Annotated in this window: 55 protein-coding genes, 2 pseudogenes, 1 riboswitch and 1 other annotated feature (1 of these 59 running past the window's edge); of the genes and pseudogenes, 43 read left to right on the top strand and 14 right to left on the bottom strand. The window is 26.3% G+C overall.

Annotated features, from left to right (window positions below; all coding sequences use genetic code 11):
• The 3 genes from Q1J60_RS06265 to Q1J60_RS06255 form a co-directional block, all read right to left on the bottom strand.
• A protein-coding gene (locus tag Q1J60_RS06265; RefSeq protein WP_300259663.1) for a KUP/HAK/KT family potassium transporter crosses the window boundary here: on the bottom strand, positions 1-1,421 show its 5' portion. It extends 577 nt beyond the left edge of the window; only the first 1,421 of its 1,998 coding nucleotides appear in the window; it begins with the start codon at positions 1,419-1,421; the stop codon falls past the left edge of the window.
• Positions 1,422-1,733: 312 nt separating this feature from the next.
• A complete protein-coding gene (locus tag Q1J60_RS06260; protein WP_300259661.1) occupies positions 1,734-2,246 on the bottom strand; it encodes a ferritin in 513 nt (170 codons plus the stop codon).
• Positions 2,247-2,382: 136 nt separating this feature from the next.
• Complete coding sequence (locus Q1J60_RS06255) at positions 2,383-3,201, bottom strand: AraC family transcriptional regulator (protein WP_300259659.1); 819 nt, start codon at positions 3,199-3,201, stop codon at positions 2,383-2,385.
• A 160-nt stretch (positions 3,202-3,361) separates the two neighbouring features.
• On the opposite strand from Q1J60_RS06255, the gene Q1J60_RS06250 reads away from it, so the two are divergent.
• Both Q1J60_RS06250 and Q1J60_RS06245 read left to right on the top strand, forming a co-directional pair.
• Positions 3,362-5,194, top strand: coding sequence for a beta-N-acetylhexosaminidase (locus tag Q1J60_RS06250; protein WP_300259657.1), 1,833 nt, complete (start codon positions 3,362-3,364; stop codon positions 5,192-5,194).
• A 117-nt stretch (positions 5,195-5,311) separates the two neighbouring features.
• A complete protein-coding gene (locus Q1J60_RS06245) occupies positions 5,312-5,779 on the top strand; it encodes a DUF8426 domain-containing protein (protein ID WP_300259655.1) in 468 nt (155 codons plus the stop codon).
• Positions 5,780-5,924: 145 nt separating this feature from the next.
• Here Q1J60_RS06245 and Q1J60_RS06240 read toward each other — a convergent pair whose 3' ends face one another.
• On the bottom strand, positions 5,925-6,185 hold the full coding sequence (locus tag Q1J60_RS06240; protein WP_423249115.1) for a spore germination protein: 261 nt from the start codon (positions 6,183-6,185) through the stop codon (positions 5,925-5,927).
• Positions 6,186-6,645: 460 nt separating this feature from the next.
• Complete coding sequence (locus Q1J60_RS06235; protein ID WP_300259652.1) at positions 6,646-8,154, bottom strand: YfcC family protein; 1,509 nt, start codon at positions 8,152-8,154, stop codon at positions 6,646-6,648.
• A gap of 390 nt (positions 8,155-8,544) precedes the next feature.
• On the opposite strand from Q1J60_RS06235, the gene Q1J60_RS06230 reads away from it, so the two are divergent.
• The gene (locus tag Q1J60_RS06230) at positions 8,545-10,422 is read left to right on the top strand and encodes a sensor histidine kinase (protein ID WP_300259650.1); all 1,878 of its coding nucleotides are present in this window, start codon (positions 8,545-8,547) and stop codon (positions 10,420-10,422) included.
• A 31-nt stretch (positions 10,423-10,453) separates the two neighbouring features.
• Here Q1J60_RS06230 and Q1J60_RS06225 read toward each other — a convergent pair whose 3' ends face one another.
• Entirely contained in the window at positions 10,454-11,179 is a 726-nt protein-coding gene (locus tag Q1J60_RS06225) for a tRNA 2-thiocytidine biosynthesis TtcA family protein (RefSeq protein WP_423249114.1), read from the bottom strand.
• Positions 11,180-11,392: 213 nt separating this feature from the next.
• Here Q1J60_RS06225 and truA point away from each other — a divergent pair, with 213 nt between their 5' ends.
• Positions 11,393-12,139, top strand: a complete 747-nt coding sequence (gene truA / locus Q1J60_RS06220; RefSeq protein ID WP_300259647.1) for a tRNA pseudouridine(38-40) synthase TruA — start codon at positions 11,393-11,395, stop codon at positions 12,137-12,139.
• A 586-nt stretch (positions 12,140-12,725) separates the two neighbouring features.
• Entirely contained in the window at positions 12,726-13,436 is a 711-nt protein-coding gene (locus tag Q1J60_RS06215; RefSeq protein ID WP_300259645.1) for a Crp/Fnr family transcriptional regulator, read from the top strand.
• A 52-nt stretch (positions 13,437-13,488) separates the two neighbouring features.
• Here Q1J60_RS06215 and Q1J60_RS06210 read toward each other — a convergent pair whose 3' ends face one another.
• Positions 13,489-14,400, bottom strand: coding sequence for a radical SAM protein (locus Q1J60_RS06210; RefSeq protein WP_300259643.1), 912 nt, complete (start codon positions 14,398-14,400; stop codon positions 13,489-13,491).
• A 366-nt stretch (positions 14,401-14,766) separates the two neighbouring features.
• Between Q1J60_RS06210 and Q1J60_RS06205 the strand changes: the two genes are divergently transcribed.
• From Q1J60_RS06205 to Q1J60_RS06190, 4 genes are all read left to right on the top strand, one after another.
• Positions 14,767-16,446 carry a hypothetical protein gene (locus Q1J60_RS06205; RefSeq protein WP_300259641.1) on the top strand — a complete coding sequence of 560 codons (1,680 nt, stop codon included), beginning with the start codon at positions 14,767-14,769 and terminating at the stop codon, positions 16,444-16,446.
• Between the two features lie 348 nt (positions 16,447-16,794).
• Positions 16,795-17,021 (top strand) — a binding site (T-box leader).
• A gap of 55 nt (positions 17,022-17,076) precedes the next feature.
• Complete coding sequence (gene gltX / locus Q1J60_RS06200) at positions 17,077-18,735, top strand: glutamate--tRNA ligase (protein ID WP_300259639.1); 1,659 nt, start codon at positions 17,077-17,079, stop codon at positions 18,733-18,735.
• 174 nt (positions 18,736-18,909) lie between these two features.
• Entirely contained in the window at positions 18,910-19,065 is a 156-nt protein-coding gene (locus Q1J60_RS06195) for a zinc-ribbon domain-containing protein (RefSeq protein WP_300259637.1), read from the top strand.
• Positions 19,066-19,166: 101 nt separating this feature from the next.
• Positions 19,167-19,781 (top strand): DUF488 domain-containing protein, encoded by a 615-nt coding sequence (locus Q1J60_RS06190; protein WP_300259635.1) that lies wholly within the window; start codon positions 19,167-19,169, stop codon positions 19,779-19,781.
• Positions 19,782-19,904: 123 nt separating this feature from the next.
• On the opposite strand, the gene Q1J60_RS06185 is transcribed toward Q1J60_RS06190, so the two are convergent.
• On the bottom strand, positions 19,905-20,927 hold the full coding sequence (locus Q1J60_RS06185; RefSeq protein ID WP_300259633.1) for a hypothetical protein: 1,023 nt from the start codon (positions 20,925-20,927) through the stop codon (positions 19,905-19,907).
• Positions 20,928-21,221: 294 nt separating this feature from the next.
• Here Q1J60_RS06185 and Q1J60_RS06180 point away from each other — a divergent pair, with 294 nt between their 5' ends.
• The 8 genes and pseudogenes from Q1J60_RS06180 (at position 21,222) to Q1J60_RS06145 (ending at position 28,023) form a co-directional block, all read left to right on the top strand.
• Entirely contained in the window at positions 21,222-21,401 is a 180-nt protein-coding gene (locus tag Q1J60_RS06180; RefSeq protein WP_300259632.1) for a DUF896 domain-containing protein, read from the top strand.
• Positions 21,402-21,412: 11 nt separating this feature from the next.
• Entirely contained in the window at positions 21,413-22,336 is a 924-nt protein-coding gene (gene hprK / locus Q1J60_RS06175) for an HPr(Ser) kinase/phosphatase (protein WP_300259630.1), read from the top strand.
• 44 nt (positions 22,337-22,380) lie between these two features.
• On the top strand, positions 22,381-23,310 hold the full coding sequence (locus tag Q1J60_RS06170) for a magnesium transporter CorA family protein (RefSeq protein ID WP_300259628.1): 930 nt from the start codon (positions 22,381-22,383) through the stop codon (positions 23,308-23,310).
• Between the two features lie 66 nt (positions 23,311-23,376).
• On the top strand, positions 23,377-24,783 hold the full coding sequence (locus Q1J60_RS06165) for an aminopeptidase (RefSeq protein WP_300259627.1): 1,407 nt from the start codon (positions 23,377-23,379) through the stop codon (positions 24,781-24,783).
• Between the two features lie 132 nt (positions 24,784-24,915).
• Positions 24,916-26,454 (top strand): EAL domain-containing protein, encoded by a 1,539-nt coding sequence (locus Q1J60_RS06160; protein ID WP_300259625.1) that lies wholly within the window; start codon positions 24,916-24,918, stop codon positions 26,452-26,454.
• A 189-nt stretch (positions 26,455-26,643) separates the two neighbouring features.
• A complete protein-coding gene (locus Q1J60_RS06155; RefSeq protein ID WP_300259623.1) occupies positions 26,644-27,003 on the top strand; it encodes a methylglyoxal synthase in 360 nt (119 codons plus the stop codon).
• 351 nt (positions 27,004-27,354) lie between these two features.
• Entirely contained in the window at positions 27,355-27,735 is a 381-nt protein-coding gene (locus Q1J60_RS06150; protein ID WP_300259621.1) for a RidA family protein, read from the top strand.
• Positions 27,736-27,778: 43 nt separating this feature from the next.
• Positions 27,779-28,023: pseudogene (locus tag Q1J60_RS06145) on the top strand (TIGR03905 family TSCPD domain-containing protein).
• A 106-nt stretch (positions 28,024-28,129) separates the two neighbouring features.
• Here the strand turns inward: Q1J60_RS06145 and Q1J60_RS06140 are convergent.
• Together Q1J60_RS06140 and Q1J60_RS06135 are read right to left on the bottom strand one after the other, a co-directional pair.
• Positions 28,130-30,766, bottom strand: a complete 2,637-nt coding sequence (locus Q1J60_RS06140; RefSeq protein WP_300259619.1) for an FAD-dependent oxidoreductase — start codon at positions 30,764-30,766, stop codon at positions 28,130-28,132.
• Between the two features lie 203 nt (positions 30,767-30,969).
• Positions 30,970-31,821: a PHP domain-containing protein gene (locus Q1J60_RS06135; protein WP_300259688.1), complete on the bottom strand. Its 852-nt coding sequence runs from the start codon at positions 31,819-31,821 to the stop codon at positions 30,970-30,972.
• A 268-nt stretch (positions 31,822-32,089) separates the two neighbouring features.
• On the opposite strand from Q1J60_RS06135, the gene Q1J60_RS06130 reads away from it, so the two are divergent.
• Genes Q1J60_RS06130 through folK form a run of 7 tightly spaced genes read left to right on the top strand, consistent with a single transcriptional unit; the run spans position 32,090 to position 37,550 of the window.
• A complete protein-coding gene (locus Q1J60_RS06130; RefSeq protein WP_300259617.1) occupies positions 32,090-32,680 on the top strand; it encodes an anthranilate synthase component II in 591 nt (196 codons plus the stop codon).
• Positions 32,681-32,685: 5 nt separating this feature from the next.
• Complete coding sequence (gene pabB, locus Q1J60_RS06125) at positions 32,686-34,032, top strand: aminodeoxychorismate synthase component I (protein WP_300259615.1); 1,347 nt, start codon at positions 32,686-32,688, stop codon at positions 34,030-34,032.
• A gap of 19 nt (positions 34,033-34,051) precedes the next feature.
• Positions 34,052-34,822, top strand: a complete 771-nt coding sequence (locus Q1J60_RS06120; RefSeq protein WP_300259614.1) for an aminotransferase class IV — start codon at positions 34,052-34,054, stop codon at positions 34,820-34,822.
• A 15-nt stretch (positions 34,823-34,837) separates the two neighbouring features.
• Complete coding sequence (gene folE, locus Q1J60_RS06115) at positions 34,838-35,395, top strand: GTP cyclohydrolase I FolE (RefSeq protein ID WP_300259612.1); 558 nt, start codon at positions 34,838-34,840, stop codon at positions 35,393-35,395.
• Positions 35,396-35,420: 25 nt separating this feature from the next.
• Positions 35,421-35,894, top strand: coding sequence for an HD domain-containing protein (locus Q1J60_RS06110; protein WP_300259610.1), 474 nt, complete (start codon positions 35,421-35,423; stop codon positions 35,892-35,894).
• Positions 35,895-35,906: 12 nt separating this feature from the next.
• Complete coding sequence (folP, locus tag Q1J60_RS06105; RefSeq protein ID WP_300259609.1) at positions 35,907-36,716, top strand: dihydropteroate synthase; 810 nt, start codon at positions 35,907-35,909, stop codon at positions 36,714-36,716.
• 12 nt (positions 36,717-36,728) lie between these two features.
• Positions 36,729-37,550: a 2-amino-4-hydroxy-6-hydroxymethyldihydropteridine diphosphokinase gene (gene folK / locus Q1J60_RS06100; RefSeq protein WP_300259607.1), complete on the top strand. Its 822-nt coding sequence runs from the start codon at positions 36,729-36,731 to the stop codon at positions 37,548-37,550.
• A 93-nt stretch (positions 37,551-37,643) separates the two neighbouring features.
• On the opposite strand, the gene Q1J60_RS06095 is transcribed toward folK, so the two are convergent.
• Positions 37,644-38,114 (bottom strand): DUF4883 family protein, encoded by a 471-nt coding sequence (locus tag Q1J60_RS06095; RefSeq protein ID WP_423249112.1) that lies wholly within the window; start codon positions 38,112-38,114, stop codon positions 37,644-37,646.
• 113 nt (positions 38,115-38,227) lie between these two features.
• Here Q1J60_RS06095 and Q1J60_RS06090 point away from each other — a divergent pair, with 113 nt between their 5' ends.
• Together Q1J60_RS06090 and Q1J60_RS06085 are read left to right on the top strand one after the other, a co-directional pair.
• A complete protein-coding gene (locus tag Q1J60_RS06090) occupies positions 38,228-38,668 on the top strand; it encodes a hypothetical protein (RefSeq protein WP_300259606.1) in 441 nt (146 codons plus the stop codon).
• Between the two features lie 371 nt (positions 38,669-39,039).
• Positions 39,040-40,122 (top strand): pyruvate kinase, encoded by a 1,083-nt coding sequence (locus tag Q1J60_RS06085; protein WP_300259604.1) that lies wholly within the window; start codon positions 39,040-39,042, stop codon positions 40,120-40,122.
• Here Q1J60_RS06085 and Q1J60_RS06080 read toward each other — a convergent pair.
• Positions 40,119-40,670 (bottom strand): phosphatase PAP2 family protein, encoded by a 552-nt coding sequence (locus Q1J60_RS06080; protein ID WP_300259602.1) that lies wholly within the window; start codon positions 40,668-40,670, stop codon positions 40,119-40,121. The two genes, Q1J60_RS06085 and Q1J60_RS06080, sit on opposite strands and share 4 nt — an antisense overlap.
• Before the next feature lie 126 nt (positions 40,671-40,796).
• Between Q1J60_RS06080 and Q1J60_RS06075 the strand changes: the two genes are divergently transcribed.
• The 5 genes from Q1J60_RS06075 to Q1J60_RS13030 all read left to right on the top strand — a co-directional run bounded on the left by Q1J60_RS06075 (position 40,797) and on the right by Q1J60_RS13030 (position 45,175).
• The gene (locus tag Q1J60_RS06075) at positions 40,797-40,934 is read left to right on the top strand and encodes a hypothetical protein (RefSeq protein WP_300259600.1); all 138 of its coding nucleotides are present in this window, start codon (positions 40,797-40,799) and stop codon (positions 40,932-40,934) included.
• 24 nt (positions 40,935-40,958) lie between these two features.
• On the top strand, positions 40,959-41,603 hold the full coding sequence (locus tag Q1J60_RS06070) for a hypothetical protein (protein ID WP_300259598.1): 645 nt from the start codon (positions 40,959-40,961) through the stop codon (positions 41,601-41,603).
• The gene (locus Q1J60_RS06065; protein WP_300259597.1) at positions 41,569-42,261 is read left to right on the top strand and encodes a DUF3502 domain-containing protein; all 693 of its coding nucleotides are present in this window, start codon (positions 41,569-41,571) and stop codon (positions 42,259-42,261) included. The genes Q1J60_RS06070 and Q1J60_RS06065 overlap by 35 nt, the downstream gene beginning before the upstream one ends.
• Positions 42,262-42,780: 519 nt before the next feature.
• Positions 42,781-44,229: an ABC transporter substrate-binding protein gene (locus tag Q1J60_RS06060; protein WP_300259595.1), complete on the top strand. Its 1,449-nt coding sequence runs from the start codon at positions 42,781-42,783 to the stop codon at positions 44,227-44,229.
• Between the two features lie 211 nt (positions 44,230-44,440).
• Positions 44,441-45,175 carry a metalloregulator ArsR/SmtB family transcription factor gene (locus tag Q1J60_RS13030; protein ID WP_423249111.1) on the top strand — a complete coding sequence of 245 codons (735 nt, stop codon included), beginning with the start codon at positions 44,441-44,443 and terminating at the stop codon, positions 45,173-45,175.
• Positions 45,176-45,552: 377 nt separating this feature from the next.
• Here Q1J60_RS13030 and Q1J60_RS06045 read toward each other — a convergent pair whose 3' ends face one another.
• Entirely contained in the window at positions 45,553-46,353 is an 801-nt protein-coding gene (locus Q1J60_RS06045; RefSeq protein WP_300259593.1) for a phosphotransferase, read from the bottom strand.
• A gap of 64 nt (positions 46,354-46,417) precedes the next feature.
• Between Q1J60_RS06045 and cobT the strand changes: the two genes are divergently transcribed.
• The 12 genes from cobT to Q1J60_RS05985 all read left to right on the top strand — a co-directional run bounded on the left by cobT (position 46,418) and on the right by Q1J60_RS05985 (position 57,296).
• A complete protein-coding gene (gene cobT, locus Q1J60_RS06040; RefSeq protein ID WP_300259591.1) occupies positions 46,418-47,503 on the top strand; it encodes a nicotinate-nucleotide--dimethylbenzimidazole phosphoribosyltransferase in 1,086 nt (361 codons plus the stop codon).
• Between the two features lie 48 nt (positions 47,504-47,551).
• Entirely contained in the window at positions 47,552-48,112 is a 561-nt protein-coding gene (locus Q1J60_RS06035; protein ID WP_300259589.1) for a bifunctional adenosylcobinamide kinase/adenosylcobinamide-phosphate guanylyltransferase, read from the top strand.
• Positions 48,096-48,851: an adenosylcobinamide-GDP ribazoletransferase gene (locus Q1J60_RS06030; protein ID WP_300259587.1), complete on the top strand. Its 756-nt coding sequence runs from the start codon at positions 48,096-48,098 to the stop codon at positions 48,849-48,851. Before Q1J60_RS06035 ends, Q1J60_RS06030 begins: the two co-directional genes overlap by 17 nt.
• 13 nt (positions 48,852-48,864) lie before the next feature.
• Positions 48,865-49,245, top strand: a complete 381-nt coding sequence (locus tag Q1J60_RS06025; protein WP_300259585.1) for a bifunctional adenosylcobinamide kinase/adenosylcobinamide-phosphate guanylyltransferase — start codon at positions 48,865-48,867, stop codon at positions 49,243-49,245.
• Positions 49,246-49,249: 4 nt separating this feature from the next.
• Positions 49,250-49,894, top strand: coding sequence for a histidine phosphatase family protein (locus tag Q1J60_RS06020; protein ID WP_300259583.1), 645 nt, complete (start codon positions 49,250-49,252; stop codon positions 49,892-49,894).
• A 2-nt stretch (positions 49,895-49,896) separates the two neighbouring features.
• Complete coding sequence (cbiB, locus tag Q1J60_RS06015; protein WP_300259582.1) at positions 49,897-50,844, top strand: adenosylcobinamide-phosphate synthase CbiB; 948 nt, start codon at positions 49,897-49,899, stop codon at positions 50,842-50,844.
• Positions 50,841-51,905: a threonine-phosphate decarboxylase CobD gene (gene cobD, locus Q1J60_RS06010; RefSeq protein ID WP_300259580.1), complete on the top strand. Its 1,065-nt coding sequence runs from the start codon at positions 50,841-50,843 to the stop codon at positions 51,903-51,905. The genes cbiB and cobD overlap by 4 nt, the downstream gene beginning before the upstream one ends.
• 84 nt (positions 51,906-51,989) lie before the next feature.
• Positions 51,990-52,166, top strand: a riboswitch (cobalamin riboswitch).
• Positions 52,167-52,464: 298 nt separating this feature from the next.
• A complete protein-coding gene (locus tag Q1J60_RS06005; protein ID WP_300259578.1) occupies positions 52,465-53,382 on the top strand; it encodes an ABC transporter substrate-binding protein in 918 nt (305 codons plus the stop codon).
• The gene (locus Q1J60_RS06000; RefSeq protein ID WP_300259576.1) at positions 53,369-54,400 is read left to right on the top strand and encodes a FecCD family ABC transporter permease; all 1,032 of its coding nucleotides are present in this window, start codon (positions 53,369-53,371) and stop codon (positions 54,398-54,400) included. The genes Q1J60_RS06005 and Q1J60_RS06000 overlap by 14 nt, the downstream gene beginning before the upstream one ends.
• Before the next feature lie 4 nt (positions 54,401-54,404).
• Positions 54,405-55,160 carry an ABC transporter ATP-binding protein gene (locus Q1J60_RS05995; protein ID WP_300259684.1) on the top strand — a complete coding sequence of 252 codons (756 nt, stop codon included), beginning with the start codon at positions 54,405-54,407 and terminating at the stop codon, positions 55,158-55,160.
• Between the two features lie 9 nt (positions 55,161-55,169).
• A complete protein-coding gene (locus Q1J60_RS05990) occupies positions 55,170-55,823 on the top strand; it encodes a Dph6-related ATP pyrophosphatase (protein ID WP_300259574.1) in 654 nt (217 codons plus the stop codon).
• A gap of 9 nt (positions 55,824-55,832) precedes the next feature.
• Positions 55,833-57,296: a cobyric acid synthase gene (locus Q1J60_RS05985; RefSeq protein ID WP_300259572.1), complete on the top strand. Its 1,464-nt coding sequence runs from the start codon at positions 55,833-55,835 to the stop codon at positions 57,294-57,296.
• 65 nt (positions 57,297-57,361) lie between these two features.
• Here the strand turns inward: Q1J60_RS05985 and Q1J60_RS05980 are convergent.
• Positions 57,362-57,545: pseudogene (locus Q1J60_RS05980) on the bottom strand (IS3 family transposase); the annotation flags it as partial.
• Between the last annotated feature and the right edge of the window lie 126 nt (positions 57,546-57,671).

Here is a 57,671-nt window from a genome sequence, read left to right as displayed (position 1 = left end):
TTTAATTGATTTTTATAATTTTCAATAGGAATATAGTCTAATAGACTCATTTTTATATAATGACCTTTTATCCAGATATACATTACACTTAAAATACATAAAGCTATTAATACTGAAACAAAACCACCTTTTTCGAATTTAACTACACTTGAAATTAAGAATGAAAATTCTAAAGAGCCAAAGAAGACTAGTATAATTAGTGCAATTAGTAATGGAGTTTTTCTTTTTAATAAGTAATTGAATAAAAGTATGGATGTCATAAGCATTGTTACAGTTATTGATAATCCATAAGCTGCTTCCATATTATCTGAACTTCTAAAATATAAAACTATAGCTATACAAGCTATCCAAAGTATTCTATTTATAGCTGGCATGTAAATTTGTCCCTTAGAATTAGAAGGATAAAGACACTTTAATCTAGGGAATAAATTTAATTTAATAGCTTCTGAAACTAAGGTATATGAACCAGAAATTAGAGCTTGAGATGCTATAATAGCAGCTAATGTAGAAATTAAAACTCCAAATAGTAAAAGCCAACTAGGCATCATTTCAAAAAATGGATTTAAGCTTTCAATTCTATATAATTTAGCATTATTTTTTTGAGATAATATCCAAGCTGCTTGACCAAAATAATTTAATAGTAAGCATATTTTAACTAAAGGCCAAGTAAAGTAGATATTTTTTCTACCAACATGACCAAGATCAGAGTACAAAGCTTCGGCTCCAGTTGTTGATAAGAATACTCCTCCTAGAATAAAAAAACCTAAATGATTATTTGGACTAAATAAAATTTTTACTGCATAATGAGGAGAAAGCGCTTTTAAAAGATATAAATTTCCTGATAAATTTACAATTCCTAATATAGCTAAAAATGAAAACCAAATAAACATAACTGGTCCAAATATTTTACCTATTATTTCTGTACCAAAATGTTGAATAAAGAATAAAAAACTTAGTATTACTAGGACAATGATTATAATAATATTTTGATTATTTCCAAATATATTATTAAAGCTAGGTAAAATTTTTAAACCTTCAATTGATGAAGTAACAGTTACAGCAGGGGTTAGCATTCCATCAGCTAGCAGAGCAGAACCTCCTACCATGGCAGGTATAATAAGCCACTTAGCACGACGACGAACTAAGGTATAAAGAGAAAATATACCTCCTTCTCCTTTATTATCGGCTTTTAAGGTTATAAGAACATACTTTATTGTTGTTAATAAAGTCATAGTCCAAAAAATAAGAGACAGTACTCCAAGGATAAAATCAGAATTAACGCTTTCTAAACCTCCATTACCATTTATTATTGATTTCATAACATAAAGAGGAGAAGTCCCAATATCGCCATAAACAACTCCTAAGGCTATTAAAAAGCTTCCTAAAGTAATTTTTTCAATAGAACTTTTATTAGTACTCATATCTATTCTTCCTTTATTATCATAAGTTAATTATTAAGTTGAAAATATTAAAAAATTATTAATGTGTACACAAAAAATTAAAATCTAATAAAAATTATACTAGCACCATTATGAAGTGATGTAAAGTTATAAATTAAAAAGAAATTAGTTGTATCTTTTTAAAACTTTTACATTAAAAAGTTTATTAAAAAATATATAAATTTTTTGAAAAAATTACAATGAATTCATGAGTGGTATTAAAGTAATATAGTAAAATAAAAAAAGAGAGAAGAAATAAAAAACTTTATTTCTTCTCTCTTTTTATTAATAAATCTATTTTGTAGTTGTTGGTGGAGTGAATACTCTTGAAGCTAATTCATCATCCATCATATATAAGGCAGCAGGATTACCTTCAGATCTTCTAACTTTCTTTAATAATGAGTGGAAGTTATTTTCTTCTTCAACCTGTTCATCTATAAACCATTTAAGTAAACTCATAGTTGCATGTTCTTTTTCTTCAAAAGCAACATCTGCAAGACCATATATTTTACGAGTTACTAATTGTTCGTGTTCATAACCTTTTTCAAAGGCTTCAATTATATTTGAAAAATTAAATTTAGGTTTATCTATTTGTTCTAATTCAACAACGCCATTTTTTTGGAATATATAATCGTAAAATTTCATGGCATGGAATAATTCTTCTTGAGCTTGAACTCTAAAAAAATTAGCGAAGCCGCTTAAGTCAACTGATTCAGCATAAGCAGCCATAGCTAAATAAGTGTATGATGAATAGAATTCAAAATTAACTTGTTCATTAAGTTTTTGTAATAAATTTTCACTTAACATATATGTACACCTCTTTTTATTATTTATATAAAATTATTGTAGTCTTAAAAAGAAAATTAAGCAAACTAATTTATAAAAATTATTATTTTATTATAAATGGATAGAAGTATCTTGGTATTACTTTATAATTATTAAATTATGTGATTTTTTCTTCGGATGGAAGTAACCCCATATACTTTTTATAGGTTTTTGAAAAATAAGATAAGTTATTAAAACCACTTTTATAAGCACTTTCAGATATAGTATATCCATTGTAGAGGATTAAATTTCTAGCATTTATACATCTAATATGATTAATATATTCTAGAATGGTTTGACCAGTTACTTCCTTAAATGTACGACAGATATAATATTTACTAAAAGCAACATGGTTACATATATGATCAATTGAAATTTGTTCTTTATAGTTTTCTTTTAAATAATTTATTATTTCTTTTACCATTAATATTTTATTATTATCTTTTATTTTTATTAATGATGAGTTTTGTTCAATATGGTTTCTCTTAATATGAATTAAAATTTGAAGTATATCTGACTTTATAAAATCTTTAAAATAATCATTTTTATTAGTTAATTCTCTATTTATTTCTTCAATTTTTATCTTTAAAAAGGAATCCTTAATTAAGTTCTTAAATTTAAAGTTATAAAAATTATTTAAACTACTATTAAGTAAATGTTTATCTATAATAAGACAGTAGTATTTACAGTGTTTGGATATTTTTTCTATTGAATGAAGTTCATTTGAATTAATTATTATTATATCATCAGCTTTAGCTTTAAGTATTTTATTATCACAAACCACCTTAGTATGTCCTTCTAAGAAGTAGAGAAGCTCTAGGTTTTCGTGATAATGCATTAAAAAACTAGGTCTATTTTTATTTAAAATATCACAATGAAATATTATTGGAAAATTAGGATCTCTATGAAAGTGATTTTCATATATGTAATTATTCATAATTCCTCCTGTATAAAAAGCAATATTATGTTAAATAACAGCAAAATACTTACTTAAATAAATAAAATCATTTTATATAATAATAGTAAACATTTAAATTATTTATTATTATTATGAATAAATCTATATGAAAAGTAAAGTTTTATTGGGGGGAAGGGAAATGCATTTAATACCAAGACCAAAAAATGTAGTTAATTATGAAGGTGAATTTTTTATAAAAAGAGATACTGAAATTATATTAAGTAGTGAATTATCTTTTGAAGATTTAAATTTAGCAATTATGATTAAAGAGGAAATAGAAAAAGTATTAGATTTTAAACTTAACATAAATAAACTTTTTATGGATAAGAAATATAGCAACTCAATAATTTTAAAAGAATGCAAATTTGAAAACGAAGAGGAATATAAAATAGAAATAAAGGATTATGAAGTAATAATAGAAGGTAAAGGCGCTGGATTATTCTATGGATGTCAGAGCTTTAGACAGCTTGTCAGAGAGTTTGGAGCATGTATTCCAAATCTTAAAATAGAAGATTCTCCATATTTTAGATATCGTGGATTTTATCATGATGTAACAAGGGGAATGGTACCGACCTTAGATACATTAAAAAGCTTAGTTGATAAGGCAGCCTTTTATAAAATAAATCAAATACAATTATATATAGAGCATACTTTTGCTTTTAAAGGAATGAGTGAAGTTTGGATGGACAAGGATCCTTTAACAGCAGAGGAAATATTAATTTTAGATAAGTATTGTAAAGAAAGACATGTGGAACTTGTACCATCATTATCGACATTTGGTCATTTATATGAAGCTTTAAGAAGTAAATCATTTAGAGATCTTTGTGAATTAGAAATAGGAGATGAAGCATATTCTTTTGTTGATAGAATGGCACATCATACTCTAGATGTTACTAATGATAAAAGCTTAGAGTTTGTTGAATCAATGCTTTTAGAATTTATTCCTTTATTTAGTTCAGATAAGTTTAATATTTGTTGTGATGAAACCTTTGATTTAGGAAAAGGAAAGAGTAGAGAGAGCGCTGAGAAATTAGGAGTAGGTAAAATATATACAGAGTTTCTAAATAAGGTATATAACATTGTAAAAAGGTTCAATAAAAATGTTATGTTTTGGGGTGACATAATAGTTGGATATCCAGAATTATTAAGTGATATACCAGAGGATTTAATTTGTTTAACTTGGAATTATCATCCTCAGGCTAATGATGTAGCCACAAAAATTATAGCAGAGCACAATAAAGTACAATATGTTTGTCCAGGTGTAGGTGGATGGAATATGATGATGAATCTTATAGAAGGTTCTTTTAGTAATATAAGAAGAATGGTTAATCACGGAATGAAATATGGAGCTATAGGTGTTTTAAATACAAATTGGGGAGACTATGGAAATGTAAATTTATTAGCTAATTCAATACCATCTATGATTTATGGAGCAGCGATTTCATGGAATCCAAGGGAAGAGGAATTTAATGAAGTCTTTAAGGCTATATCATTTATGGAATTTGGTGATAAATCTATGAAAGTAGTTTCTTTAATGGATAAGCTTTCTAAAAATCAAGTTGCAGGTTGGGGAGAACTTGTTAGATGGAAAGAAAAGTTTGATGAAAGGGAAGAAACTAAAGAAGAAATTAAAAATATAGATAATTTAAAAGTTTTGGAAGGTTATAAGGTTGCTTCAGAGGTAAGAATAGAGTTTATTAAATTGCTTAAAAATATAGAGAATAAAGAATCTATTCAAAGCTTTATTGTATCTTCAAAGGGATGGGAGCTTATAAATAAATTTTTCATGGTATTACTTGAAAAAGAATTTAATAAAAAAAGTTTAATAGAGATAGACAAGAAAAACTTAGCTAAAGATTTAGAACTTTGGTTTTATGATTATACATCAATATGGAGAAAATATAATAAAGAAAGTGAGCTTAATAGAATAAGAGAAGTTATAGTGTATATGTGCTCATATTTAAGAGATTAAGACGGATTTTATAGACTAAACAAATATAAATTTAAAGAGTATAATATATTATAAAGTAATATTTACTTTGTTGATGACTTTATTTTTATATTAAGAGGATGAAAGAAGGTAATAATTATGAATTATTGGCAAATATCAGCAGAGATAGGTAACACAAATTTAATAGATATATTCTTTGATTTAGGAGTAGCAATTGTTGGCCCTGGAGATAAGGGAGACTATTTTGATAATAAAGAAGAGTATGATATCTTAGGCAAAGAAGGAATAGTTATAAAGAGATTTGCTGAAGAAGTTAAGGTAGGAGATGTACTTATTTTAAAACAAATAAATTCAAGAGATGGAAGCTTTACTATTGTAGCAGCTGGTAAAGTAACAAGTCCATATAGATTTGAACCTATATTTAACAAAGTTGGACTAGATGAATTGCCTATGCAACATTGTAGAAGAGTAAAATGGTATATTCCTACTGATGGTTTAGTAATAGATAGAGAAGGATTAAGTATTGGGTTACAAAAGCTTAAAGATGATAGTCCACTAAAAATAAAAGCTCAAGAATTTATTAACGAATTAAAAGATGAAAGTTAAAAGTTAATTATATAAACTAAAAAAACAAGCTTTAGCAACCAAGCTTTAGCTTGGTTTTTTTAGTTTATATTTTAAGATAATATGATTTTTTCATTCTTTAAGGCATAAAATTCATTTTTAAAGTATGATTATAAAAAGTTATCTGTCAGTCTTTTTGCTTAGGTACTAATCTTATTCTAAAGATAAGTGCTTTAAGTGCTTTCCAGTTAAATGGAATAAGATGATACAGATAAGAATCCCAAGTTAAAGTTTTATTACTTGCAATTAAAACTAGTCCTATTATTAATCCAACAAAAAATCCTATTACATTGAATAAACTTGTTAATATGAGTAATATCATTCTCCAAAATTTTAAGGCATAACTGAGTTCCAAACTTGGTTGAGAAAAGCTTCCTAGTGTAACTATTAACAGAGAACTTGAGATACTATTTTATCTATTTATATCTCCTAGCTACTTCTACATAAGGAATTTGTCTTATCATAAAATTCTTAGTCGACTTTATTAAGTTCATATCAGTTTTACTTAAGGAAAAAAGTCACTCATTATTAATTCCATTATTTCATCTTTTATAAAACCATCAATATAGTACATTGTGGCTTTTTTTATGACCAATTATTATTGAACGTTCAATTATATTAAAACTTTTTCCAACTCTTAAAAATTTAGACAAAGTGTTTATGTTTTTATCAAAATTTGCTTTTAAGTCAAAAAATTCCTCCTTATTAAATAATATAAACTTATTATTACAAAGGAGATTAAATAATATTCTTGCAATAAATTATAGTGTTAGTTAGATTAAATTTTACAATTTAGTATTACTACAATAAAAATGCATGGTATAAATAAACCATGCATTTAAAATATTCTAAAAATGTACTTGTACTAATAATAGTAAGGCTGCAAAGGCAGCTATAATTCCCATTAAAGGCATAATAAATTTCAGCCATTTATTATAAGTTATATCAACCATAGCAAGGGTAGCTAGAATTAATCCTGTTGGAGTTATAAAAGAGATTAATCCTTGACCAAATTGGTAAGCACTAACTATAACATCCCTTGGTAAACCAACTGTATCTGCAAGTGGTGCCATTATTGGAATTGATAAAACAGCAAGACCAGATGAAGATGGAATAAAGAATCCTAAGATTATAAATATAACAAGCATTAATATTATAAATATATTTTTATCCATACCTTGAATTCCATTTGAGGATACATAAAGTAAAGTATCTGATATCTTACCATTTTCAAGTATTAAGTTTATAGATCTTGCAACACCTATAACCAATGCAACTCCTACTAAATCAGCAGCTCCAGCTATAAAGCTATTAACAAATTTTTTTTCTCCAAGTCCTGAAAGGAATCCTAAAATTATTCCTACTACAAGGAATAGAGCAGTCATTTGTATAAATCCCCATCCTTTAGCTGAAACTCCGTAAACTAAAATTATAAATGAAGCAGCGAAAATCAAAAGCATAAGTTTTAGTCTCCAAGTAAATACTGGTACCTCATTATTAGACTCATGAAGAAATTTAGAGTCTATTTCATCTTTTTGATCATATACAAGGGATTTAGAAGGATCATTTTTAACTTTTTTAGCATATCTAAGAATGTAAATTATAGTTATAAGTGTAGCTAAAACTAATCCTATCATTCTAAAATCCAGGCCTTCTTTAAAGCTTATTCCAGCAGCTGTTGAAGCTATTACTGAAGAGAATGGGTTTACAGTTGAAAACATTGTTCCTATGGATGAACCCATATATATTGTAGCGATACAAACTATAGCATCATAACCAGAAGCTAAGAATATTGGGAGCAGAATAGGGTAAAGAGCAATGGTTTCTTCTGCTAATCCAAAAGTAGTACCACCAAGAGAAATAAGTATTGATAATAATATTATAAGTATATATTCTTTTCCTTTAGTTATTTTAGAAAGGCTAGCAATTCCAGCGTTAAATGCTCCAGTTGTATTTAAAACCCCTATTACTCCACCTATTATTAGAACAAACATAATTATATCTATAGTGTCATAAGTTCCTTGAATAGGAGCTTGTATTATTTGAGTAATGCCTTGAGGATTTTGAGTAACCTTCTCATAAGTGTTTGGTATTGCTATTGGTTTGCTTATACTTCCATCAGTAAATTTACTTAAGTCTATTTTTATACCAAGTTCATTTAAGGTATTTTGAGTTGCAGGTTCCTTAGTGCTTTCCCCTTGAGGATTTGTAACAATAAACATATTTTCAGCTTCATTATAAGATAACTTTGAGTATGATCCTGCTGGAATCAAATAAGTTAAAACAGCTGATAAGATTAAAACAATAAATAATACAGTAAATGCAGTAGGGAATGAAATACTTTTCTTTTTATTCATTTTTTACCTCCTGTTAATTTTTTATTTTGTTAAAATTTACAATTATTAATATTAAGAATTAAATTTTAATAATTAAAATAATTGTATATTATTTTAATTATACTATTTTGTAATTTGATGGTAAAATTCGAAAAGTTTATTAAAATAATGAATAAGTGATCAAACAAACATATGCATACTATTAATTGTCTTTAAATGAAATGATTTACACTTGACTTAATTTGGAATTTGATGTAGAAAATATATAGTTCTCATATTTTTACATAATTAAAATAAATTTAATGTATTGTTTTAAAATGTTAAAATGAATATAATAAAAATTAAATAAGGTAAATAATGCTTTAAATTGAAAATAATTGATTTTAATAACTTAAAGGGGAGTTATATTATATGAGAGATTTTAATTTTGAAGAAATATTAGAATCATGTCCTATGGATTATATTTATGGGAAGCTAGATAATAAAGATTTTAGTGATTTATTTGTGATTAAGTCTAGTATAAAAGAATTTAATAGTAAGTTATTGAGTGAAGTACTAGGTAATGATATAGATTTTAATACTATATTTAGTGCAATTAATATTGATGGAGGAGTATATTATAAAGATTTAAAGAAAAATCTTAGTTTGAAGTTGCTTAATGATGACCATGTGATTATTTGGTTTAATGAATGTCTATTAAAAAATTATAACAAAATAGAAATTAATTTAAAAAAAGAAAGAGACATGTTAGATCTATTTTTAGATTCTTTAACAGATTATGTATTTTTAAAGGATATCAATGGAAGGTATATAAATTGTAATAATGCATTTGAAAATAAAGTTGGAATTAAGAAAAAATATATAATTGGAAAAACTGATAAAGATATATTTTTTGATGAGCCACGTAAGGTGGAAAAGTTTATCAAAACAGATAAAGAAGTTATTAATTCAAGAAAAAAGAAAGTTTATGGCGAAGAATGGGGATTTGAAAGTGAAGAGGATTATTTAGAGGAGACTATAAAATCACCATATTTTGATGAAAATAATGAAATTAAGGGGATAATTGGTCTAACAAGAGATATTTCTTATAAAAAAGCTATAGAGTATAGACTAAAGAAAAATGATAAGATGTTTTTTGAAGTTCTTAATTACTTAGATGATGTTGTAATTATAAAAGAAGGAGAAAAAACTATTTATGTAAACCATGCTTTTGAAAAGTTATATGGATTAAATTGTAAAGAATTGTATAAGGAAAAAAGTATGATTGTAAAATTAGATAGAATTCATCCTGAAGATAGGCATAAATTTACTAATATTGATTTTGAAAATTTTTTTATGGAGAAAGCTAGAATTGTTAGAGCAGATAATGAAGTTAGAACTGCTTTATTTAGGGCAAACTCAATAAAAAATGAAAATGGTGAATCTATAAGAAGAATTATAGTTATAAATGATATTACAGACACTATAGAAAAAAGTAATGAGATGGAAAAGCTTAGAATGGAGTTTTTTGCAAACATATCTCATGAATTTAAGACACCTGTAAATTTAATATATAGTGCACTTCAAGTTTTGGAATTAAAATTAAAAAATCATATAGATGGAGAAGAGGAAAATAGTTATATTAATTATATAAAAGTGGCTCAACAGAATGTTTTTAGATTATTAAAGTTAATAAATAATTTAATAGATAGCACAAAATTAGAAGCTGGATTTTTTTATATTAATATTAAAAATCATGATATAGTAAGTTGTGTGGAAGATATAACTATGTCTATATGTAAATTTGCTGAAAAAAATAAAATGTCTATAACCTTTGATACAGAAGAGGAAGAAAAAATAATTGCTTTTGATTTAAACCATTTAGAAAGAGTATTATTAAATATTTTATCAAATTCTATAAAATTTAATCGAGAAAATGGTAAGATAGATGTCTATATGAGTTTTGATGAAAAGTATGTAAACATAAGTATTAAGGATACGGGAGTAGGAATACCAAAGGATAAAATGGGCTTACTTTTTGATAGATTTAAAAAAATAAATAATAGACTAACTAAAATTAATGAAGGAAGTGGAATAGGGTTATTTATAGCTAATGAACTTATAAAAATTAATGGTGGAGAAATAGAAGTTAATAGTGAATTAGGAGAAGGAACAGAAGTTATAATAAAAATGCCTATTAAAATAGTTGAAACTGAGGCTTTATATGAGGAGATAGCTTTAACATCTTGTGCAGAAAATCACGGAGAAGAACTTTACAAAATAGAGTTATCAGACATTGATAGCCTTTAGAAAGAGAAGCTGTATCAATTGATACAGCTTTTTACATGTTTCTAACAGTTTCTTTATCCCATACAAACATTTGATTTGTATTAGTTAAGGATTTAAATAAATTTTTCTTAAAACCAGGCATAGTTTTATCTAAATTTCTAATAAGATTTTTCATATCTTCTCTTTTGGTTTTACCGTCTGCAGGACAAGGATTTTTTATTATTGGAAAATTATATTCTGATGCTGCCTTTCTTATTTGACTTTCCTCAATAAATACCATAGGTCTTATAAGAGTTAGATTGTTTTTATGCATAAAACTTTTAGGAGAGAAGCAATTTATTCTTCCTTCATAACTTATGGAAAGCATAAGAGTTTCCAAGGCATCATCTTTATGATGACCTAAGGCAACCTTGTTACATCCAAGCTTTTGAGCATTATCATTTAATGCGCCTCTCCTAAGGTTAGCACATAAAGAACATGGGTTTTTTTCTTTCTTTATATCAAAGACTATTTCTTTGATATCTGTTTGAATTTCATAAAAAGGAACATTGATATTTTTACAAAGATTATGTAATGGACTATTGTCAACTCCTCCAGGATTTAAAGTTATAGCTATTAATTCAAATTTTTCAGGGGAGAATCTTTGGTAGTTTTTTAATATATGTAAAAGTGTTAGACTATCCTTCCCACCAGAAAGTCCTACGGCTATTTTATCACCATCTTCAATAAGGTTATATTCTTTTATAGCTTGTCTAGTTTTGCTTAATAATTTTTGCATGGTTTTCATAAAAATCACCTCTTAATGTTTATTTAATTATATTATAATAAAAAATAAAAAATTAAAAGACTGAAAATTTTAGAATAAAATTAAATTTATTGTCAGATATTTAAATTGATAGTACAATTTTAACATGTTACATTAAAACTTAGATTAAGTATTAAAATAAAATTTAAATTTATATATTTAGATTATTTTTGAAAGGAAATTAAAATGAGAAATATAAAAATTACTTTAGATTATGATGGTAGCAAGTACAAGGGATGGCAAAAGCAAAACCAAAAGGGAAGTAATGTTTCTACGGTTCAAGATAAATTAGAAAAAGTACTAACTAAAATGACTAATGAAGAGATTCAACTAATTGGTTGTGGAAGAACTGATAGTGGTGTACATGCAAAAAATTATGTAGCAAATTTTAAAACAAATTCTATTATGACTTTAGAACAAATTATTGAGTACATAAACGAATATTTACCTGATGATATAAGAGTAAAGGGAATAAAAGAAGCAAGTGAAAGATTTCATGCTAGATTTAATGTTAAGTCTAAAACTTATGAATATACCATTGATAATAATAAGTTCAAAGATGTATTTTTAAGAAAATATGCATGGCATGTTGAAGAAAAGTTGAATTTAAAAGCAATGGAAGAAGGGTCAAAATATTTATTAGGTACTCATGACTTTAAGAGTTTTACAAGTTTAAAGTCAAAGAATAAATCAACTTTAAGAACCGTAAATAGTATTAAATTTCATGAAAATAATAATATATTAAGTATAAAAATAAATGGAAATGGCTTTTTGCTAAATATGGTTAGAATAATAGTAGGAACTTTGGTAGATGTGGGACTTGGAAAATTTGAACCACAATATATAAATGATATACTTGAAGCGAAGGAAAGATCAAAAGCTTCAAATAAAGCACCATCTTATGGACTTTGTCTTTTAGAATTAAATTATTAAATAAAATCTGTATAAAAGAGTGGTTTTAAACTATTAATTAGTATTTATACTCTTTTATACAGATTATTTTATGATTCTAATAAATCTTTTTCTAATTCATTCATAATTGTCTCTACAGATACTATTTTATCTATTTTTGAGGCATTTTCGCCACAAAAAATAAGTCCATTTTATATTCGTGAATATAAGTTTTTTTATTATATCAAGTATTGTTGAATCAAACTTTTTATTTTCATCTTAAAGTAATTCCCTAGTAAATCTAAATGTCCTACAGCTTTTGTTACAGCACTAGCTAAATTTGAAAGGGACACAAAAATTTCAATTTCTCATTGTATAATATGTAATCTAGCTGTTAAATTTCCAATTGTAATTGTTTTTATATTCATAGAAATTATCCTTTCTGTCTGAAAATTAGAAAAACAAATATTTTTAGTGTTAAAATATTTTAATACAAATATATCGTAAGTATAGGTTAGGAAATAAACAAGTATTAAAATAAATTAATTAATAGTGAAAAAATATTAATAAATATATTATAATTAATAATAAAGGTATAGGATTATAAATAAAAAGTTAGGAGAGAGCTATGAAAAAATGTGATTGCAATGGCTATAAAAGTTGTTTATGCAACAAGGAGGTTACTATATTTAAGGATTTAACAGAAGAAGAATTTAATAAATTAGCTACTGGAGTGACATGTTTTCATTTTAATAAAGGAGAATATATATGTTATGAAGGTGAAAAGCTTTCTAAGCTATTTATAATAAGTAAGGGAAGTGTAAAGATATCAAAATTGACCAAGGGTGGAAAAGAACAAATAATCCACATATTCTCTGTGGGAGACTATTTTGGAGAGACAAGTCTCTTTAATAATGATGAAGGAATTTCATTTAATGCTATTGCTTTAAATGAGGTTATAGTCTGTACTATAGATAAGGATAAAATTCATAGTATTTTAGAAGAAAATCCTAGAATAGCAATTATTGTTTTGAAATCTTTAACTAATCGTTTAAAGGAGACTGAAGAATTTGCCAATAAACTAGTAACTAATGATGTTAGAGTAAGAATAGCATATATGTTAAAAGAATTTAAGAAAAAATATGGGAAAATAGAAAATGGAGAAATATTTATTGATTTACCAATTAATAGAGAAGATATGGCAAATTATTGTGGTATAACTAGAGAAACTATGAGTAGAAAACTTTCTATATTTGAGCATGAAGGATTAATAGAAATTAGAGGTAATAAATCTCTAATAATAAAAGATATAGAAAAACTATCTAAAATGATTTCATAGGAAATACTTATTTCTTATGAAATCATTTTAGATAGTACTTTATTAAAAAAATCTACTTTTTAATAACTCCTTCATATTTAAAGGATGGAACATAGACTTTTGAGTTAGTTCCATTTTCTTGTATAAAAGCATTTTTTATTCCTAAAGATGCTGCGTAATCTATAAGAGATTCATAATGTTTAGGATTTAAAGGCTTATTTATTTCAGGATAATCACAAGACTTATTCATAGGAGTATATTGATTCATAATGCTTATATAAACATCATCTCCAAATTTAGAAAATATAGTGTCTATAACTTTCTTTGAGTCGAATAAAAGACCTGGAAGCATTAAATGTCTAATTATCATTCCCCTTAAAAGTTTACCATCCTCTGAAAATTTTGGAGAGCCTACCTGTCTAAACATTTCATCTAATACTAGAATTAAATTGTCTTTATAATTTTTTATCTTTGAATATTTAAGTGAATAATCATCCTTAAAGTATTTAAAATCAGGAAGATATACATCTATGTAACCATCTAATAGCTTTATTGTTTCTAAACTATCACAGCCATTAGTATTATAGAGAATAGGAATATTTAATCCTTTTTCTTTTGCTATTTTTAATGCTTCTAGTATTTGAACTGCATAATGTGTTGGAGTGACTAAGTTTATATTTTCAGCTCCCTTTTCTTGAAGCTCTAAAAAGATTTCTGCTAATCTTTTAATTGATATTTCAAGTCCTTTAAAATCTTGACTTATTTCATGGTTTTGGCAAAAAACACATTTAAGATTACAATGAGAAAAAAATACTGTTCCAGATCCATTCTTAAAGGAAATAGGAGGTTCTTCCCAATGATGAAGTTCTGCTCTAGCTACCTTAACTTTTTCACTAGCCTTACATACACCAAGAGATTTAAATCTATTAACTTTGCAGTTTCTAGTGCAAAGAGTACATTCTTTCAATAGTTCTTTATTTTCCATTAAAACACCTCTAATCTATATTCAATATTAATTATATTATATTTAATAAAATAAGAAAAATAATAAACAGATTTGAGTTATATAAGAGTGGAAAATACTTTTAGGTGACTTTTTTAGATTATTATTTAATTATTTAGCTATAGTTAATTTGAAAATATAAGATATTAACTACGTAATTAATAATTTTTTTACTTGAACTAAGGATTAGCTAATATTAAAATTAATAAAACTGAAAAATTTATTATGAAGTTAATATATTCAAATAGTTTAAAAAAAGAAGGAATTTTTGAAACTTTAGAAAAATTATATATAAATAAATCTGGAGAAGTTATTAGAAATACAGAGGGTTAGATTAGGAGAGTATAAATGGAATATGGAGATATTAAATTCTTAGTAAGGAAAAGTTTAAATAAAGAAGAGTGTTTAAACATAAGGCTTAAGATTAAAGATGTTAATTTAAGAGAAATTCAGCTTTATAAGGGTAAAACAAAAATAAATAATATAAAGTGCATAGGTGAATTTTATTGTGATTCAAACTTTATATATATTAATAATAAAAGCAAAGATTTGATTTTAGAATATGAGGCTTTGGTAGGTAGCTTAGGAAAGCATGGAAATGGGGGAGAAATAGCAGAGGATTTAATAAGCTTTATGGGTGAACAAATACTTCTATTACCAGTTGAAATGCTTACAATGAATGATGATCTAAAGTTAAATTGTAGACTAGAAATAGACTTTACCAAACTTATAGAGGAGCTAAATAGTGAGGTTTATAGTAAAAAAGATTATAAAAGTATAATTCCTTTTAAAGAAAGTGATTTTAAGTCAAAGTGTGTAGATGTTACTTGGAGTAATATATATGAAATAATGAAATCTTCATATACCTTTGGTTTTTTTGAAGAAATAGTTTTAAAGGAAAACTATGGAGAAGTACATTTATATAGTAATATTGAAATTTCATTTTTAAATGACAGTATTAAAGGAGATATTGTAAGAAATATAAAGTATATTTGTGATTATTATTATAATTTATTTAAAATAGATTCTCTTAATAAGAAAGATTTAAATATAGTTTTACTTAGAAAGAGCAAAAAGAAAAACTCTTATATATTAGGTGGAAGCGGAAAAAATGTTATAAGTGCTACTTTTGATATGAATAAAAAAAGAGATTGGCAATTGTTATCTCATAGAATTTTTCATGCCTTTATGGATGATTCTTTAAAATCAAGAGTTTATCATCTTCCTCCAAATCTTTGGCTAACAGAGGGATTAGCTACTTATTATGAAAACTTGGCTTTACAATCCTTAGAAAATGGAATAAAAGAAAAACTAGCTATAAATTTTAAAAAAGAAATGGCAAATTTATATACTAGATATTTATACATGACTTTAAAAGAACCAAGTAGATTTAGAATAATTCCTATGGAAGAGGGAAGCATAGGAAGTCATGGTAAAATAGAGTTTTTACATTATACTAAGGCTCCATTATTAATATATTTTATAGAGAATTTAAAGAATTCATGTAGTAATAAAAATGAAATAATACAATATTTAATTAATAACAAAGACAAAAGTTTTTCTATGCAATCTCTTTTTTATAATCTACTAGGTTTTCAGTGTGATAGCTTTGCATCTAAATATTTATTTGGGAATAGTATAATTCCTTTATGGAATTTAAAAGAACATTTAGATGATAAAGATATTATTTTCACTTTACAGGAATATGAGTATATTTTGTGGACATGGTTTTTAGGAGAAGAAGAAAATTATATTCAAGATGATCTTAAGATATATAATAAAAAAGAGATTGAGGAAATCATAAGTTGTAGCAATATTAATATTTATAATGATTATCTAACAAAGGAAATTGAGTGTTATTCTAAGAAATTAAGCTTTTTACTAAAGATTTGGATTATTAGAAGTAATATATGCAATGTTTCTTTTCAAGATTCTAATATTAGATATAAACTTTTAAAAGATAAAGTGAATCTTAGAATTTGGAATGAATTTTTACAGAAATCTATAAAAAGTAAGGTGAATATTTAAGTAAAGGAATATATTAATTTTATGAAAGTTTAATATGTTAATTTAATTAGTATATTAAAATATAACTTTAACAGAATAATATAAATGAGCTTTTAGTAAATGTACTATTTTATTAACTTTATAATAAATACAGTATGGGTATATTTATTATATTTAAATAGAAAAATATATAAAGATAAAAGTTAAATATCAATAATTTCAATAAGGATATTTTATAAGAAATGAAATGCCATAAATAATAGTAATAGGTTATTTATGGTATAATAATTATATTTGATAGTGGTAATATTTTTGTTTACAACTTTAAAGAATCTGATATAATAGAGTTTGTTATTTAAAATGAAATATTTTATTGCTATGATGAAGAAGAGTATATAAAGCAATTGTTTTAAAGCGATTTAGGGAGGGTGAGAGCCTAAAAAATAATCTTATAGAAAGAAGCTTCGGAGCTTAGACTGAAAATCTTAAGATTTAAGGAGTAGGTCTAGGGGTAATTCCCTTAATTGATTATGAGTGAGTTAGCTTAGCTAACTAATTTAGGTGGTAACGCGGAAGTTAAGTCTTTCGTCCTAATTTTTAGGACGAAAGACTTTTTTTTATTACATAAATTTAGAAAGGAAAGTGAAAAGAATGAGTTATGAAAATTTAGCTAATTTAATATTCCCAAACATAGACAAAACACCGGAATATTATTTTGAAAAATACCCAAAGAGAGATTTAAAAGATGGTGCTAAAGTATTAAGATATGCACCAAGTCCAACTGGATTTCAGCATATAGGAGGAGTTTTTGCTTCATTAATAAATGAAAGATTAGCTCATCAAAGTGATGGAATCTTCTACTTAAGAATAGAAGATACTGATCAAAAGAGAGAAGTTGAAGGTGCTATAGATGATACTATAAAAACTATGCATAACTTTGGAATGGATTTTGATGAAGGAATAACTGGTGAAAATTCAGAAAAGGGAGCTTATGCACCATATAAACAAAGTGAAAGAGCTGATATCTATAGAGCTTTTGTTAAAGACCTTTTAAGAAAAGGATTAGCTTATCCATGCTTTATGACTTCTGAAGAATTAGAAGCTTTAAGAGAAAAACAAATTGCAGAAAAATTAACTCCAGGATGTTATGGAGAGTTTGCTAAATATAGAGATTTATCACCAGAAGAGGCTATAAAAAGAATTGAATCTGGTGAAAATTATGTTATAAGAATGAAGTCACCTGGAAATCCTGAAAAGAGAGTTGTTGCTCATGACATGATAAAGGGAGAGGTTTCATTCCCAGAAAATCTTCAAGATGTAGTAATAATAAAAGGTGATGGTCTTCCAACTTATCACTTTGCTCATGCTATAGATGATACATTAATGAGAACTACTCATGTTATAAGAGGAGAAGAATGGTTATCATCACTTCCAATACATCTTCAAATGTTTGAAGTTTTAGGAGTAGAAGCACCTAAGTATGCTCATATTCCAACAATAATGAAAATGGATGGAAGTTCAAAAAGAAAATTATCAAAGAGAAAAGATCCAGAAAGTGCAGTAAGTTATTACAGCGAAAAAGGATATCCATCTCAATCAGTTATTGAATATCTTTTAAATATAATAAACTCAGCTTTTGAAGAATGGAGAGCTGAAAATCCAGATGCAGATTATCATGATTACAAAGTTGAACTAGATAAAATGAGTAAGAGTGGAGCTTTATTTGATTTAGTTAAATTAAATGATGTAAGTAAAGATGTTATATGTAAAATGAAACCAGAAGTAGTTTATGATTTATATACAAACTGGGCTAAAGAATATGATAAAGAAATGTATGATTTAGTTACTTCTAAAGAATCTATGATGAAAGAAGTATTCAATATAGATAAAGAAGGTCCAAAGCCAAGAAAAGACTTTGCTAAATGGGATGAAGTAAGAGAAAAAATATTCTATTTCTTTGATGAGTTATTTGATAAGGAAACAGCTAATGATGTTGAATTACCAAAAACTTTAGAATTAGAAGAAGCTAAAAGAATAATAGAAGCTTATGCAAAAGCATATAATTTCAATACAGATAAGGATACTTGGTTCTCAGATTTAAAAGAAGTTGCTGTAGAATTAGGATATGCTACTGATAGAAAGAAATATAAAAAGAATCCAGAAGAATACAAAGGAATGGTTTCTGATGTTGCGGGAGCTGTAAGAGCAGCTTTAACACATAGAGCTAATACTCCAGACCTTTATACAATAATGCAAATTATGGGAGAAGAAGAAGTAAGAGAAAGATTCCAAAAATTCTTAGCTTTATAATTTGATTTTAAGAATTTTAATACAACGCTAAATAAAAGACTTGCAATGTTAATTTATTGGTGGTATTATAATAACATAATAGAAAAGCTTTAAAAGATGAATAAAATTTTCCTTAAACTTAAAGAAAATTTTTATTAATCCATTTAAATCTTTAAATTTAAGGAGGATGTCAAAATGGCAGATAAAACATTAAAATGTAAAGACTGTGGAGCAGAGTTCATATTCACTGAGGGAGAGCAAGCTTTCTACAAAGAAAAAGGATTTGAAAATGATCCAGTAAGATGTTTAGATTGTAGAAGAGCAAGAAAAGCTCAAAGAAACAATAGATAATAATTTGTTTATTATAAGGTTGTAAGATTAGTCTTACAACCTTTTTTTATGTTTATACTGCTTTTAAGTGAGTATTATAATTAAATTTTGGAGGATTTTATATGGAAGTATATACTATAGGACATTCTAATTATGATTTAAGTAGACTTGTTGATATGCTAAATAAATATAACATAAATTGTGTAGTAGATATAAGAGGAATACCTTATTCTAAATATAATGTACAATACAATAAAGAAACAATTCAAAAAACTTTAAGTGACTTAGGATTTACATATATCTATATGGCAAAGGAATTTGCAGCAAAGAGAGAGAGTAAAATATCTTACAATAAAGATGGCTATGCTGATTTTCATAAGGTTATTAATGAGGAATCTTTTAAAAATGGAATAGAGAGACTTAAAATAGGAATAAGTAAAGGATATAGAATAGCTTTATTAGGTGCTATGCAGGAACCTATAAGATGTCATAGGAGTATATTAGTTGGAAGAGAATTAGAAAAGCATGGATTTAAGGTTAATCATATACTCCATGATTATTCAATATGTAATCAAAGAGAAATAGAAAATATGCTTTTAGATAAGTACTTTAAGGATAGGAGGCAAATCACAATAGATTCACTTATAGGTAATGAAAAGAATGAAGATGAAATGATAGAAGAAGGATATGACTTAGCGAATAAAGAAATTGGATATAGAATGGAAAAGATAAAATAGAATTTTGTGGTAAATGCTATTTTATCTTTTATTTACTAGTTTAATATTTTCAATTATTAACAAAATTCTCAATGGTTTTTCTAAGTACAGTTTCTATTAAGTAATAAATAGATTTTTTAGTAATTATTTATTTGAAATTGCTTGAAAAATTTCTAAGAAAAATTCTTCAAGTTCATTTATTTTCTTTTCAAGATTACATACACGCTTTTCTAAAGATTCAGTACTGTTATTTTCTAAGGAATCAGAATTTATATTTTTTATAAAATCAGAATTAAGGTTTAGATCTTTAAAGTCTTTTTTTAAGTATTCTAAGGAATATTCCTCTGAATTTAAAAAACTTATTTCATTTAAGTAATAATTTACTTTAGGAAATCTTCTTATACCTTTAAAATTTTTAGGAATTTTTATTTCAAAAGGTAACTTACTTTTATTATTAAGGTAATAAGAATTTGTCTCTAAATTATTAGGTACAGAAAGTTTTTCTATAGCAACTTCATCTAAACTATTACTATTAGTAGATTCTATATTAAATTTTTTATTATTTAAATTATCAGTAGATTCTTTCTTTATAGAAGAGGATTGATTTTCTTTCTTTTTTACTAAAAATATTTTAGAAAACCTATCTTTTACATGTGAAATTAGCCTTTTAAAGATAGATTTTTTAATTTTTTTTCTTCTAGCTGTTCTAGAGATTTTAGGTATTTCTAAAGTCATACTTTGAGAAGATTTGGTATTATATTCTGTATTATCTTTCTTAGAAATACTAACTTCTTCAATTGGTTTAATTTCAGGCAATAATATATTATTAGTTTCAATATTTTTTATGTTTAATTTTTCGTTTATAGAATCTATTATAGATTGAACATCCTCACGTTCAAGTGTTGAAGGAATGGAGTTTTCACTTATTTCAATTGAATGTTTTATATTTATTGAAGTAGATGTTTCTTTAGATTTTTTAAAATATCCATCTATATTGTCAAATAAAAAACCTTCTTCATTCATGAATTTTAGTATATCTTTCTTTTGTATATCTATTTTTTTTGAAAGTTCTTTAAGAGAAATTCCATCTAAAACTAAAGAGTTATTTATTAATTTGATTTTATCTGAATTGTTCATATTTTTAAAATTTATTTTTTTATTATTCATAATTTCTCACCCTTAAATACAAATATAAATTATGTCAATAGTAATGTGAGTTTTGCTATATTACAAAAGTTTCTAGAAATATTATAAAATAAAAAAATTTTTTTTGAAATATATTACAATTAAAATAGGAGAAAATTTCAAAGAATTTTACATAATATATATAATTTTTATATGTATCATAATTTAATTTTAATTTAATGAAGATTTTATTAAGAAAGATTGTTGCTAAAAAATACATACAAATGTAAAATAATATTATAAATAAATTAAAGTTATATTAAAAGGAGAATAAAGATGAAAATAGATGAATTAACAAAAAGAATAAATGAATTACACAAGAAGCTTAAAGAAGAAGGTTTATCAGAGGATGAACATAAAGAAAGAGAAGAACTTAGAAAAGAGTATATAAATAGATTTAAAAGCAACTTAAGAGAACAGTTAAAAGGAATTGAGCCGAAAAATAAGAAAAATTAAGGGTGATTTATGTGGGTGTTACAATAGAAAAGTTAATAAAGGACTTTAGTTTAGAAGTAATTCAAACTGGCGAAGAGAATGTCCCTATAAATGTTAGTGATGTAAATAGACCAGGATTACAATTAGCTGGCTTTTATAACTATTTTGCTCCAGAAAGAATTCAAGTTATAGGAAAAGCAGAATGGAGCTTTTTAGAAGATATGTCTCCAGATCTTAGAAAAAAGAGATTGAACAAATTTTTTTCATTTGATATATCTTGTCTTATAATAACTAGAGGGTTAGAGATACATGAGGAACTTTTAAAAGCAGCTAGAAAGAGAAGTTTATGGATTCTTAGAAGTGAAATGGTAACTACTAAGTTTATAAGCAAAATCACAATGTATTTATCAGATAAAATGGCTCCTGAGACAAGATTACATGGTGTTCTTGTTGATGTATATGGTATAGGAATGTTAATTACAGGGGAAAGTGGTATAGGTAAAAGTGAAACTGCATTAGAACTTATTAAAAGAGGACATAGATTAGTAACTGATGATGCTGTTGATATAAAAGAAATAGATGGAGATTTAATAGGTAGATCACCAGATATAACATTCGGAATGCTTGAAGTTAGGGGTATGGGAATAATAGATGTATCAGCATTATATGGATTAAGTTCAATTTTAAATTCTAAAGAGATAAAGATAATAATTGATTTTGAGCATTGGAAAGATGATGGAGATTATGATAGATTAGGTGTAAACGACGAATATCAAGATATATTAGGTGTTAAAGTTAAAAAATTAAGAGTTCCAATAAGACCTGGAAGAAATATAGCAGTAATAATAGAAGCTGCGGCAGCTAACTATAGATATCAACGTATGTCAGATATTTCACCGGTTGATATAATTGAAAAAAGAATGCTTGAAAGCATGGAAAAAGAGAGTAAAATTTAATAAAAAGTATAAACTATAATCATATCAGAATTAAAGGTGATGATATGGTTATATTTAATATTGAAGAAAATTTTAAAGTAGTTAAAGAATGGAAAAAGAATGAGTTTTTAGCATGGATTTTAATGGAAGAAGATGAAGTTAATCTTTTAGAAAAAATGTTTTCTTATGAGTGTATAAATGAATGTATTGATTATAAACAGGAACAAAGAATAGACTGTTTCAGGGATTATACATTTATTTTAATTAATGTAATAGAGCAAATTGAAAAGCAAATTATATCTAAAGAACTAGATATATTTTTAGGGAAGAGTTTTATAGTTACTGTTTATAAGAGTAAAATATCACTTCTATATGATTTAATTGAAGACATAAAAGAAGAAAAAAATTGTCAGCTATTTAAATTAGATAAGAGTCCATCTATTATTCTTTATTATATTTTAGATAGGTTAATAGTAAATAATTATAATATAATATCTAATTTAGAAACTGAAGGAGATAAGATTGAGTTAGAAATACTTAAAAATCCTGAAAGCAAACATTTAAATTCCTTATTATTTATAAGAAGAGAAGTCTATAAGCTTAGAAAACTAATAAAGCCAATTAGATATATTGGAGATACACTTGTTATAGATGAAAATGAAGTCATAGGAGAAGCGAATAAAGTTTATTTTAGAAATATAAATAGTAAAATAGAAAAATTAATTACATCATTAGATACATTATCACAGGAATTAGCCATTGTAAGAGAAGCATATGAGTCAGAACTAGCTAACAAGACAAATGAATTAATGAAGGTATTTACAATAATAACAGCAGTTTTTTTACCACTAGAATTAATAACAGCTATATTTTCTATGAGCTTTGAATGTATGCCTTTTAAAACATGTCCTTATGGGTTTTATATTTTAGTTATTATATTAAGTTTAATTGCATTAATCCTGTTATTGGTATTTAAAATAAGGAAATTTCTATAATTTTACAAAAGATTATCGGAAATATAAAATTTAATTAGAAGATAAAATAGATTGGAGGGCTATATTATGAAAGATATAAAAGTTTTAAAAAAAGAATATGAAAATGCATGGACAAAGTATGAAGAGCAGGATTTAAAAAAGTTATTTTCATTAAGTGATAGATATAGAGAGTTTATGTCAGTAGCGAAAACTGAGAGAGAATGTGTTAAGGTTTTAGCAGATATGGCAGAAAGTAAAGGATTTAAAAATTTTGATGAAGTTGTTAAAAATAAAGAAAAAGTTGAAGTTGGGGATAAACTTTATTCTATAAATATGGATAAAACAATAACTTTAATAAAATTAGGGTCAGAACTATTAGAAAATGGATTAAGAATAATAGGAGCTCACATAGATTCTCCAAGAATAGATGTTAAACAAAATCCATTATATGAAGATTCAGGATTAGCATTATTAGATACTCATTATTACGGAGGAATAAAAAAATATCAATGGGTAACTATACCATTAGCAATACATGGTGTTGTTATAAAAAAAGATGGTACTAAGGTAGATATTAAAATAGGTGAAGATGAAAATGATCCTGTTTTAGGAATTTCAGATCTTCTAGCCCATTTATCAGCAGATCAAATGGATAAAAAAGGAGCTAAAGTAGTAGAAGGAGAAGATTTAAATGTTTTAGTAGGAAGTATGCCATTAAAGGGAACTGATGAAAAAGAAGCTGTTAAGGCTAATATCTTAGTTTTATTAAATGAAAAATATGGTATAACTGAAGAGGATTTTGTATCAGCTGAATTAGAAGTAGTTCCTGCTGGTAAAGCAAGAGATTATGGTTTGGATAGAAGTATGATTTTAGCTTATGGACATGATGATAGAATATGTGCATATACATCAGCAGAAGCTTTAATGGAGTTAGAAAGTGTTGATAAAACATGTATAGCATTATTGGTTGATAAAGAAGAAATAGGTAGTGTTGGAGCTACAGGTATGCAATCAAGATTTTTTGAAAATTTAATTGCAGAACTTATGGATAGAAAAGGAGAATATTCTGAGTTGAAACTTAGAAGATGTCTTCAAAATTCAATGATGTTATCAGCTGATGTTACTGCAGCTTTTGATCCAAACTATCCTTCTGTATGTGAAAAGAAAAATACAGCTTATTTTGGACATGGAGTAGTGTTTAGCAAATATACAGGTGCTAGAGGAAAATCAGGTTGTAATGATGCTAATGCGGAATATATAGCTCATTTAAGAAGCATAATGGATAAGAATGGCGTTATATGGCAAACTGCAGAACTTGGAAAGGTAGATCAAGGAGGCGGTGGGACAATCGCTTATATCTTAGCTCAATACAATATGGAAGTTATTGACTGTGGAGTAGCATTACAAAATATGCATGCACCTTTAGAAGTAGCATCTAAAGCAGATTTATATGAAACTAAAAAATGTTATAAGGCATTTTTTGAAGAAGCATAGTTAACTATTGAATATAGGCTGTATCAAAATATCTAATATAAAATATAGAATTAGATTTGGAGATTATATTAGATAGATTTATGATACAGTCCTTTTTTATATTAAAATAATTTATTTGATAAGGATTTATATATGAATAAAGTATTAAAGGGGAATTTAGTTTTTTCAAGTATTCTCTTGATATTAACATTATTTTTTATAAAAAATTATAATGGTCAAAATATTTTCATTGCTTTAAGTTTGATTTTTTATATCCAAATAATATTTATAACAAGAGAATTTATTAAATACATAAATTTAGATGAAGCTAAAAAAGAAAATGTGAATTTTAATATAGAATATAATAAAAATAATTTTATTGAAAAAAATTTATTAAAGAAAAAAATTGATCAACTAAGAAATATTTATACTAGATTTGAAGTTAAGAATAATATTGAAATGTGGAATGGACCATATACAGTATTCCTAATTGATTTAAGGAAATTTAGTTTAATAAATGATACTTTGGGAAGAGATAAAGGTGACGAAGCTTTAAGGAATTTTGGTAAGGTTTTAAGTAATATATCAAAAAACTTATCTTGTAAAAATTTATATGGGGTATATGAAGGTGATGAGTTCTTAATTGCAATTAATAGCAATAATAAAAAAGATATACAAGAGCTTTTAAATAAGTTAGAAGCTTTAAAAAAATTAAATTTAAATAGCATTAATAAAGACATTGAGATTGAATTTAATATAGGCTATTCTATAAATTTAGGAAATAAAAGTTTTGAAGAAATAATTGAAGAAGTATTTTTTGCTAAAGAAATGGCTAAAAAGGACAGTTTTACTTCAGCTATAGAATATACAGATGCACTAGAGAGCATAAGGATAAATAATAATTTAATAAAAAAAGATATTAAAGAGGCATTGATAAATAAAAAGTTATATACTGTTTATCAACCACAAATATCATCATTGGATGATAAAATAAAGGGATATGAAACACTTATACGATGGGAACATGAATTATTAGGTTCTATACCAGCATGTGACATAGTTAAAACGTTAGAAGAAATAGATTCCATTAAAGATTTAGATTTATATGTTTTTGAATCAACCTGTAAATTTCAAAGTAGGTTAATTCAAAATAATATTTTTTTACAATGCTCAGTTAATATGTCAATAAATACTTTAAAACACAGAGGGATAGGATATGATATTTACAAAATAAGTAAAAAGTATAATCTTAAACCAGAAACTATTACTTTAGAGATTTTAGAGAATGTTGATATAGATGTTAATAGAAATGCTATAAATGAAATTATTAAGCTTAAAAAATATGGTTTTAAAATATCTATAGATGATTTTGGAAAAGGATATTCATCTATGAATAGATTATTAAAGATACCTTTTGATCAAATAAAAATACCAAAAGACTTTATATCAGATATACCTAATAATAAGTATATAGCTATAATAAATTCAATTTCAAATTTTGCTAAGAATCTAGGGGCTGAACTTGTTGTTGAGGGTGTTGAAAGTAAAGAATACTATGATTTTTTCAAATTATTAGATTTTGATATTATTCAGGGATTTTATTTCTCAAAGGCATTAAATGAGAAAGAGTTTTTAGAGTATGTAAATAATTTAGGGGTTAGTATATCGATAGAGCATTATTTAGATATATAATATATTTACTTTAATATTTAATTAGAGTTGGAATATTTTTGATATAATACAATTTAATTAAATTAAATAAGTATATTAATATATTATTATTTATTATATAATTAACAGTGTAAAGGGTTATAAGTAAAAAAGAAAATTTTAATAAAAATAAACATAAATATTTTGTTAAGAGAAAAAGGGGAGAGTCAAATGAAAATAGCACTAATAGCACATGATAAGAAAAAAGAGGAAATGATAGAGCTTGTAAAAGAATTTGAAAATAAGTTAAGTAAACATATACTTGTTGCAACAGGTACTACAGGACTTAAAGTTATGCAAAATACATCTTTAGAAGTTAAAAGGTGTAAGAGTGGCCCACTAGGAGGAGATCAAGAAATTGGAGCAATGGTAGCAAATCATGATGTTGACATGGTAATCTTCTTAAGAGATCCACTAACGGCTCAGCCTCATGAACCAGATATAAGTGCATTACTTAGACTTTGTGATGTTTACAAGATTCCATTAGCTACAAATACGGAAAGTGCTAAGCTTATAATGACTGATATTTAGCTAAAATATAATAGAAATTTGAATAAAAGATACTTTTTTATATTAAGTGACTTCATGGTTAAGAAATAAAAATTCAGTGAATAAACAATATAAATAGGTATTTTTTTATTAGATATAACTATAAAATAGTAATTAAGAATATAATAATTTTTAAAATTTTATAAAAGCAAGTGGCTATACTATTGGGACTATAGAATTAAAATATTATAAAACAAAGAAAATTACAAAAGAAATAATTAATTTATAAGTAGAATAAGAGAATAAATGGAAATAATCCATTGAATTTAAATTTTTGCTGTATTAAAATTAAAGTATCAGAATTAATGTGTTGAAGAATAGGAGATGTTTTATATGGCAAAAGAAATAATAAAAACAAACAAAGCACCAGGTGCAATTGGACCTTATTCACAAGGAATAAAAATAGGGGATTTTGTTTATACTTCAGGGCAAATTCCACTAAATCCTGAAACAGGGTTAATGGCAGAATCAATTGAAGAACAAACAGCTCAATCTTTAGAAAATGTAAAAGCTATTCTAGAATCTGCTGGAATTTCTATGGATAAAGTAATAAAAACTACAGTATTCTTAAGTGACATGAATGATTTTGCAAGAATGAATGAGGTGTATGCTACCTATTTTACAGAAAATCAACCAGCAAGAAGTGCTGTAGAGGTTGCTAAATTACCTAAAGATGCTAAAATAGAGATTGAAGTTATAGCTACTTTAAAATAGGTTCTATATCTTCATAATTAGCAACATAGGGGAGAGTTTACTTATGAATTATAAGACTATAGGAGTTTGTGCTAAGGAGATTAATTTTGAAATCGAAGACAATAAAATAAAAAGTGTTAACTTTGTTAATGGATGTCCAGGAAACTTAATGGGAGTTTCTATACTCGTTGAAGGAATGGATGTTGACGAAGCTATTTCAAAATTAAAAGGAAAGATTGTAGAGGAAAAGGAACATCTTGTCCAGATCAACTTGCAAAAGCTTTAGAAGAATATAAGAAAAGCTTATAATAAGTACAAAGAGCAGATAGTTTAAGTAAATTTTGCTTAAGTTAATATATTTCTCTAAATAAAAAAGGTGATTATATAAATTTTATATAATCACCTTTTATTTTATTTATAGTAAGTCATTTGATAAAGCAGCTGCTTTAGATAGTTTATTATCTATTGCTATTATTATTTGTCCTGCTTTAGAAGTATCACCAACTATAATTCCTCCAACTAAGATGTTATCTTTGAAGAATAGTTTAGTATATTGACCTTTTGATACATCTTTAGAACTTATTTTTTCATAAGAAGAATCATTAAATCTTATTAATCCAGCTGAAAATACATGAGTATTTAAAGCATCTAATATTATAGATGGTGTAAAGTTTTCAAATACTTTTTCAGCTCCACATGCATTAGCACCAGCAGTTTTACCCATTTCTATAGCTGCAGGCCAGTTTCCATAAACAATACCATTAAATTCAGCTACATCTCCACAAGCATAGATATCTTTAACACTTGTTTCCATTCTTTCGTTAACAATAACACCTCTATTGCATTCAATTCCAGATTCTTTAGCTAATTCTATATTACTTCTAATACCTGTTGAAACTAGAAGAATGTCAGCATCTAAAGTTTTTCCACTCTTTAAGTTTAAAGCAGTTAATTTACCATCTTTAGTTATTATTTCAGTACATTCTTCTGATGTTAAGAATGTTATTCCACAATCAGAAACTTGCTCTCTAAATATATCAGCACCTTCTTGATCTAATTGGTTATTCATAAGATTTGGTAAGAATTCAACTACTGTAACTTCTAATCCAGCAAGTTTCATTTCCCAAGCTGCTTCTAATCCAAGAGGACCAGCACCTATAACAACAGCTTTTTTAGCTTGTTTCATTTCTTCTTTAACATCAAAAGTATCTTTTAAATCTTTAATAGAGTAGATACCTTTAAATTCATGAATATTTTCACTATTTAAAGAAACCTCTTCATTATTATTTTTAACTTTAAATGGTGGAATAAAGTTATGGCTACCATTAGCTAATATAAGTTTAGTATATGGTATTTCAGTACCGTCTTTTAAAATTACTTTTTTATTATCTTTATCTATAGAAGTAACAGTAACTCCTAGTAGTTCTTCTATATTATTTTCTTTATACCAAGAAGATTTAGCTAAGTAGAAAGTATCTAAATTCATTTCTTGACTTAAAAGGTCTGAAAGATTTGGTCTTGAGTAAGAAGATACTTCTTCACTTGAAAGTAATTTAACAGAAGCTGTACTGTTTATTTCTCTTATTGTTTTAGCAGCGTAGAATCCAGCAGCTCCATTACCTATAATAACAAAGTTATCATTAGTATCATTCTTTTCAAAAGTGTCCATTTCTACTTCTATAAAGTGTTCTTTTCCAGCTCCACAAACAGGGCAAATATCAGGACACACTGGGCTTTCGAATATTTCACCACAAACTAAGCATTTCCAGTATCTTGTTTTACCATTTCCAGTTAATACTTCTTTAGATTCTGTAGAGTTATTTGGAGCATAATCAAGTTCTTTTTCTCCAAACATAGTTCTTGAGAAATCTCTACCAAATTCAAAAGCTTCTTTTAATTCAGTTACTGATGGTTTAAACTTAATTCTTAAACCAGGTCCAAATATATTCATTCTTAATTCTTTTAATCTAGATTCTATTCTTGGAACAGCTTCACCACTCCAACCATATGAACCGAAGGCAGCAGCATATTTTCCTCCATGAATAATAGGATTTAAGTTAGCTAAAAGAATTCTAATAGGAGGTAATAATTCTCCAACTATTGTTGGTGATCCAAATAATATACCATCTGAGTCTGTTATATCAGCTAATGCATCTTCTTGTTTACTATAAGTTAAATCATATAATTTAACTTCAACATTGTGTTCAGATTGTAACCCTTTAGCTATTTCTTCAGCTAATTCTTTAGTATAGCCATAAGCTGATACGTAAGGAATAGTAACTTTCTTATCTCCATTTATTTTAGGTTCTACTGGAGTACTCCATTCTTTATAAGTATTTATTATCTTCCAAGGATCTTGTCTAAGAATAGGACCGTGACCAGGACATACAAGCTCTATATTTAAATCTTTAATCTTATCTATAGCTTTTAAAACATATGGTTTATATGGTCCGAAGATACAGTCATAGTAGTATCTTAAGGCATCTAAATATTCTTCTTCGTTAGGAATTAAGTCATTAAATATTTCTTCGCAAGAGTAGTGGCTTCCAAAAGAGTCACAAGTTATTAAAGTTTTATCTTCTGGAATATAAGTGTATATTGAATCTGGCCAATGTAAAAATGGTGCAGAGATAAATTGTAATGTTTTATTTCCTAATGAAATTGTGTCATTGTCTCCAACAATTATATACTCAAAATCTTTATTAACTATATCTTTTAAAAATTCTATAGCTTGCATTGAACCTACAACTTTAGCTTGAGGAGATAATTCAAGTAATTTTTCAACAGATCCAGCATGGTCAGGTTCTGTATGATCAACAACTATGTAATCTATTGATTTAGGATCAACACCTAAGCTATTAAGTTTTGATAGATAATCGTCAAAACATTTTTCTTTTACTGTTTCAAATACAGCTAATTTTTCACTTCCTTTAACAACATATGAGTTGTAAGTAGTTCCGTAAGGAGTGTACATAATAATATCAAAAACTCTTAATTCAGGATCTAAAGATCCAACCCAATAAATATCTTTTTTTACTTCTAAATAATTCATAAAAACACCACCTAATATATGTTAAAAGTATAACAATCGAAATCAGTTAATACTAATTATTAATTAATAATTAGTACCTATAATTAAATTATATTCTTTTTCATTGAAATGTAAATACTTTTTTAAATAAAAATTAAATTATTTAAAGTTATAAAAAATAATGGTAATTTGACAGTTAAATCATATTACCACTATTTTAATCGTTAATACTGTTGTTTTTTATTACAATTATATTTTTTAAGAAATTTTTCAAGGTATTCTTTTGGCATGCTCATACATCCAATATGACCATGTCTTTCATCTCCTTCATGATCACCATGAAAATCTGAACCACATGTTATAAGAAGATCATGATGAACTGCATATGAAATAAAGAAGTCAGTATCTTTTTTAGTATTTTGATAGTAAATAGCTTCTATACCATCGAAAGGAAATTCCATAACTTCTTGTACTGGAACTCTTTTTATAAGCTTTGGATGAGCAAGTACTGTTATAGCATTATTAGATTTTAATATATTTATTCCTTCTTCTACAGAGATTTTTTTGTTAGGAACATAGGCTGGACTATCATTTCCTATAAAGTTATCAAATATATATTCCCAATCATAAGGATAACCAGCTTCTATTATACATTGAGCTATATGAGGTCTAGCAACAACACCTTTTCCTTTTGCTAAGACATCTTTATAATCAAGTTTAATATTAAAATATTTTTCTAAATTAGCTACGATTTTTTTTGCTCTACCTATTCTAGAGTCCTTTAATTCCTTTAAGAAGTTTTGAAAATCTTCTGACTTATAAGAATCATCTCTAAAATATCCTAATATATGAACTGTAGAACCCTTATGTTCACAACTAAGTTCTATTCCAGGAATAAACTTAATACCTAGTTCTTTTGCAGCTTCTTTTGCTTCATCAAGACCAGAAGTTATATCATGATCTGTTAAAGCTATTAATGATATACCAGCTTTTTTAGCTTCAGTGATTATCTCTTTTGGAGATAGTGTTCCGTCAGAAGCTAATGAGTGACAATGAAATTCTGCATTAATATTAATAGTAAACCCTCCTTTAAAACTGAAAAAGTTAATTTATGTATAAAATAATTATTTGAATAATATTGTTAATTTTATAAAATTTATAGTATAAATATTTTAACACAGAAATGAAAATAAAATAAATTAATTTTTAAATTTAAATTGAGTTATAATAATATTTTATATTTTTAATTAGAAGATTCAAATATATAAATGGTATAAAATTCATATTTTTTTTTAGATGTTTTTGATATAATGATTTTAAACTAAATATTTTAGAGGTGAATTAATGTTTTTAATGATAGATAACTATGATTCCTTCGTGTTTAATTTGCTTAGATATTTTAAGGAATTAAATGAGGATGTAAAGATAAAGAGGAATGATAAAATAACTATAGAAGAAATAAAAAGATTGAATCCAGAAGGAATAATAATCTCTCCAGGACCTAAAGCACCTAAGGATATGAAGGAATGTTTAGGTATTATAGAGGAATTTAAAGGGAAGATTCCTATTTTAGGGGTATGTCTTGGTCACCAATGTATTGGATATTCTTTTGGAAGTAAAATAAAAAAAGGGAATTTCCCAGTTCATGGAAAAGTGAGTAAAATAACTCATGACGGAAAAGGAATTTTTAAGGGAATCAAAAATAATATAAATGTAACTAGGTATCATTCTTTAGTAGTTGATAGAAATTCTTTAGGAGAAGATTTAGAGATAACTGCCCTAAGTGATGATGGGGTGGTTATGGGTATAAGACATAAAAAGTACAACATAGAAGGAGTTCAGTTTCATCCAGAGGCTGTTTTAACTGAATATGGACATGAAATGCTTAAAAACTTTATTAGAAATGCTAGACAATTTAACTTTATGGAAAGGTGATCAATTTGAATTTTGAAATTAAGGAAATAGAAAATAAACTTGAACCACATGAAGTATATTCTTTATTTAAAGATGAAATAAATAGTATATTTTTAGATAGTTCAAAGGAAGATAGTGAATTTTCTTTATATTCATTTATAGGATTAAGTCCTTTTAAAAAATTTAGTTCAAAGGGAAATGAGATTTTTATAGATGAAAAATTAATCTTAGGAGATCCTTTTGAAAAATTAGAAGAGCTTATTAAGGAATATAAAATAAATTATGAGAGTAAAATACCTTTTTTAGGAGGAGCTATTGGGTACTTTTCTTATGATATAGGAAGAGTTATTGAAAACATACCTAAAAGTGCTTATGATGACGTATGTATTCCAGATAGTTATTTTTTATTTTATGATAATGTAATAATATTTGATTTAAAAAGCAAAAAAACATATATAACAGCCCTAGGAATTAAGGAAGAGCCAGAAAAAAGTATAAATAATATTTATGAAAGAATAAAAAACAAGAATATAAATTTCAATATAATTTTAGATAAAAATACTGAGTTTACCTCAAATTTTTCAAGAGAAGAATATATAAATTCAGTAAAAAAGGTTAAAGAGTACATAAAAGAAGGGCATACATATATTGCAAACTTAACACAGAGATTTTCTTGTGATTTTAATTCTGATTCTTTTGATACATATATAAGTTTAAGAAGTATAAACAAAGCACCTTTTTCTTGTTATTTAAATTTAGACGGTTTTCAAATTATAAGTTCTTCACCTGAGAGATTTTTAAAGGTGTTTAATAATAAGATTGAAACAAGACCAATTAAAGGAACAAGACCAAGGGGAAAAGATAAATTAGAGGATGAAAAGAATAAAAAAGAACTTTTAAATAGTGAAAAGGATAAGTCAGAGCTTTTAATGATTGTTGATCTAGAACGAAATGACTTAAGTAAAGTGTGCAAACCTTTTTCTGTTAAGGTTACAGAATTATTTAAATTAGAGGAATATGATACAGTATTTCACTTAGTTTCAACAGTTATAGGAGAATTAAATGATGAGGTTAGCTCTATAAAATGTATAAGAGAATGTTTTCCAGGAGGTTCTATAACAGGTGCTCCTAAAATAAGAAGTATGGAGATAATAGAGGAATTAGAAGGGGTTAGAAGAGGAATATATACTGGAGCTATAGGTTATTTTGATTTAAGAGGAAATTGTGATTTTAATATAGTAATAAGAACAATATTAGTAAAAGATAATAAAGCCTATTTTGGAGTAGGTGGGGGTATAACTATTGAATCAGAAGAAGAGATGGAGTATGAGGAAACTTTGGATAAGGCAAAGGCTTTAATGAGAGTATTATAATTTTAGGTTGTGATATAAAGTGATTTATATAGGCGAAAATAAAAAAGATTACAGTATGGTGGAAAAAGATTCAGTTACCATAGATTCTTCAATTTTTTTTGGAAAGGGAATTTTTGAAACTATACATGTATTGAATAGTGGATTGTTTTTAAAGGAACATTTAGAAAGACTAAAACATGGTTGCTTAAATTTAAAGATTCCTTTTAATATTAATGAAGAAGAATTAAGAGAGTTTATTAAAAATGAAAAAATAAGAAATAGAGCTTTAAAAATAACTCTTACTGAAAAAAATATAATTTTTTCAACTAGAAATATTACATATAGTATAGAAGATTACAATAGAGGTTTTTCTTTAAAGCTTAGTGAAGTAAGAAGAAACAGTACATCTAAATTAACTTATTTAAAAAGCACTTGCTATATTGAAAATATTATTGAAAAGGAAAAGGCTACTAATGAAGGTTTTGATGAAGTGATATTTTTAAATGAAAGAGAAGAGTTAACAGAAGGTGCTACTAGTAATATATATTTTATTAAGAATAATAAGATATATACTCCAAAGGTAAGTTGTGGTCTTTTAGATGGAATAATTAGAGGATGGATAAAAAATAACTTTCAAGTTGAAGAAGGATGTTATAATATAGAAGACTTAAGAAATAGTGAAGGGGTTTTTATAAGTAATTCTCTTCTCGGAGTAATGAGAGTAAGTCAATTTGAAGATAAATTTTTTGGGGAAAAAGACTTAATAGAAGAAATAAAAAGGAAATATGACAATTCTATTATAAGCTTTTAAATTATGGAGGACAGAATGATCGATAAAGATAAGATAAAAGAAGGAATGAAACTAATACTTGAAGCAATAGGAGAAGATGTTAATAGAGAGGGATTAATAGAAACTCCAGATAGAATTGCAAGAATGTATGAAGAAATATTTTCTGGAATAGGAATGAATGCAAAGGAGCATTTAAGTAAAACTTTTGAGGTTCAAAGCAATGACCTTGTTTTAGAAAAGAATATAACTTTCTATTCTATGTGTGAACATCATTTAGTTCCTTTTTATGGGAAAGTTCATATAGCATATATACCAAATGGAAGGGTTGTAGGTTTATCTAAACTTGCTAGATGTGTTGAGGTTTATTCAAAAAAACCACAACTTCAAGAAAGGCTTACAAAGGAAATAGCTGATTCTATAATGGAATACTTAGATGCACAGGGTGTAATGGTAGTTGTAGAAGGTGAACATATGTGTATGACTATGAGAGGTGTTAGAAAACCAGGTGCAAAAACAGTAACAACAACTTATAGAGGAAAGTTTTTAGAAGATGAAAACTTAAAAAATGATGTGTTTAGAATGATTTCTATGTAAAGCGTAATTTTTTGAGGTGCTTATAATGGAGAGAGTAAATAAGATACTTAATAATAGTAAGTATAAAGACTATTTAAATAAAAATTCTTTCTGTGAAAAAGATAGGATTTTTTGTAAACATAACTTAGAGCATTTTTTAGATGTATCAAGAATTGCCTACATAATGGCCTTAGAGGAAAATATGAATGTACCTAAAGAAATTATATATGCAATAGGACTTCTTCATGATATAGGACGATGGGTAGAATATGAAGGTGGAGAAAAACATAATAAAGCTTCTTATAGGTTGAGTTTGGATATTTTAAAGGAATGTGATTTTAAGAAAGATGAAATAGAGATTATTTTAAATGGAATTTTAAATCACAGAAATAGTGAAGCAAAAGGATTAGATAAAATTATTTACTTAGCTGATAAAAAATCAAGAAGCTGTTTTTTATGTAATGCTAAAAAATTTTGTAAATGGAGCAAAGAAAAAAAGAATTTAGACATAATTATTTAAGGGGGAGCTTTTGTGAAAATAGGAAATAAAGAGTTTGAAATAGGAAAAAGAACTTATATAATGGGAATTTTAAATGTAACTCCAGATTCGTTTTCAGATGGTGGAAAATATAATGATATTGAGTTAGCATTAAAGCAAGCTGAGAAGATGATTAAGGATGGTGTTGACATAATAGATATTGGAGGAGAGTCAACAAGACCAAATCATACTCCAGTAGGAGAAGAAGAGGAACTAAATAGAGTAGTACCTGTAATAAAAGCATTAAGAGAAAAATTTGATATACCTATATCAATTGATACATATAAGGGAAGAGTGGCAGAGGAAGCCATAAAAGCAGGTGCAGATTTAATAAATGATGTATGGGGTTTTAAAAAGGATAAATATATAGCTACTGTTGCTGCTAAATATGGAGTACCTTGTTGTATAATGCATAATAGAAATGATAATGAATATGGTGATGATATCATAGAGGCTATGAAAGTTGATATGGAAGAATGTATAAAGATAGCCTTAGATGCTGGAGTTAAGAAAGAAAATATAATTTTAGATCCAGGCATAGGGTTTGCAAAGGATTATAATCAAAATTTAGAAGTATTAAATAGATTAGATGAGTTCTGCAATATGGATTATCCAGTTTTATTAGGAACATCAAGAAAATCAGTAATAGGGAATACTTTAAATCTTCCAACTAATGAAAGATTAGAAGGAACTTTAGCTACAACTACCCTTGGAATAATTAAAGGTTGTGAATTTGTAAGAATTCATGATGTATTAGAAAATAAGAGAGCTGTTCTTATGACTGATGCTATGGTAAGAAGATAGGAGTTAAATTTAATGGATAAAATTATTATTAAAGATTTTGAAGTTTTTGGTAATCATGGAGTCTTTGAAGAAGAGAAAAGACTTGGACAAAAATTTGTTTTAAGTATAGAACTTTCTTTAGATACTAGAGAGGCAGGTATTACTGGAGATTTAAGCAAATCTGTTCATTATGGAGAACTTGCACATAAGGTTGAAGAAGAGTTTAAAAAGCAAAGTTATGATTTAATAGAAACGGTAGCAGAAAAATTATGTGAGTTTATATTATTAGAATACTCACTTGTTAAAAAGGTTAAAGTTTCTTTAAAGAAACCATGGGCACCTATATTAAGAACTTTAGATACTGTGTCTATAGAAATAGAGAGAGGATGGAATGAGGCATATCTTTCATATGGATCTAATATAGGAGATAAAAAATATTACATAGAAGAAGCTTTAAATGAAATAAATAAGGCTTATCATACTGAAATTATAAAAAAATCTAATTTAATTGAGACAGAACCATGGGGATATACTGAGCAGGATGAATTCTTAAATGGTGCTTGTAAAATAAAAACTCTTTTAAGTCCTAAGGAATTAATGAAGTTTTTATTAGAGATAGAACAGAAGCTTAAAAGGGAAAGAAATATTAAATGGGGTCCTAGAACAATAGATTTAGATGTAATATTTTTTAATGATTTAATAAGTGAAGATAAAGAAATCATACTTCCACACCCAAGAATGCATGAAAGAAGTTTTGTTTTAGAGCCATTAAATGAAATTGCTCCTTATAAGATTCATCCATTATATAAAAAACGTGTATTTGAACTTTTAGAGGACTTAAATAAAAACAAATAAGCCTTAAGTAAAGTTTATGCTTAAAATAGAATTTTATATTAATAAAGATATAGGATTTAGTAGTAATTTATACTAAATATCCTATATCTTTTTTTATTGCTTTTTATTAAATACATACTGGCAGAATGGTTCCAATTTAAAGGAATTAGGAATATCTTTTAAATTTAAGAAATCCTTACCTACATTACTATCCCAAGGATAAAGAGTTATTAAATCATCTCCATAAATATCTATTACATACTTTTCACTATTTAAATCAATAAAAATTTTATATAAAGGTTTACTAGGTAAGGATTCCTCATTTATAAAATTAGAATCTTTTAAGCTTTTTAATAAGTCATCAATAATTCTTGTATCTTCATTATCCACAACAACTTCACTATAAATATTCATATCTAATAATCTAATTTTTATATTATCCTTAGAAACTAGTTCACTTAATTTTTTAGTGTGATAGTTTAAAGAAGGTTTCTCCTTAGAAGTAATATTAATTTTAGAACATGAAATTAAAAGAAAAGAAAAACATAGGGTTATTAAAAATACTTTAGTAATTTTTTTCATCAAATTTATCACCTCCTTAAGTTTAATTTATGAAAATTATGTTTTTAGTAGAACTTTTTTAAGAAAATGAATAATATATATTACAATTGTCCTTGTAATTAAGGAGGTGATTTATAATGAAATATTCATTAGATATAAATGACGCCTATTTAAGAAAAGTGTTAATAAAAAAATTAAAGGAAGATGAAAATATTACTATAGATTGTTTTAATGAAGAATGTTGCTTAGGAGAAAGTTTTTTTAAAAAAGTGCTATTATCTAATAATACAAAGGCAGATATATTTATAAGAATAACTAAGAGTATAGGAGAAGATAAGAGATTAGAAATATTAGGTGATGACCAAATTCTTAGACGAGTTGTATCTTTAAATTTAGAAGATATAGTTGAATATACAGGTCTTTCACAGATAAGTATTAAAAGTGGTAATGGGTTATATTTAGTAAAAAAATTAGACTCTTTATGCTTAATTATAAATATAAGTGACACTAAAATAGAAAGTATAAATAAAGAAAAATTAGCAGATGCACTATATAAAATAATTAAAGAAGTAAGCTAATTAAATTTCTTTGGTTAGAAATTTAATTAGCCATATTTTGATTTATTCTCTGTTTTAAGTTAATATTAGTTTGAATATATGTACTTAAAAATAAACAGTGGTTTAAATATAGTCTTATTTTAAAGAAGTTGTATCAAGATTTAAACATAGAGTTTATAGTTTTTTGATATAACTTCTTTTAATTTATAGATTTCTCTAGAAAATTTTTTATTATTATACTAATGACCAATTATAATTGGTGATTTAAGGAAAAAATTAGTAGTAATAAATATTATTATGTTAAGCATTTTTTAATTGATAAGATATATAAATAATATTTAAAGGTTATTATGCATATAAATCAATGAGTAGCAATATTTATGGGGGAAGTTATGGATATTATAGGTAGTATAAACACAAGATTTATAAGCAAAAATGAAAAAAGTAAAAAAGAAATTTTTGATAAAATAGATAACATAGTAAAAAATGGAGGGAATATAATTAGGATGAATTTATCTCATGGCAAGCATAGAGATGTAGAATGTTGTATAGATTACATAAGAAGCAATCATAAGGATGTAAAAGTGCTTTTAGACTTGCAGGGAAATAAGGTTAGGGTAGCTAATAATATATATGGAACATTTAAAGTTAATACAGGTGATTTAGTTTATTTTTGTTCAGAGGAAACTTATGGAATTTATCTTGAAAATATTTCTGAAAATAAGCTTATACCTTTAAATATAAAAAATAAGTTTATATATAACAATAGCTTTAAAAAGATATATATGAAAGATGCTACTATGGAATTCATAGTAATAAGTAATAATAATGGATTAATAAAGACTAAGGTTAAAATAGGTGGTGTAGTTAGAAAAGAAAAAGGGTGTAATCTTCCAAATTTAGATAGAAAAAATTGGGGAGTAAGCGAAAAGGATTTAGAAGATATTAAATTTGCTATAGATAATAACGTAGATATTATAGATTATTCTTATTGTTCTTATATGGAAGAATGTAGAGAGTTTAAGAATATTGTCTTTAGAAACTTAAAGTCAAATCAAGTTATTCCTAAGTTATGGGGAAAAATCGAAACTAATGAAGGAATAAATAATATTAAAGATGTAGCTAATGAATTAGATGGAATAGTTATAGCAAGGGGAGATTTAACAGCAGAAATTGGAATATTAAATGTTCCTATAGTGCAAGAAAAAATATTACATGCTTTAAAAAATGAGAATAAATCAGTAATAGTGGCTACAAATTTACTTTCATCTATTAGAAATAAACAAAATAAGCCTACAATAAATGAATTAAGTGATATATATCATTTTATTAGGTGGGGTGTTACAGGGTTTATGCTTACAGGAGAAACTAGTACTGGAGAAAATGAAGGGTATGTTGTTACGAATTTAAAAAATAGCATAAAGTATTATGAAAGGGTATTATCAAAAATCAAAAAAAGATCAAAGAGAGTCTAAAAAGACTTTCTTTGATCTTCTTTGTTTTTGATAAATCTATATGATTTTATCACTATTAAGAAGCTTAAATATCCTAGCAAAATACCTGTTAATACATCACTTGGATAGTGAACTAGTAGATATAGTCTAGAAAAAGCTATTAAAGAAGCTAGTGAATAAATATATACCTTTATATTTTTAAAATAATAAGATAACATAAATGCCGCTGCAAATGACGCAGATGTATGACCAGATGGCATAGAATAACTACTTGGTTTATGTATAATTATATGCAAATTTTCATATGTCACAAAAGGTCTAGGTCTTTCTATAATATGTTTAAGAATTCCCTCACCAAGTATAGTATTAACAATTAAAACAGCTAAAGTTAATAATCCAATTTTTCTATATTTCTTTGATATTATAAGTAAAATACTTATAGCAATCCATATAAATCCTAAATTACCTAAGGAAGTAAAAAAAATCATTATTGGATTAAGAAACTTATTTTGTATGTTATTTTGTATAAAATAAAGTATATTGATATCTATATTTTGAATAAAATTCATCTTAATACCTCCTGCAAGTAGTAAGTATATTTTATTACTAAATTTTTAATAAGTCTACTGTAAGTTTATAAAAAAATGAATATCATATACAAAATATAATGTAGATGTAATAAAAAAGGAGGTCTAATGTTGAGAAAATTAGAAAAATCTCTTTTAATTATTATAAGTGCATTACTTATGATATTTCTAATAATATTTAATATAATTAAAAATGGCAATTATGTAAAACCTTTTAAAAATGAAAATATAGAGCTAGTTTGGTAAACTATTGGAATAGAACCTGATGATATGGATAAGGTTGAAAGTGAAATAAATACTTATTTAACTAAAAAGATAAATGTAACTATTGATATTAGATTTATAGATTATGCTGATTTTACAAAGGTAATTGGTAGTAAAACTAAGGAAGAAGAAAATTTTGATCTTGTATTTACATCTTCTTGGGCTAATGAATATTTTCCTAATGTGAGAGAAGGTAATTTTATTAATTTAAATAATTTAATCAAAGAGTATGGAAAAGATGTTTATAAAGCTATTGATAAAAAGTTTTGGGAAGGAGCAGAAGTAGATGGTGCTATATATGCTGTTCCAAATCAAAAAGAGATAGTTAATATGCCTATGTGGGTGTTTTCTAAAAAATATTTAGATAAATACAATATTCCATATAAGAATATAAGAACTTTAGAACATTTAGAGCCATGGTTAAAATTAATTAAAGAAAATGAAGAAGAGGTAATACCATTTTATTTTGATGATGGTTATTCAGTTCCTATGATATGGGATCAATTATGTCCTGCTTTAGGAGTGAATTTAGAAAGCCATAACTTTGATGTAGTAAATATATTTAAAACTAAAGAGATGGTTAATAGTTTAAAGACTATGAGAAGGTATAAGGAACTTGGATATACAAATACTAAGATTGAAAATAATTGAAAATACTGGTGATTTTTCTACTGAAAAATTTGTAACTAAAGCAGATGGTCAGCTTTATGCTGAAAAATTATGGTCTATTAAAAGGGGAGGAGAGGTTGTTATTATACCAATTTTAGAAAGTTATAGTACAAATGGATCAGTTAACGGTTCTATGATTGCTATATCAAAAAATTCAAAAAATCCTGAAAAAGCTATGGAATTTCTAAATATTTTAAATACAGATAGATATTTAAGAAACCTTATTAATTATGGAATTGAAGGAGTTCACTATGAAAAGATTTCAAATAATAAAATTAGGCTTTTAGAAGAATCGAAAAATTATATGGTTGATTATTATACTTTAGGTAATTTATTTATAAAATATTTATTAGAAGATGAGCCAGAAAATAAATGGGAAAGATTTAAAGAGATTAATAATATATCAAATGTATCACAAGCTTTAGGTTTTAAATTTGATTCCAGTAAGGTTAGTGTTGAATTTGATTCTTTATATGCTGTTTTTGAAGAATTTACAAGAAGTTTATATACTGGATTAGTTGATACAGAGGAATATGTTTCAAAACTTATTAACAAACTTGAAAGTGTTGGAATAGACAAGGTTAAGGAAGAATTAGAAAGACAATTAAATGATTGGAAAATAAAAAAGCAGACTTCTTAGTCTGTTGTTTTATTTAAAGATATTACTTGAATATTATCTATGAATTGTAATTGTTCTAGTTTCTATCATAGGCTCAAGTATTTTTATTAATTCATTTATTTTTTCTTTGTTTTCAATAACTTCTATTTAATCATATGTTATTAAAGAAAGAATAAAAAATATTCAAAATATAACACTTATATTACAAATATTTCAAACTTTTTAAAATTATTAAAAAGTTAACAAAATATATAAATAAATATTATGATATTAAAAACTCTTGAAAGTTAGTGAAATAGCCTTTTAAAGACATAAATATATGATATTTTTACAATATTGACTTTTTTACTTTTATGTTATAAATTAACTATAGAAACTTTAATTTACTTAAAGCTTTTCAAACAGAAAATAAAAAATATGTGATTATCATATGGATTTTAATTTTTTTAATAAAACATATAATCATTGTAAACGTTTGTTTAAACTTTAAAATTAAGGGGTCTAAATGGTGTAAAAATAGTAATATGAGGGGGAAAAAAAATGCTTAAACACAAAAAATTACTAGCATTAATTCTAGGAGGAGTAATGACTACATCTGTAATGCTTACAGGATGTGGATCAAGTGACAAAAAAGCAGAGGGCGGAGCAGCTAGTGAGGAGTCAGTTAACTTAGTATGGTATGTTATAGGTAAACCTCAAACAGATGGAGAATTAGTAGAAGAGGAAGTAAATAAATATATAAAAGATAAAATAAATGCTACTGTAGACATAAAACATATTGACTTTGGTGATTACAGTCAAAAAATGAATGTAATAGCTAACTCAGGAGAAGAATATGATTTAGCATTTACATGTTCATGGGCTTTCCCATATTTAGAAAATGCTAGAAAAGGTGCTTTTCTTGAATTAAATGATTTATTAGATAAACAAGGATCAGACATTAAAGGGGTTATAGATGAAAGGCTTTGGAAGGGTGCTGAAGTTGATGGAAAAGTATATGCAGTTCCAAACCAAAAAGAAATAGCAGGAGCACCTATGTGGGTATTTGATAAGGAGTTTGTTGAAAAATACAATATTCCATATCAAGATTTACACTCAGTAGAAGATTTAGAACCATGGTTACAAATCATAAAAGAAAAGGAACCAGATTTTATACCATTCTACACTCAAGGGGATTCAATTCCATTAGAATTTGATGAAATAATGAAACCTCTAGGAGTATTCTTTAATGATGATACTTTGACTGTACAAAATATGTATGAGACAGATGAAATGAAGGCTATGATGACTAAATTAAGAGAATACTACGAAAAAGGATATATAAATCAAGATGCAGCAGTTAGTAATATGAAAAATGAAGTTAAGAGATTTATGTGGAAAGCTGATGGACAACCATATGCAGAAAATGGATGGGGGCAAGCTTTAGGTAGAGAGGTTGTAACATCATCAATAATTCCTCCATATGTTACAAATAACTCAACAACTGGAGCTATGACTGCTATATCAGCAACATCTAAGCATCCAGAAAAAGCTATGGAGCTTATAAATTTAGTAAATACTGATTCTAAATTAAGAAATCTATTAATGTTTGGAATAGAGGGAACTCACTATGAAAAAGTTAGTGATAATCAAATAAAGAGAGATCCTAATGGACCATATAGTGTTACAAGTTGGGCTTACGGAAACTTGTTTAATACTTATGTTTTAGACAGTGACCCAGCAGATAAATGGGATGCTTTTGAAGAGTTCAATCAAGGTGCAAAAACTTCAAAAATATTAGGATTTAAGTTTAATACAGAGTCAGTTACAACTCAAATATCAGCAGTTAATAACGTACTACAAGAGTTTGAAAGATCTTTATACTCAGGTTCAGTAGATCCAGTAAAAGGATTAGAAGATTTAAATAAAAAATTAGCTTCATCTGGATTAGATGATATAAAAACTGAAATGCAAGAACAATTAGATGAATGGAAATCTGCTAATAAATAATAAATTTTAATAAAAAAAGAGTGGTTTAAAACCACTCTTTTTTTAGTTTTTAAGTATTTAGATCTATTTTAATTAAAATAAATACTAATCTAGAACAAAGTAAAATATTAAAAATAATTAAGAAAATGCTTAATTAAATATTGAAATTCTATAAAAATAGGAGTAAAATTTAATTAAGGAAATGCTTAATTAAAAAAATAAGGAGTGGCTTATGGAAGATAAAATAAAAATATTTAAAGCCCTAGGAGATGAAACTAGAATAAATATACTACATCTCATAAATAAAAAATCTATGTGCGCAAAGGGAATAGCTAGAGAACTTAGCATTTCAGAATCTGCTGTTTCTCAACAAATAAAAGTATTGAAAGAGTCAAACCTTGTAATTGGATATAAAATAGGTTATCACATTGTTTATGATTTAAATATAGAGCAGTTAGAAAGTATTAATATCTTAATTAATTATATCGTAAATGATGATAATAATATAAAAACAAAAGAAAATAATTATGAAAAATGTAATAAAATATGTAAATATGCTAAATGCATAAATAATAAAAATTTGAAGGAGGAAAATATAATGAGAATTTGTTTCCCAGTTAAAAATAATGAAGGAGTTAAAAGCATACCATATGGTCATTTTGGCACTGCTCCAATTTTTGTAATATGCGATTTAGAAAAAGATGAAGTAACTACTGTAGGAAATGGTGACTTAGGTCATGAACATGGCAAATGTCAACCAATAAAAGCTTTATCAGGTGAAGTTGTAGATGCTGTAGTTGTTGGTGGTATTGGTGCTGGCGCTATAAATAAATTAAATTCTATGGGAATTAAAGTTTACAAAGCTATAGATGGGGATATAGAAGCTAATTTAGAAGCATTAAAAAAAGGTGAATTAAAAGAGTTTTCAAGCATGCACACATGCAATCATCATGGATGTAGTCATTAATAAGTAAAAAGGGAGCTCTTTGATTGATATGGTCCTCTTTAAGTAGACACTATAAATAAACAAAATCTACTTAAGGGGGAATTATGTATGCCTGTTGCCATGATGGCCATACAGCTATTGGTCTTGGGGTTGCAGAATACAGGAAAGTATTCTAATGCTTGAGTTGCACCTGAAAAAAGGCATAATGATTTACTTTCTTCATCTACAGCGGTATTAAGCTTAGAAGAAGATTTGTTTCCAGCAATAAATTTATATTTAAGATTAATAATGAATTTTGTAAATAAAAAAATAGTAAAATTATTTAAAGATGAATTATATTTAATAATTATTCTATGTATATATAATAATAGGTAACCTTTACTAGGGTTACCTATTATTTATAGAGTAGATAATAAATCATCTATAATCATATTTCCACCTAATTTGTAATCATATGTAGAATTAGTATTTAATGACTTTAAGAAACTCCAAGAAGCATTCCAAAGTTTAACTATAAAAAGGTAATTTTCTAATTTTTCCATTAATTCATAAGAATAGTATCCAAAATAACTTTTTATTAAAAAATATCTCTTTTTCTCATCAAGCATCCATGATATAGTAGCTAAATCAAAAAATATATCACACATAGCAGAAAATTCAAAATCAATAAAAAGGACATTTTTATTATAATATAGTACATTTGAAGAATTTAAATCGTTATGACAAAGGCCTAGATTCATATTTTTGCTTAATTTTTCTTCAAGAATATTTAGCTTATTTAAGATTAAATCAATGTTCTCATGAAAATTAAAGTTTTTAGATTTTAAAATATCAAAATTTTTTCTTATATGTTCAAAAGGGTTAAAAATATGTTCACATTTAAGAATATGTAGTTTTTTCAAATTAATTGAAAGTTTTTCAAGGAATTCTAAAGATGTAAATGTACTCATATTTATCTTTGAATCTTCTAAAAATTTGCTTATTAGTATTCCATTATCCCTATTATGATATATAATAGGGGGAGATAGCTTGTTCAAATTAGCAAATATTAAAACAAAATTTTCCTCTGAAAAATTATTTTTATTATCTTTACTAGGTATTCTTAAAACATATTTATTATTTTCACACTCTAATAAATAATTTGAGTTATTAAGACCGCCTAGTTTGGTTATCTTATGATTTTTCATTTTGTTAGTCATCTTAATCTCCTTATATTCTAATGAAAATATTATATCAAAAAATAAGAAGGGATGGAAAAGGATAATGTTAAATGAGGTGTTAAAAGGAATACAAGGTTTAGATAATAACATGATTGTAAAAGCTAAAAATAGAGTGGATTCTTTAGCTAAACCTTTAGGAAGTTTAGGAAAGTTAGAAGATATAGCCATAAGGTTATCTGGAATAACTGGAAATATGTTTAATAATATTGATAAAAAGTGTGTGATTATAATGTCTTCTGACAATGGAGTTGAAGAAGAAGGCGTAGCATCAGCACCTCAATGTGTAACTTTACTTCAAACAAAAAACTTTATAAAAGGTACTACTGGAGTGGCTACATTGGCAAAAGCTAATGGAACAGATTTAATGGTTTTTGATGTAGGAATTAATTCAGATGAAATCGTAGAAGGAGTTATAAATAGAAAGATATCAAAGGGAACTAAAAATATTTATAAGGAACCAGCTATGACTTATGATGAAGCTAAAAAATCCTTAGAAATTGGAATAGAAGCTGTAAAAATAGCTAATGAAAAAGGATATAAAATACTTGGAGTAGGTGAAATGGGAATAGGAAATACAACGACTTCATCAGCAGTATTAAAAGCTCTTATTGGATGTGAAACTTCCAAAGTAGTAGGAAAAGGTGGAGGAATAAATAATGCTTCTTTCGAAAAGAAAAAAAGAATTGTAGAAGAAGTGGTTAAAAAACATAATATTAATTTTGATGATCCCATTGATATTATTTCAAAGGTTGGAGGATATGACATTGGAGCTATGACAGGAGTATTTTTAGGTTCTGCTTTTTATAGAATTCCTGTAGTAATAGATGGATTTATATCTGTTGTGGCGGCTCTTTTAGCTAATAGGTTAAATCCTTTAGTTAAAGAGTTTTGTTTTACTTCCCATAAATCACAAGAAATAGGATATGAGTTAGCTATAAAAGAGTTAGATTTAGACCCTATGTTAGATTTAAATATGAGGTTAGGAGAAGGAAGTGGATGCCCAATAGCTTTCTCAGTAATTGATTTTGCAACAGCTATGATGAATAATATGGCAACTTTTGAAGAAGGAAATATAGATAATAGCTATTTAGAAGATGTAAAGGATGAAGAATGTTATATTGTTCTTTAAAGTCTTAAAAACGTTTTAAAAATATTATAGGAGTTAATTTAATTAGTTATGATAGTTTTAATTATTGGAGGAGCTAAGAGTAGCAAATCTTCTTATGCTGAATTTTATAGTAGTAATTTTTCAAAAAAAGGAAAAGGGAAGCTTTATTACTTGGCTACTATGAATCCTTATGATTTAGAGGATTTAAAGAGAATAGAAAATCATTTAAAGAATAGAGAAAAATATAATTTTAAAACTATTGAAAAACATAGAAATTTAAATGAGATATTTGATGAATTTTCTAAGGAAGATACTGTTTTACTAGACAGTTTAACATCTTTAGTTACTAATGAGATGTTTGTGGGAAAAGAATTTAATGAAAGTGTAAATAGTAATATTTTAAGGGATATAAAGAGTCTAGGAACTAAGGTTTCTAATTTAGTAATAGTTTCTGATTATGTTTTTAGTGATGGAATTAAATATGATTCTTATACAGAGTCTTTTAAAAGAGAGTTAGGTAAAATAAACTGTGAATTAGCTTCCTTCTCAGATGTTGTTATAGAAGCTTCCTTTGGAAACTTAATATTTCACAAAGGAGAGGAGATTTTAAGAGATGAAAATTTTTTATAAGGCCATAAATATGACTTTAAGCATGTTTACAGTTATTCCATTGCCTAAATATGAATGGGATGACAAGGCTGCAAAACATATAATGAAACTTTATCCATTTATAGGGTTAATTATAGGAACACTTTGGTATCTAAGTTTTTTTATATTAAATAAGCTAAATGTATCAATTATGCTTATGGCAGTTCTTATTTTAATAGTGCCATATATTTTAACTGGCTTCTTACATTTAGATGGATTTATGGATGTTTCTGATGCGATTCTTTCTAGAAGAGATAGGGAAACAAAGCTTAGAATTTTAAAGGATTCTACAGTTGGAGCTTTTTCGGTTATTTCTGTAGTTTTATTAATATTAGTAGAATTTGCTGGAATGTTTACTGTTTTAAATAAAAATTTAGATATGAGAATATTAATATTCATACCAATAGTATCAAGGGCAATAAATGGATACTTTATTGTAAGTCAAGAGATGCTTGGACAAAGTTCCCTAGCAAAATTCTTTAAAGAAGGAACTGGAAAAGTAGATGAAATAATTTTAATAGGAATATATGTATTAGTTGCATTATTAACGTTTTTGACATTAGGAATAAATTATTTAATAGCTATTTTATCAATGGGAGTTATTTCTCTTATTTTGCTTTTAAAAGTAAAAAAAGAATTAGGAGGAATAAATGGAGATGTTGCAGGGTATATTCTTGTTCTTATGGAGTTTACAGGAATTTTAGTTTTAGGAATTATTTAAGGAGGAGAAGCTTTTGAAACTTTTATTTGGCGGTGCCTATAATGGAAAGCTAAAGTATGTAAGAGAAAAGTTAGGCATAAATGAAGAGGAAATATTTTATTGCAAAGAAGATTCTATAGATTTTTCTAAAAAAGTTATTAGTGGCATAGATAGATTAATTTATTTCAATGCTTTACAAGGAAAAGAGTCTTTAAATTTTTTTAAAGAAAAAAAAGAATTATTTAAAGATAAAATTTTAATTTGTGATGAAATATCTTCAGGAATAGTTCCTTTAAAGAAAGAGGAAAGATTATGGAGAGAAGAGACTGGAAAAGTTCTTCAGTTTTTATCAAATGAAAGTGAAGATGTTTATAGAATATTTTTGGGAATACCAACAAGATTAAAGGGTGAATAATAAGATGATAATTTATTTAATTAGACATGGGAAAACTTATTGTAATGAGAATAAACTTTATTGTGGAATAAGTGATGTGCCTTTAAGTGAGGAAGGAAAAAAGGAATTAGAGGAAAAAAGAAAGAGTGTGAGTTTGCCAATATGTAAGATGAATTTTACAAGTGGAGCAAAAAGAGCTAATGAAACATTTAATATTTTATATCCAAATAAGAAGTATGAAGTAATAAAGGAATTTGGTGAGTATAATTTTGGATATTTTGAACTAAAGTCTTATGAAATGCTAAAGGAAGACAAGGAATATTTAGACTGGATATTAGATCAAAGCAAGGAAGTTTCCTGTCCTAATGGTGAGTCAAGGATTGATTTTGAAAAAAGAATGAAAAAAGCATTCTTAAAATTACTTCTAACGCTTAAGGAAGAGGGAGAAGAAGAAGCCTTAATAGTATGTCATGGAGGGAGCATAGCTTGTATTTTAGAACTTTTTGAAAAGGATGGATTAGACTTCTATACTTATCAACCTAAGTGTGGAGGAGGATATAAGTTAAAAGTTGAACAAGATATAGATAATTTTAAAAGAGATTTTTCAAGTCTAAACTTTGAAAAAGACATAACAAATAATTTAAAACTAGAAATAATAGAAAGGTTTTAGAAATGATAAAAATTATAATAGGATATGTTTTAGATCTAATAATAGGAGATCCTAATAATCCATATCATCCTATTAGATATATAGGAAAACTAGCATCTAATATGGAAAAGCTTTGGAGAAAGGTTTTCAAGAAAAATCTTAAGATGGCAGGATTTTTTGCTTGGATTTTTATAGTTTTTATAACTTTTTTTGTAGCTTTAGGAATTGTACATATTGCTAATAAGATTAATCCTGTTTTAGGAACCGTAGTATCTGGAATACTTATTTATTTTTGTATTTCTGCTAAGGGACTTAAAGTTGAAGGCCTTAAAGTAATTAAGATTTTAAAAGAAGGAGATATTGTTAAGGCTAGAAAACAATTATCTTATATTGTAGGAAGAGATACTGAAAATTTAGATGAAGAAGATATAGTTAGAGCTGTAGTTGAAACTGTAGCAGAAAATATGTCAGATGGTATTATAGCACCTTTATTTTTTGCAGGAATTGGGGGAGCACCTTTAGCTTTTTTATATAAAGCAGTAAATACATGTGATTCAATGTTTGGGTATAAAAATGATAAATATAAGGAGTTTGGATTTTTCTCAGCTAAGCTTGATGATGTATTTAATTATATTCCAGCTAGATTAACAGCTTATCTTATAGTAATTTCTTCTTTTATTTTAAGACTTAATTTCAAAAATAGTTTTAAAATATACAAAAGAGATAGATATAATCATTCAAGTCCTAATAGTGCTCATCCAGAAGCAGCTGTTTCTGGAGCTTTAGGAATAAGACTTGGAGGAGCAAATTATTATTTTGGAAAGCTTGTAGAAAAACCAACTATAGGAGAGGCAAAAAAGAAAATAGAAATTTCAGATGTTTATAATACTAATAAGATATTGGGAATGGTTTCTTTTTTAGGAATGTTAGTAGCACTTATTATTAGATTTATTTTAGAGGTGATTATATGAATTTAGGACATGGTGGTAATGTAGAAGAAATTAAGAGAATTTATGGATTAGAAGAAAATGAAATTATTGATTTTTCAGCTAACATAAATCCACTAGGAATCTCTGAAAGAGTAAAAGAGGCCATGTTTAAAGGAATAAATTCTATAGAGAGGTATCCAGATATAACTTACTATGAACTTAAAAAAGAGATTTCAGATTTTGAAAAAGTAGTTTTAGAAAATATAGTTCTAGGAAATGGTGCTGCAGAGGTTATTTTTAATGTAGTAAGAGGAATAAAGCCTAAAAAGGCTCTTATAGTAGCACCAACATTTTCAGAATATGAGGATGCTTTAAATTCTGTAGAGTGTGAAGTTAATCATTATATATTAAAAGATAACTATTCAGTAGATAATGGATTTTTAGAAGAAATTAAAGAAGAGTTAGATATTATATTTTTATGTAATCCAAATAATCCTACAGGTGCTTTAATAGAAAAAGATTTTTCGTTAAAAGTATTAGAAAAAGCAAAAAAAATGAATGTTATAGTTGTTTTTGATGAATCTTTCTTAGACTTTGTTCAAGATAATTATAGATACTCTCTTATTCAAGAACTTGATAATTTTTATAATTTAATTGTAGTAAAATCTTTAACTAAACTATTTGCATTTCCAGGAATAAGATTAGGATATGGATTAAGTTCTAACCCTAATATTGTAGAAAAAATAAATTCAGTAGCAACTCCTTGGAGTGTAAACACAGTAGCAGATTATGCAGGAAGAGAAGCTTTAAAAGATGTTGAATATGTTAAAAACAGCGTGGCTTACATAAAAAAGGAAAATGAATTTTTATATGATGGTCTAGAAAAGTTTAAAGATATCACCACTTTCGAAGGAGCAGTAAATTTTATATTTTTTAAATTGAATAAAAATATAGATTTAAGAGAAGAATTAATTATAAGAGGTATAATAATAAGAAGTTGTAGTAATTATATTGGTTTAGATAAGAACTTCTATAGAGTGGCAGTTAGAACAAGGGAAGAAAATAAAAAGCTTTTAGAAGAGCTTTCAAATGTTTTAAATTAAGTTTTATATTATTACTTTTATTATTAATATCTTTTATAGTAAACTAAGATGTTTGACAATAGCAAAATATAATAATATAATCAAGTTGATTAACTAATAATTGGTGTGATTTTCACTTAATAGGGAATGAAGTTAAAATCTTCAACTATCTCAGTAACCGTGAAGCAGACAAAATCTCAATATGTCACTGCATTTTTGTGTGGGAAGACGAGATGAAGGAAGAAGCAAAGTCGGGATACCTGCCTTTTATTTAAGTACTATTATCTTCTGAGGGTAGGATAGTAGGGTGAGTACGCTTTAAATATGCTTAACATACCTTCTTAAAATGGTATGTTTTTTTATTTTTACGTATTAATCTAAGCCTCAAAGATTTAAGTTGTTAAGTTTTATGAAAGAGGAATTTGATTATTGATGATGGTTTAAGAATGTTCAGATTTGCTTTTATAGATTGTAAGGGATGCTTAGCAATATTAAAGATATATTAAAATCATTAAATAAAATCAAATAGGAATCCTTCATATAACTTAAGAATTTGTAAAGTTGAAAATGGAGGAAAAATATGAGAAACTTAAAAAAAATAATTTTTTTAGTAATGATAACCATGATGGCATTACTTGTGTTTACTGGATGCGTAAGCAAAACAGTAACAATGAAGGATATGGAAGGAACTGAATTTACAGTACCTAAAAAAATTGAAAGAATAGTATCAACGGCTCCATCTAATACAGAGATATTAGTAGGTTTAGGTTTAGGTGATAAAATAGTTGGGGTTGATAAATATTCGGCAGATGTAAAAGGATTAAATCCTGATATTGAGAAATTTGACTTTAGAAATCCTGATGCAGAGGCTATAATAGCTCTTAAGCCAGATATAATAATAGCTTCAGGACATAATAGAGAAGGAAAAGAAGATCCATTTAAGGTTTTAAAGGATGCTGGAATACCTGTAGTTTATATTCCAACTAGTGAGAGTATAGATGGAATATACAAAGATATCAATTTCTTAGCTAAGTTAACTGGAACAGAAGCTGAAGGAAATAAAATGGTTGATTCAATGAAGAGTGAAGTAGATAAAATAAAAGCTATAGGTGAAACTATAAAAGATAAAAAAACTGTTTACTTTGAAATTGGGTCAAATTCAAAACTTTATAGTTTTGGAAATGATACTTTCTTAAATAACTTACTAAATATAGTTGGAGCAGAAAATGTATTTTCTAAGGAAAAAGGATGGATTTCTCCAAGTGAAGAGGCTGTCATAAAGGCGAATCCAGATGTGATTTTAACAAATGAAAGCTATATTCAAAATATTACAGATTTAATTGCTAAACGTCCAGGATGGAGTACAATAACTGCTGTTAAGGATAATAAAATATTCTTAGTAGATAAGAATGCATCATCACGTGGAAGTCAATACGTGATAAATGCATTGAAACAAATTGCAAAGGATATTTATCCAGAACAATATGCAGGAATCTAAAAAGAAAAAACTACTAATAATACTATCAATTCCATTAGTATTATTAGTACTTTGTATTGGAACTTCCATTGGAAGTTCCAATATTAATATATGGGATATTATTTCTATAGTTGGGAATAAAATTTTTGGTTTTTCCATTAGAGATAGTATAAAACCAGAGGACGTAGCAATTATTTGGGTAATTAGATTACCTAGGGTATTATTAGCTTTTGGAGTTGGAGCATCTCTTGCCGTTAGTGGAGCTGTAATTCAATCAATATTAAAAAATCCATTAGCATCACCATATACTTTAGGAGTTTCATCAGGAGCTTCCTTAGGTGTTGGAATATACATAGTTCTTGGAATTTCAATACCTATAATAGGAAATTTAGCTATGCCTATTATAGGATTTTTATGTGGTGTTTTAACGGTTTTTGCTGTTATTATATTTTCAAATAAGGTTGATAGAGGACTTTCAAATACTACTGTAATATTAGCAGGTATGGTATTATCGCTTTTTAATAGTGCTATGTTAACTACTATAACAGCCTTATGTAGCGAAGATATAAAGGCAATTACAATGTGGCAAATGGGATCATTTGCTATGAAAAGTTGGTCATATGTTTTTGCCGGAGTTCCATTTTTCATAATTGGAATTTTTATGGTTATAAGATATACAAAAGAAATGGATATCTTAAGTTTTGGAGAAGAAGGTGCAAAGGCAATAGGAGTTGAAACTAAAAAGGTTAAAAAGACATTACTTGTTTCGGTAGCTATTTTAACTGGAAGTGCCGTAGCATTAAGTGGTGTTATAGGCTTTATAGATCTTATAACACCTCACATAGTTAGAAAAATATTTGGATCTAATCATAAGATAGTAATCCCAATGTGTATTATACTTGGAGGAACCATGATGGTATTAACAGATTTAGTTTCAAGAACAATAATTTCTCCATCAGAATTACCAGTTGGAGCAATTACAGCATTAATTGGAGCACCATTTTTTGCTTATCTTTATTTTGGAAAGAGAAGTAGGTGATATTTTGCTAGAAGTTAAAAATTTATGCTGTGGATATGATAGTAATGATGTTATACATAATTTATCTTTCAATATTAACAGAGGAGAAAATATATCTATAATAGGACCAAATGGATGTGGAAAATCTACAATCCTAAAAGCTTTAGCTAACTTAATAGAATATAAAGGTGAGATAAAGTTAGATGGGGTAGAAATTAAAAATATAAAAAGAAAAGATTTAGCTAAAAAAGTTGCATTAATGAGTCAAAATTCTCAAATATACTTTTCTTATACTGTATTTGAAACAGTTGCATTAGGAAGATATGCTCATATGGATGGTATTTTTTCAAATCTTAGTAAGGAAGATAGGGATATAGTCTTAAAATGTATTGAAAGTGTAGGATTATTAAATGAAAAGGATAAGTTAATAAATGAATTATCAGGAGGACAACTTCAAAGAGTTTATTTAGCAAGAGCCTTTGCTCAAGATCCTGAGATATTACTTTTAGATGAGCCAACGAATCATTTAGATTTAAAATGTCAAATCGAAATATTAGATTATATAAATAAATGGACAAAAGAAAATAATAAAACAGTTATAGGAGTTTTGCATGACTTAAATTTAGTCCATATGTTTAGTGAAGATGCAATTTTAATAAAAGAAGGTAAAATTTATAGCAGAGGTAAAGCAAGAGAATTATTAAATAGTTCTAAAATTACAGATGTATATAAAATAGATATAAGAAAATTTATGCTAGAAGCATTAGAAAAATGGAAGTAGGTGGACAATATGAAAAAAAAGTTTGTTGTATCATATAGTTGTGGAAAGGATAGTACATTATCATTATACAGAATGATAAAGGCTGGACATACTCCAGTAGCTTTATTAGTTACTGTTGATAAAAAAGTTTTAAGAAGTTGGTTCCATGGAATACCAGATAAATTATTAAAAGACGTATCAAATTCTTTAGGTATACCTCTAGTTGCTGTTGCAAGTAATGGAAAAGAAAACTATGGTGAAACATTTGTTGAGGCTTTAAAGAAAATTAAAGAGGAAATGGGCGCAGAAGCTTGTGTATTTGGAGATATTGATTTAATGGCTCATAGAACTTGGTGTGAAGATAAGTGTGAAAAAGCAGGGCTTGAAGCTATTTTCCCACTTTGGGAAGAAGATAGAGAAGCTATAACTTATGAGTTTATAGATAGTGGATTCAAAACTGTAATTAAAAATGTAAAATTAAGCATTTTAGGTGAAGAATTCTTAGGTGAAGTTTTAACTAAGGATGTAGTTGAAAGATTAAAAGCAGCTGGTTCAGATGCTTGTGGAGAAAATGGAGAATATCACACATTTGTTTTTGATGGACCTTTATTTAAAGAAAGAATAAATTTTGAAACTGGAGATAATATATTAACAGAAACTCATGGATTCTTAGATATTAAGTAGGTGTGTTTTATGAAGTATAGAGGTATAATGCTACTTGGAACAGCATCTTCTGTAGGAAAAAGTACTGTTGCAGCGGCCTTTTGTAGATATTTTAAGAAAAAAGGATATAGCGTTGCTCCTTATAAAGCTTTGAATATATCATTAAATTCCTTTGTAACAAAGGAGGGGGATGAAATAGGACGAGCTCAAGTGGTTCAAGCTGAAGCCTGTGAAATTGATCCTAAGGAATATATGAACCCTATATTAATGAAACCTAGTGCAGGATTTAAAACTCAGGTAATAGTTAGAGGTAGAGTTCATTGCACTATGAATGCTTATAAATATAAGGAGTTAAACAAATACCTTAAGGAAAAAGCAAAGGAAGCTTATGATGACATTTCAAATGATTATGATTTAATAGTTTTAGAAGGGTCAGGGAGCTGTGCTGAAATAAACTTAAGGGAAACTGATATAGCAAATATGCATACTGCTAAAATGGCAGATGCTGATGTTATTTTAGTTGCTGATATAAACAGAGGAGGAGTTTTTGCTTCTATTGTTGGTACTATAATGCTTTTAACTGAAGAAGAGAGAAAAAGAGTTAAAGGAGTTATAATAAATAAATTTAGGGGGAAAAGAGAGTTTTTTGAACCTGCAATGAGACAAATAGAAGAGATAATAAATATACCTGTTTTAGGAGTTATGCCTTATTTTGATTTAGATATAGAAGAAGAAGACAGTGCTTCTATTAAATTAAGAAAATGTAATGGCAAAGGAATAGATATAGCAATAGTTAGATTACCTCATATGTCAAACTTTACTGACTTTAACTCTTTAGGAAGAATAAAAGATGTAGGTATAAGATATGCCGAAAATCCTAAGGATTTAGAAAATGCAAATATGATAATAATTCCAGGAAGTAAAAATACCATAGATGATTTAATTTTTTTAAAAGAAAGTGGTTTTAAAGAGGCACTAATTAATGAAAATTCTAAAGGAAAATTGATATTTGGTATATGTGGAGGTTATCAAATATTAGGAGAAAAAATAATTGATTCTATTGGTGTTGAAGGAGACATAAGAGAAGAAGAGGGATTAGGACTTTTAAATATAGTAACATCATTTAATAAAGAAAAAACTACAAAACAGGTTGTAGCCTTTGATTTAGATGGAAATGAAGTTAGTGGATATGAAATTCACAATGGAGAAAGTATTCCTACAGTTGCAGAGAATATATGGCTAAAAGAGAAAGATGGTAATGTTCTTGGAATGAAGAACAATGACTTAAATGTTTTTGGTACTTATATTCATGGAATCTTTGATGAGGGAGACTTTGGAGAAAAGATTATAAATAAGTTAAAGAAAGAATTAAACATAGAAGAAAGCAATGAAATTAATTATAAAGATTATAAAATAAGTCAATATGATAAACTTTGTGAGCTTTTAGAAGATAATATAGACATGGCATATGTTGAGGATTTAATTAGATCTTAATTTTAAACAGCGTATTAAGTATTTATTTTAAAATGTGCCCTTTGTCAAGGACAATTTAAAAAAGGCTACGCAACCTTAAGAAGATGATTTCTGTAATTAACAGGAGTCATCTTTTTTTAGATTCCATTGAGGCCTATAATTATTATGATAATCAATATAATCTGCTATTTCTTCTTTTAACTCTTCAAAAGTTTTACAATCTTTAATGTGAACTGCTCCCTTTAAAGTAGACAGGATAAAAAAAGACTTGTTAAAATCTGCTTTAAAGAGAGTGTTTTTATGTCTAGAAAAAATAGAAATTATTCAATTGAAATAAAATTAAAGGCTGTAAAAATGTATTTAGAAGAAGGATTATCAAGTTCACAAATAGCTAAA

Source organism: Clostridium sp. (assembly GCF_029258205.1).
Taxonomy (GTDB): Bacteria; Bacillota; Clostridia; order Clostridiales; family Clostridiaceae; genus Sarcina.
The sequence above is the reverse complement of the archived record's forward strand: the minus strand, read 5'-3'. Positions and strand labels throughout refer to the sequence as shown.

Coding starts and splice junctions, on each gene's coding strand:
- cobD (WP_300259580.1), top strand. CDS start 50,841: ATGAATTTAGGACATGGTGGTAATGTAGAAGAAATTAAGAGAATTTAT.
- Q1J60_RS06195 (WP_300259637.1), top strand. CDS start 18,910: ATGGCAGATAAAACATTAAAATGTAAAGACTGTGGAGCAGAGTTCATA.
- Q1J60_RS06110 (WP_300259610.1), top strand. CDS start 35,421: ATGGAGAGAGTAAATAAGATACTTAATAATAGTAAGTATAAAGACTAT.
- truA (WP_300259647.1), top strand. CDS start 11,393: ATGAGAAATATAAAAATTACTTTAGATTATGATGGTAGCAAGTACAAG.
- Q1J60_RS06160 (WP_300259625.1), top strand. CDS start 24,916: ATGAATAAAGTATTAAAGGGGAATTTAGTTTTTTCAAGTATTCTCTTG.
- Q1J60_RS06045 (WP_300259593.1), bottom strand. CDS start 46,353: ATGACTAACAAAATGAAAAATCATAAGATAACCAAACTAGGCGGTCTT.
- Q1J60_RS06215 (WP_300259645.1), top strand. CDS start 12,726: ATGAAAAAATGTGATTGCAATGGCTATAAAAGTTGTTTATGCAACAAG.
- Q1J60_RS06210 (WP_300259643.1), bottom strand. CDS start 14,400: ATGGAAAATAAAGAACTATTGAAAGAATGTACTCTTTGCACTAGAAAC.
- Q1J60_RS06150 (WP_300259621.1), top strand. CDS start 27,355: ATGGCAAAAGAAATAATAAAAACAAACAAAGCACCAGGTGCAATTGGA.
- Q1J60_RS06190 (WP_300259635.1), top strand. CDS start 19,167: ATGGAAGTATATACTATAGGACATTCTAATTATGATTTAAGTAGACTT.
- Q1J60_RS06155 (WP_300259623.1), top strand. CDS start 26,644: ATGAAAATAGCACTAATAGCACATGATAAGAAAAAAGAGGAAATGATA.
- Q1J60_RS05990 (WP_300259574.1), top strand. CDS start 55,170: ATGAAAAAAAAGTTTGTTGTATCATATAGTTGTGGAAAGGATAGTACA.
- Q1J60_RS06075 (WP_300259600.1), top strand. CDS start 40,797: ATGTTGAGAAAATTAGAAAAATCTCTTTTAATTATTATAAGTGCATTA.
- cobT (WP_300259591.1), top strand. CDS start 46,418: ATGTTAAATGAGGTGTTAAAAGGAATACAAGGTTTAGATAATAACATG.
- Q1J60_RS06255 (WP_300259659.1), bottom strand. CDS start 3,201: ATGAATAATTACATATATGAAAATCACTTTCATAGAGATCCTAATTTT.
- Q1J60_RS06030 (WP_300259587.1), top strand. CDS start 48,096: ATGAAAATTTTTTATAAGGCCATAAATATGACTTTAAGCATGTTTACA.
- Q1J60_RS06225 (WP_423249114.1), bottom strand. CDS start 11,179: ATGCAAAAATTATTAAGCAAAACTAGACAAGCTATAAAAGAATATAAC.
- Q1J60_RS06245 (WP_300259655.1), top strand. CDS start 5,312: ATGAATTATTGGCAAATATCAGCAGAGATAGGTAACACAAATTTAATA.
- Q1J60_RS06140 (WP_300259619.1), bottom strand. CDS start 30,766: ATGAATTATTTAGAAGTAAAAAAAGATATTTATTGGGTTGGATCTTTA.
- Q1J60_RS06165 (WP_300259627.1), top strand. CDS start 23,377: ATGAAAGATATAAAAGTTTTAAAAAAAGAATATGAAAATGCATGGACA.
- cbiB (WP_300259582.1), top strand. CDS start 49,897: ATGATAAAAATTATAATAGGATATGTTTTAGATCTAATAATAGGAGAT.
- folE (WP_300259612.1), top strand. CDS start 34,838: ATGATCGATAAAGATAAGATAAAAGAAGGAATGAAACTAATACTTGAA.
- Q1J60_RS06090 (WP_300259606.1), top strand. CDS start 38,228: ATGAAATATTCATTAGATATAAATGACGCCTATTTAAGAAAAGTGTTA.
- Q1J60_RS06000 (WP_300259576.1), top strand. CDS start 53,369: ATGCAGGAATCTAAAAAGAAAAAACTACTAATAATACTATCAATTCCA.
- Q1J60_RS06035 (WP_300259589.1), top strand. CDS start 47,552: ATGATAGTTTTAATTATTGGAGGAGCTAAGAGTAGCAAATCTTCTTAT.
- Q1J60_RS13030 (WP_423249111.1), top strand. CDS start 44,441: ATGGAAGATAAAATAAAAATATTTAAAGCCCTAGGAGATGAAACTAGA.
- Q1J60_RS06080 (WP_300259602.1), bottom strand. CDS start 40,670: ATGAATTTTATTCAAAATATAGATATCAATATACTTTATTTTATACAA.
- Q1J60_RS06170 (WP_300259628.1), top strand. CDS start 22,381: ATGGTTATATTTAATATTGAAGAAAATTTTAAAGTAGTTAAAGAATGG.
- Q1J60_RS06235 (WP_300259652.1), bottom strand. CDS start 8,154: ATGAATAAAAAGAAAAGTATTTCATTCCCTACTGCATTTACTGTATTA.
- Q1J60_RS06185 (WP_300259633.1), bottom strand. CDS start 20,927: ATGAATAATAAAAAAATAAATTTTAAAAATATGAACAATTCAGATAAA.
- Q1J60_RS06070 (WP_300259598.1), top strand. CDS start 40,959: ATGGATAAGGTTGAAAGTGAAATAAATACTTATTTAACTAAAAAGATA.
- Q1J60_RS06130 (WP_300259617.1), top strand. CDS start 32,090: ATGTTTTTAATGATAGATAACTATGATTCCTTCGTGTTTAATTTGCTT.
- Q1J60_RS06230 (WP_300259650.1), top strand. CDS start 8,545: ATGAGAGATTTTAATTTTGAAGAAATATTAGAATCATGTCCTATGGAT.
- Q1J60_RS06020 (WP_300259583.1), top strand. CDS start 49,250: ATGATAATTTATTTAATTAGACATGGGAAAACTTATTGTAATGAGAAT.
- Q1J60_RS06060 (WP_300259595.1), top strand. CDS start 42,781: ATGCTTAAACACAAAAAATTACTAGCATTAATTCTAGGAGGAGTAATG.
- Q1J60_RS06085 (WP_300259604.1), top strand. CDS start 39,040: ATGGATATTATAGGTAGTATAAACACAAGATTTATAAGCAAAAATGAA.
- Q1J60_RS06180 (WP_300259632.1), top strand. CDS start 21,222: ATGAAAATAGATGAATTAACAAAAAGAATAAATGAATTACACAAGAAG.
- Q1J60_RS06250 (WP_300259657.1), top strand. CDS start 3,362: ATGCATTTAATACCAAGACCAAAAAATGTAGTTAATTATGAAGGTGAA.
- Q1J60_RS06205 (WP_300259641.1), top strand. CDS start 14,767: ATGGAATATGGAGATATTAAATTCTTAGTAAGGAAAAGTTTAAATAAA.
- folK (WP_300259607.1), top strand. CDS start 36,729: ATGGATAAAATTATTATTAAAGATTTTGAAGTTTTTGGTAATCATGGA.
- Q1J60_RS06005 (WP_300259578.1), top strand. CDS start 52,465: ATGAGAAACTTAAAAAAAATAATTTTTTTAGTAATGATAACCATGATG.
- gltX (WP_300259639.1), top strand. CDS start 17,077: ATGAGTTATGAAAATTTAGCTAATTTAATATTCCCAAACATAGACAAA.
- Q1J60_RS05985 (WP_300259572.1), top strand. CDS start 55,833: ATGAAGTATAGAGGTATAATGCTACTTGGAACAGCATCTTCTGTAGGA.
- Q1J60_RS06260 (WP_300259661.1), bottom strand. CDS start 2,246: ATGTTAAGTGAAAATTTATTACAAAAACTTAATGAACAAGTTAATTTT.